This is a genomic window from Komarekiella delphini-convector SJRDD-AB1 (genome assembly GCF_014831675.1).
In the GTDB taxonomy this organism is placed as follows: Bacteria; Cyanobacteriota; Cyanobacteriia; order Cyanobacteriales; family Nostocaceae; genus Komarekiella.
The window spans coordinates 1-56344 of the sequence record NZ_VJXY01000046.1; the positions used below are offsets into that span (position 1 = coordinate 1).

Consider the following 56344-nt stretch of genomic DNA (forward strand, 5'->3'; position numbering starts at 1 on the left):
ACTGCACCGTTGCTCTAGTCTAGCTTTCTCTGCATAGCTAGCCCTAAACGTGATAGTTATTTCTCGCTTATCATCTGGAGATACTGACCGATTGCTTAATGTGTCAGCTAGTTGATTACTAAGATTGGTACGGGGGTCTGGTTGCATAACTAATTAGACGGAGAGTTATCTGATTTTTTATTTTTTCACCGAGTCATTCGCTGTAGCTGCGATGGCGCAAAGCGCCAAGCAGGTAGGCGAATGACTCGGAAACTTCAGTTACTTCATGCTTATTATTTGGGTATTTTATTGGATTTAACGGGGGTTTGGGGGACACCCCCAACAAGCAAACACGCCGCTATTCCGTAGGAATAGCAGCGCCCTTGGCGCGTTACGGCGTATTGCTTGCCTATGCCCCAACGCGCAACCAAGGGCAGGGAGAAACCCGGACACAAAACGGGTCAGCGCGGTTGGACTCAATTCAGTTTCACAACGAGTAACTGTATGCACTACCTCAGTGTAACTGTGGTAATGCCTCTTGATGATACATTAATCTCCTGTACTGACTCACTAACATCTTAAAGTTGATTATCGTTACATCTATACATAAATATTCAATTTGGAATCACGTCAGTTTGTTTCTACAATGGAGTCATTTGTTATGAATGCTGAGTATGCCTCGCAAACCGAAAGCTGTTCCTTTATCTAAAGTAGATGACATTCAAGCTAGTCTCAAACAAAAGGCGGCGACTCCTAAGACTATTAGCCTGTCTGATTTAATCTTGAGTTTAGCTAAACCGATTCAGGATATGTTAGACGCTGGCTACGATTATTCAGATGTAGCTGATGTATTTAAAGGTCATGGGGTAGAACTGGCGGCTAGTGGTTTAAAGAGTTTTCATAAAAAAGCTTCAACATCAACTGATAATATCTCCAGTAATGAATCTAATTCTTTAGCGATTGATTCTCAAGTTGATAATGGCTCGGAGTCGTCATCAACTGATTCATCAACTGTAACTAATGACTCGGCTTCAACAGTAGAACTGGGTAGTTCATCAACTGATAGTAGTGAAATATCTGAGCCGTCACCATCTCAAACGACAAAACGAAAGAAACCAAAAGCTGAGACTTCTTCCCAATTCAACGTCACTGATAGGAGTAATGTATGAAACGTATCGTGATGATTCTGGGGGGCAAGGGTGGTACAGGAAAGACTGCCTTTACTCGCTTACTATTAGATGTAATGCACTCAAAGGGCATTAATTATCTAGCTTATGATGCCGATACAGAGAATCCAGAGTTGTACGATTATTATCAAAACTTTGGTAATGGCGTGAGGCTGTTGAACTTCCTGGAGGTAGCAGAGGCAAAACGCTTCTTTACAGAAATCAAAGCTGAATCACCCGACTCAGTAATAGTAGATATGCCAGGGGCATCAAGCAATAAAACCAGGGAGATTATCAGTAAGTTTGGGCTGTTCAAGATTGCAGGTGATTTGGGTTATCGGGTAACGCTGGTGACTGTATTAAACCTTGGTTACTCGGTGATAACCAGCTTAAAAACTATGGCTGAGTTTTGTGGTAATCAGGCTGATTATGTGATAGTGAAAAATCTCTGTTGGGATAAAGGTTCAGGTTTTCAACGTTGGGAGAATAGTAAAACGTCGGCGGCGATCGCTGAACTAAAAGGCATAGAAATAGAAATGCCAGAGCTAGACTACTCAACCTTTGACACGTTAACAGAGAAAGGTCTGCCTTACTCGGCTGCTACTGAAGATAATGGATTTCCTTTTGGAGATTATCTGTTGGTGAGTGGGTTTTTAGCTCAGGCTAAACCAGAACTTGAAAAGGCTGGGGTTTATTTAGGATTAGAGCAACCATCAGTAAATCTTGCTTCACCATCAAATACCTCAACTTCAAATCAGCCAGAGGTAACTGTATCTACTTCTCGTCGGGGGCGTAAAAAAGCTAATGAATAATGACTCTAATGGTAACGGCAATCATCACAATTCCCATCCTTCAGTTACCAATTCAGTAGAACTGAGTGAACTAGGGGAGGTGAAAACGGCACTAGGCAGATTATATAAGGAATTTGAAAGTTTTAAGCAGTCACAGAAAACGGAACGTTCTAACGATAGGGCAGAGTTACAAGCATGGGCGCAAACGAATTTAGTTCAGAGTCAACTCCTCACCAAAGCGATGGCGACAATCGAGATCCTGACAAACGAATTGAAGAATCAGAATCTCTCCTCGAACGAGTCCGAGCAGAGCAACGCCGATTTGATGCAGCAATTGACTCCCTTACTGACACAGTTAAAGGATACGCCAAAGTCAACAGCGACATTAGAGAGCTTAGAATTCAAAGGGCTGAAAAGCGAAGTATTGCAGTTGAAGCAGAACTGGAACGAACTGTTGATTCACACGAAGCAATTGACTACGGTGATTCAGGAGTTGAAGAAGAACCCCCCGAAAGTTACCACCATAGAAAAAGAGGTTTCTCACGATAAACCAGCAGCAATGTATGGGGCAATGTCAGCTGCTACTGCATTTTTTACTTTGTTCTTTTTCTTTATGGTTAATCAAGTTATTCCGGTAAAAATATCGGACGATATCCACAACTATTTACAAGGTATCTGGCAACGTACAGGCTATAGCAATGTCAAGTTACAGCGAATTGAGAAGCGGATGAGGACTGATCCAAACCAAAGATGAGGGGGCAAGATATAGCCAGAGGGGTAAACACTATAACGGGATATTTGCCCCTGTGAATATAAATCATTAACGAGTATTTGCTGAATCTATTGTTGAAGATTCAATCTGATTTAGGTCACAGGAATATACAAAACACGGCTAAGTATACAAAACTTAAAACCATGAATCATAAGACATTTCAACGGGGTATTTAAAACGTCAAGATGGAACCGACCATTGAGCAACTTAAAGCATTCTTTGACTTTTGCGTTCGTGCTAGTAATTTACTTAGAGACATAGCATTGGTTAGATTTGATGAAAGAACAAGCCGAATCGTGATTTTGATAGGCGAAACTATTCAAGTAGAAATTCTTAGTAATGGGGAGAACATCATCGGATGAGCAACTATTTGAGCCTTAGCGAGGCAGAACTACGAAAATACGTAATTGCCAACCCTGACGATGAAGAGGCATTTCAGCACTATTTGAGCATTATGAGAGCTAAACCGGGGCGGGTGGTAGTCAGCACTCCTGAGCAATTGGAAGCTGAACTAAGACGGCGTATTAATCAAGCTAGTTAACATAGAACCCGTTACTGACATGACAGTAACGGATTTTTTTCAATCTAGCAGCTTGACTCAATGAGAATTTTGTCACTTGCCTGAAGCCATCATCTTGTTGTAACGGCGGTCGCAGAACTTCAACCAATCTTCTCGGCAGATAACAACAGTGCGATTTTTCTTGAAAGCGTAGTACTCAATTGTGGCTCGAACAAAGTACCCAGACTCATAGATGCAATCCTTGATGGTTCCCCGCTGCCAATTTTTATCACCCTCATGGAATGCTACGCGATCGCCTTTTTTAAACCCATGACCTGCGTTGACTTTATTGACCGTTTGTTGATCACTTGTTGACCATTGGTCAACTCTTTTAACTTCTTGCTGTGAGGTAGTTTCAGAATTTGTGTTGACTTTGTTGACCTTTTGTTGACCTTTTGTTGACCCGTGGTCAACTCTTTCAACTTCATGCTGTAAGCCAGTTTCGGAATTTTGTTGACCAGTGTTGACCAAATTCTCTATAAAATCAGTTTTTTCAAAATTATTTAGATGTTCATCTAAATAATCTTGCTTTTTAGAATCGTGTACAAATTGGTCAACAAAGTCAACATTTTTTTGTAACTCATACACATCAATGGTTTGAGGTTGTTGATCCCTGGTTAACAAGGAGTCAACAAAGTCAACATTTTTACTGAGATTTGGAATATAGTGTTTAGCTACCTGTTTAATGACCCCAGTACGGATAAGAGATTGACAATCCTGCTCAATCTCAGAAGATGGTACTTTTTGCATTGCTTTGATGCCTGCTTTAATCTGCCGAACCGTAACACCTGATGGATGCTTATCGATATATTCTTTGATTTTTAAGAAGTTGCCTGCTAGCGATTGTTGGTCGCTGTTGAGGGCATAGAGTAGCCTTGCTTGTGCCAAGTAGAAGTCAATTACACGGCAGGCCACAGCCATTATTTGACCGTTGATGAATTGGTGTGGTGTGGATTCACCAGCTAACACCGCATTTACTAGGTGTAGCCAGAGTGCGAATCTACCCAAATACGTTTGGAATTTTGGGTAAGTGTTTTTTAAGCCTGGGTGTTCTTCTGCTTGCAACCAGTGCATTAATTTATGTTGGTATGCTTGGTAAATTTCCTTTGCTTTATCAGAGAGGAAATAATCACGTTCTGGCAGGCGACCAAGTGCTTTATAAAGACTGATAAATTCCTGTTCTAGTTGCTGACCTGTTTCATCGTTGTCTTTGAACAAATCAATATATGCCACAGGGCTTTCTCTTAAACAGAATAACCAACGGGCAAATTCACCAGCGAAATCCGCAAAGTTTTGTTGAGACTGAAACTGTTTTAAGACCTCTGGTTGAGTGTTACCTGTGCGGCTAATGGCAGATCGCTCAAGGTAAATGCATTTATCACTATCTACAACATCTTTAAACAGTGCTTCACCATTAAACTCGCTCAGATCAAGCTGGCTATCGTCACCTTTCCCAGCGCGGTATTTGTTCCGTCCTGTAATAAATCCTGCCCATTCATCTCGGTGATAGAGTATTCCTCTCTTGTTCTCACCGTGTATTTTCATCCGAGCTTCAGCTGTGCAACCTTGAATAATAAAACGTTTACGCGGTGCTGGTTCGTCTGGTAATTCGTCACCCTTAGCACACCGTTTTAATTGTTGTTTGTAATCATCTTTAGCTTGCTGCCATTTTTCGTATTCAATAGCCTCAAGTTTGTTTAATGGTTTGATAATTACCTGTTGCGATGGAGTTTTCAAGCTACCACTAGAAGCTACTACGCACGTCCAAAAAATCGAAGTGACTGTATATCCAGTGGCAGGATTGACAACTAATCTCGACGATGTACCGATTCTTGAGCCTGCAACTGGGAACAAAGTAGTTAACAATAATTCCGGTGATATGGGCATAGCTAATGCGACAGAATCCATGAGGCTTGCAAGCTTACCACCATCACCCCAAAGCAATTGATTCGGGTTTAACCGCGCTTTTTGTGCTTCTAGGAGTGTTGGTAATTGCTTTGTAGCCATCTCCCGATCAAAAGCCTGTTCCCGTTCCTTTAACCGCGCATTATAGATGTCTATCACCTTGCGGTTATTAGACCTTGCCGATAATTCTCCCAGCTTCACTTTTACCTCAGATTGACTGCATTCACTGTCAATCAGCACGTTAATTTCTTTTACCAATTCATCACTAGTTAATCTCGCCGTGGGGTGAGGAATAACATTAGAATTACTTGCGATTGTCCGCTCGGCTTGAGGGCTTTTTTCTTTTGTTTGTTGCCTGTGCCATGCTTTGATGCAGTTGTTAAGGTAATCATCGCTCAAGGTGGCAGTAGGATTACTTTTCAGGGCTGATTTCCAAATTCGGTCAGCATCTTTCTCATCCAACGGTGGCGTACAGCGTGAGCAATAAATATCTAATAAAGCGCGTGGTTCACCTTCAAAGCGATGCCCTAAATGGTTGAGCCGGAGAGCTGTACCAATTAAGTTCCGAGCTAACTTGGCTCCTTTATCATCCCGTTCTCCCTCCCCGGTTCCGTGATCAATCAACGCTCGGTCATCTTTGCTGAGGCACTCATAAAGAGGTACATCACCCGTTGAGTATAAATGGCTGAATGTTTCTGTCGCTTGAGCCTTGGTCTGAAACAATTCAATTACCCATGTGGGGCATTGTACAATCTCACAATCTTCAGGAGAGTTTACCCAGTTGTACTGACCAGTTTCGGGGTGAACTGACGGAGGCAATACACTCTGGCAACCAGTCCAACGAAACTCTAACAACTGGTCTTTACCATTTTCTCCCTTGACCCCAGTATTGATTTTTTGAGTTTTGACTACTGACCAATATTCTTTGGGTACTCGCACAAGATATTGGCATCGTCCAGATTTGCCAGATGTAAAGGCAACTGTTTTAGGCAACCCCCCCAGCTGGTTTAGTTTTTCGTGCGCTGCCTGACCATCAGCGTCAATTGCCAAAATTCCAACAGACCATTTACCAGTTCTCAAGCCGTAGCCTTGAGGCAAGCCACTTTTAATCATGGCTATCAATTTCTCACGGGTAATTGGCTGCTCATTCTGCCAATTCTCACGGTATGGCTGTTTATTCCCATTCACTGGGGTTAATGCCCACTCTTGAGGTAATACCTCTAATCCAGTCAGTAACTTATCAGTTGGATTGTGGGATTGTTCTTGTACTGAATGTTTGTTAAGCGAAGTATTTGGGGGAGGATTATCAGAAAATTGTGGAAAGTCAACATTAGCCACTGGTTGACGTGGTAATGAGACAGAAGTCAAAGCTGGTTGAGGATGCTGCATAATTTTTCTCCTAATTTGTATGCAGCGACCCCCTTTACCCTAGTTGCCTATGTCAATAAGACAAGCTAGGATAACAGAGAGAAAAAAGTTTTAGATCCCTGTAGTTCAAAGTTTGGTCGCCGAGAACTGCGGGGGTCGCTTATTTGTGGCTATATCTTACCTTGACAGTGGCTTTGTGCGAAAGTTGACATATCAAGTTTATAACTGACTTGCGAATTAACCTAAAGACTAAGAAAATCCCCAGTTGTCAAGCTCAAAAATACCCTTGCAGATATATTTCAAAGCCTGGAACCCTTGCTTGGTAAGTGTCGCAATTGTCGCAGGTAAGTTATGTTTCACAGTTTTATCCTGGTGCGACAAGGTTTTTGGCAGTTTTAAGCGCGATCGCACTTCTTCTAGTATTGATTTCTCGTGTCGTGCGACGGTGACAGGTAACTTATATTTCACAGATTTTTTATAGATACGCTTCAGAATCGCCACTACTCACCCTTGATTTTTCCTGCCTTAATCAGTTCTTGCTCAATATATTCAGTCATTTTCTTGCTCATATCTGTACCTTGCTCGGTGCAAAGTGCCTTAAACAATCGCCTGTATTCTTCGGGGATTGAAATCCGCACCTGAACTAACTCCTTATCGCTCATACTCCATATACACTAGTGGCTCTATAGGATTTTATTACCGTATAGCCACTTTTGATAAGTAATGCCTATTTAGCCACTATAGCCACTATAGCCATTAACCGCTATTATATCTTACAGATGTAATTCATCTGTACTTATTCAGATGCCTATGAAGCAATCGGCGGACTATTACCGCAAGGCTTTTGAACTAATCTCAGGCACTCTCACCAATCGGCGCTGGAGGCAAATTAAACGGGAATTGGAAAGCTCTGGAGTAGTACTCAACCTCCAGTCAGTCCAGTGCTATGCACGGCTGAAAGTCAGTTATCCCCGGACAGTACTCACCAATTCAGCAGTACGTACCTTTGAAAATTTCCAAACTAAATATCAAGATACACAGGAATTTACTGGCAATCAACTATTAAGTATCTTGCGAGAACTCAAGCCTAATGTATCTGAACGAATGCTACTAAATGCTTTCTACAAAGCACGTATACAGTTTTGCAAACATAACGTATATAGCTATTTGGAAGCTTCTCAAGTGGTCTTTTTTACTACAATCACAAGGAACAAAAATGTCTAAATCAGCACTAAAAAACAAAGTAGACTCCATCCGTAGAACCTTAAAAACTAAGGGTATTGAGGTATCTGGAACAGTAATCGAGTCAAAACTATTAGAAATGTTTCCTAACTTTGAGTCTGACTGGTGTCCAGATGCCCGCAGTGAGGTAATCAAAGCACTCACAAGTGACTTGCAGCCTACTGAACTAGCAACTGTAGATAGTAGTCTACAAACCGTAGACAATAATTCGGTGAGTAACTTATCGAATTGGGAAAATCCTACTAATAACACTAAAAACATTGGTACTGAGTTAGTTTCAGATATTGAAGACTTGCAAGCACTCGCCCATCCCAAAGAAGAAACAATCAGTACACAAATCACGCTATCCGATGCCAATAAACGAGCGCTCACGCGACAAAAATCTCAAGAATTGGGCATAAATTTAAATGATTCAGAAATTAACTCAATAGCTGATAGTGTTGAGCATTGCGGTGATAGCTTGGATGAAATGTTAGGCGAGATTCAATCAGCATTGATTGCTTATATTGACCATAATGCTAGCTTAAATACTCAAAAGATTGATACAGCCTTAGACAATGTGGTTGAGTATGCCGAGCAGAAATTTACTCAAAATAGCCAGCATTTATCTAACAGACTGAGAACATTTAGTCAGGAAATAGAGGCTGTAGCTACTCACAATAAAAGCCAAATTAAAAGTATCTTATCTCGGCTGGCAATCCCAGCCCAAACAGGCTAATATCAGCTTTGTAATCACCTTTAATACCCGCCATTTTTTCTCAATTACACTGATAGTTTTAACCGGATTAATGGCGCTATTATCCTTTGATAGCTGGAGATTTTCACAAGGTAGGATACAGCCTAAACAGTACCGAGAATTTAGTAATCCAATCGAGAAGGAATATTTTTCATGGTGAAGCTCAAAAACCACGTAACGCCAAAAGCCAAGCGAATTAACCAAGTTATAAAACAGAAATTTGGGGTAACTCTAGATGACTTCACCGCCGCCATGCAAGGGGATGTTACCAGCGCCCAAAAGATTGGAGAATTAGCGCGGCAAGGGCGATTAAGTGCTGAATTGGCTCCCCAACTGGCTGCTGCATATCACGAAATAATCAATGGAACTACTGCCCAAAATAAAGCATTTTCAGAAGTGCTGGTAAACGCTGGTAAATCTGCAATTGAGATAGATAAGGCAGTGATGAATGCAACTTTAGCCAATACTCAATATGCCCATCGTCGAAGTGAACTAGCCAGTGAGTTCATCAATGCTCGAAATGCTGAAAATCAGCGTCACAACTACCAGATGAATTACCAACAAATTAAAGGATACATTGATGTTTACTTGGCAGGTATTGACAACAAGACATCATTACTTGAGCAAAGTTATCGACCGGAACTTAAACAAATTCAGAGTGATGAACAATATCAGACTAAAGTACTTAATCATGTACTAGATAAAGGTGATAACAGCCGTGTTGACTTAATTCCTGAAAAACAATATCTAACTAATGGAATTAAAGAAACATTCCTCAAAGTAAAATCAGCACTTGGTTTTTAAAATCTCATACCCAAGTAACTGTTAATTACTTGGGCATCAAACGAACTTAAAGATATTCTCATGTTCCCACCAGACCAACTTGATGAACTACTAACTAACTCGGATGCCAGCACGGGTATAAACCAGGATACAGCAAGATATTTACAGCATATTGAAAGCAGATTATATGCAGATATCCAGATTCGTAAGCGCTTTGATTCTGGTTTATTGTTTCTAACCTGTCAGGTTGGTAGTGCAAGTCTATCTTGGCTGCTGTTCAATCTTCAGGTGACATTAATCATTATCCAAGTAGCTAGCTTCACACTAGCGATGATGCCTGGATTAGTTGATTTATCAGAGAGTTTCAGTTTTGAACTATCTAGTGAAAGATGGGAATTAAAACACGTTCGACCGATGCAAACCCTTACTAAATTGAGTATTGGTGTAGCAGTTGGTTGGACTAGCACCAAAAGGATAAGCGAAGAAATTTACAACACTCATGAGGCAATTAAAAGCACCTATACCGAGATTAAAACTGCTGAAGGATTAAGCGGTTTTCAACTCCCAAGTATGAGTTTAGTTTTGGCAGCAGTACTCTTGTTATTCAGTTTACTTGCTGTCTTCAATATGAGGAAAAAGGATGTAGATGTATAGGCAAAACAACTTCTTACTAGGAATACTTGGTTTCATTGGGTTTGTGATTGCTTTTAATACCTTTGTAATGGATGCCCTCAGTACTGCTCATAACCTTACATGGTTGTGGAATTTGTCACAATCTCTTGGCTTAGATAAGTTTGCAAGTACCTTGCAAGCTCGACTTGAAACTTGGCTACAAGTCTACGGATTTTTTGTATTTTTGGCAGTATTGGCAGTGCTGGTTTATCGGAGATAAGCAATGCAAGAGATTGAAGCATTTAACCAGCGATTAAAATCTCAACGTCGGACTGCCACAGTCATTGTAGGCAGTTTAACTATTGCTGGTTTAAGTCTGACAATTCCCCTGTGGAATGATTCAGTAAAGTGGTCTGAAACTTTGTATTGTTTCTCTCCTAATCATCAGCCTTGCTCCCGTGAACATATCAAGCGCGGTATTAGCTTTCTTGTAGATAGAGAGCGGCGGAATTTTACTTTTGATAGTAAAGTAACTTTTTTGAGGGTATTGCCAGAAGAAGATGATTCAGCCACGATGTACGGCGTATTGGGTACAGTTGCTCTATTAGCTGCCTATGGTGTTAGTAAGTCACTGACAAAATCTCAAGAGAAAGCTATTCATAGCCAGTTATCATTACTCAAAGCTAGGGCTTTAGAGAATGACATAGTTGTTGATAACCATTTAGACCTGACCCAGTTCACCAAAGCCAAGCAATCAGAGGTCACAAAGCAGGCAATCGCCCGTGATGCGACAGACACAATTGAACAGATGAAAACTGAAGGTGAGAAGCAGCTTGACCATATTAACGGGCAACTTCAGGGTGAATTGGCACTCAAGCACCACGAGCTAACCTTGAGCGACATGGATAAGCAGATTGCTGACAATAGGCTATCCACTGCTGAAAACAACCGCAAGCGAGAGAAGATTTCAAAGCCTGCCAACGATGGCAAAGATATTAACCAGGAATCACCCAGCGAACTACTTAAAAATAGCTTGATAGATGCTCTTAAAAGTCATGAATCCGGCTGGTTATGGACTGTCATTAAGGCAGTTAAGCCACTATGGATAATTGGGGAACAAGGCACAGGTAAGACTAATACATCTGTCGCCGTTGGACTGGTCAGAAAATACTGTTTAGGTGTGACGGTATTTAGAATAGCTGACAGACATTTAAACGGTGCAAATAGCAAAGTCTGGAAGCTTTTATCAGCAAAAGAGAAAGCTGACAATGATTCAGCAATCATTGAAGTTCTTCAATCCACCTACGAGCGGAGATTAGAACGAATTGGACTAGATTTAGATGATAGTCAGGCTGAACAATTTCTTTTAGATGAATTCACCCATCTCAAAGATATGGATGAGGAGACTGTCAAAAAGTTTATTAAATCAACTTTTAGTGATACCAGGAAGGCTAAAGAACGGTTTATTGGTGTCACCCATCTGGGTACTAATGAAGCGTTCGGAGACGGTACAGCTGCAATGAGAAAAGCTGGCAGTATCTTGATTGAGAAGTTTACAGCCGATGGTGAGAAACCATTATCCAGAGTTGTTGTGAAGCATGGTTTAGTAGATGCTATTGGCAACAAACTAGAGGATGTTGAGCATACTTTACCAAGCTGGTTTGAAGCTTTCAGGATTTACCAGCACTTCAACGGCAAGCTTATTGATTTTGAGAATTGATTCGCTGTCAAAAAGCAAAATTAAGAGCGTCAAGTGCTAGGGAATTTTTTTGTCAGTCACTTAACTTTATCAGCTAATTATTATTGACCTTCAATCTAAGAAAGAATTATTGCCGATAGAGTCAGGATTCACCACAATTCTTATATTGCCACCAAAGTTCACCGCATCCCTTATAGGCTCAAAACCTGGATTATACCTGCTTTGAGTCAAGTTGCTGCAATCATAAGCAGGTTGTATCAGCCAACGCCATCATAGGGGTTGTAGCGTTCAAGGATCGCTATGCTCATATATAAGCATTCGCAATACTTTGTCCGCCGTTCCTGGCACGAACGAGAGATTAAGGTTTTGGGGCGTTACGCGAACAAAGTAATCTTAGTGAGCGTACAATATTCCCTATGAAGATCAATCGCTTCGGCAAGGCCGAAATCCTAAACCCTCAAGAGATAACCTTACTCTTTAGCGAGGGACTTGTTAAGCCCCGCGATCGGGCTTTGTTTGGCGTGTGTCTCTATGCTGCTGCCCGAATTAACGAGAGCTGCACTTTGCAGCGCGGCGATATCATTGGCACAAGAGGCATTAGACCCAAGCTGATTATCAGAGCCTACAACACTAAGGGGGGGCAGGATACCAGAGAAATTCAAGTACATCCCAAGCTCAAGGAATTTTTAGAGTCTTATAGCATTGAGTTAAAAGGGAGAAATCCTCATTTGTTCCCCGGTCGTCACGGGCTGGGGCATATCCATAAGGCCAGTGCTGACCGAATATTACGTGAGGCACTGCGACGGGTAGATTTGGATGAGCGCGGGATGTCTTCCCACAGCTTTCGGCGGACGGCGTTAACGTGGATGAGTGATTCAGGAGTACCCCTGCGCCACATTCAATCTATCAGTGGTCATCGCTCACTTGCAGCCCTGGAGCGATATTTGGGTGTGACTGAGCAGCAGAAAGAAAATGCCATTTCCACTTTGGTTTTTTAAGGAAGTGTTGATATGAGTATCCCAGTTTTAGAGCAACCGACAGAAGAAAAATTGGTAACTGTGCGTGGTGTATCTTTTGAGCAGTTCAAAACCATAGAAGCACAGCTAGAAAGTAACCATTCAGTCAGACTAACCTATTTAGCAGGGGTAATGGAAATTATGTCTCCCGTAGGAGATAAGCACGAGTACGTGAAAACAACTCTCGGTTATTTGCTAGAAGCTTACATGAAAGAGTTAGGTATCCGGTTCTACGGTCGCGGTGGTTTTACCCTAGAAGAACCTGGGTATGCTTCTGGTACACCGGATGAGTCTTACTGCATTGGGAGCAATAAAGAAACACCAGACATTGTGATTGAAATTATCGTCACCAGTGGAACTATTAACAGGAAGGAGTTATATAAACCCAAAAAAGTGCCTGAAGTCTGGTTTTGGAAATCTAATCAAATCCAAATATTCCGTCTGAACGAGCAGGGCGAATATTCTTCAGTAGACCGGAGTGGATTTTTCCCTGATTTAGAACCTGCAACGCTGCTGCGTTATCTCATCATGCCTGACCAGTATGATGCTGTGCAGGAATTTATTCAGGCTGTCCGAAATGAACTAAACAGATGATTCGCTAACTTTAAAAGCTAAAAGTCGGTATTTTGTAGTTAAGCGACATCGCTACAAAGGCTTAACACACAAAGACTTAAGGCATTTAGCAACTCGCCATGACTTCTTTCTTAAGTACAGTTCTAGGAGAGCGAAAAATTTTGGGGGAGATGGGCATTAATCATCCCAAAGCCCTTGAAATTTGACAGATGCAAGTTCGGTATAACGCACTGTGTGCTGAATATTTTTATGTCCCAAGTAACTTTGAATTGTCCGAGTGTCAATACCTCGATTAGCCAAATAGTAACCCGTTCCATGTCGTAGCATATGAGCATGAACAGGAAAAGGTAAACCAGCCAACTCACCAGCCCGTTCAACAATTCCACCGACAGTATCAAATGCTAATGGGCCATGTCGAGACGACTGGAAAACATAGGGACTAGCAGGATAATCTCTTTGAAGCTTGCGGAGAGAACGAATTTCCTCAGAGTAAAGAGGATGAGTAGACGGAGTACCTTTTTTAACCCGCTTCACGTAAATTATTCCACCATTCCAATCTATTTGTTCCCAGCGCAGAGATGCCACCTCTGCCACTCGCAATCCGTGACGGTAGATCAACAAAATTAGGGTTGAGTCTCGGTGAGCGTGACGACATGAGTGATTTTTTGATAGCTGAGCGCATCAACTCAACTTCTTCTGGTAACAAATGTTCTCTAGTCCTGACTGAGGAGTATTTGCGAGAGTTAGGCGATTGACGCTCTCCTTTTTGATTTTTACCAACTTTCGGTACTTGGACGAGCTGCTTGACCATGACCCAAACTCCTGAAAAGCTTGGGGTATACGAGCTGATTTTACCAACTTAGACACGAAAGTTGGGTTTGCACAAAGACATAAAAACCAAGCCAATCTTCTACAGAAATCTGTGCTAATGAAGTAATTTTAATTACCTTTATGTTGTGTATTTTAAAGCATAATGCTTTAGCGTATTGCCAGTTCGCTATCGACTCTAAATCCAGGATACCATTGCTGGAATTTGCTAACCCACTCATCATTTAAAACTTTAGTTCGGACTTGGATTAGGAGATGACAACATCCAGGAGTCCAACGCATTTGTTGTTTCTTAACCAATCGTTTGCTAATCACTTGATTGACGGTAGATTCTACAAACGAACTAGAAATACGTTCTCCATTCCGGTAGCGTTCGCCATAATTGGGAATATACTGCCCATTATTTGAAATATAGGTTTCAAATTTCTCTAAATGAGCACAGAGTTTTTCTGCTTCCAAGCTGGGTTCAGTATCATAATCATCTGAAGCTAATGCACAGGCACTATCCATTAAATCTTCAATTTTTGATAATGCTTTAAATACATTCCCATGCCACAAATACCACTTTAAAGAAGTCAAATCTTTTTGGATGGATTCGCTCGAAATACCTGTTTCTACATCTTCTTTAGTGATACCTTTGGTAATTTGTTTCATCACAGTTATCCGCATTGTGATGTGAAACCAATCGAGTATATGTTCTGCGTTAGGGTTAAGATAATACTGTAGATCGCGTATACTCTCTTCACCATCTGATAAAAATGTGACTTGTTGGTTCATTTGCATCCCTTGGGATTTTAACACCTCAAATATACGGCGTTGGGGTTTGGTATCGTAGCAATAAACCATTCCAAAACGCTTGGATGTACCGTCTGCTTTTATACTCTTGCCTGCAATAACTTGAAACTGACCTGCTGTTTTAGTTTTTCTGTTATAGAAACGAACATATCCTCCATCCATCCCTACTACCAAAGGTAAATCAGGTTTGGGAAGCCTATCCCAATCTCTCTGGCAACCCTCAAATAATATTCCTGCTTCTTCTGGTAATTCTGATTCCAAACGCTGACCAAGTGAGTGTAGATTGTTGCGTATAGATGTAGCGTTTATTTCTCCTTCTAATGGTAGTAATTCTTGTAATAATTTGCTAGACAGTCCATAGGACATTAAAGATGCAAATTTTGATTCTAGGTAGAGCAATTCAGGTGATGTGCGCTCTTTTAACAGGTTTGCTACTGGGTTAAAGCTACGAGTTGCTTGCTTGGTACAGGCACAGTGAAATAATCGATGACATTGCAGTTTTAATTTGCCGAACGCTGTTCTATGTGTAATTGTCCGTTTGTCTTTATGCAATAACTTCTTGCCACAATCTGAGCATAATTCTTGCTGTTTTTGATATAGAGCTATTTGTTGATTAACTATGCTGTGTTGTGTCTGAAGTAATAATTCTTTGCCTTGGGCTAGCGTTAGTCCTAAGTCTTCCGGTTGTAGATTACCCTTTTCAATTTGTAAAACTTCTTGAATTAATTGGGTTTCTCCTGATTCTAATTCAACAACTACTTGGATTTTAAATTTCACACTATCCCCTTGAACAATTACATCAATTCCCTGTCTCCGGTAGCGTATTTTAGTAGATTTTGGTTGACTTTTTGACGCTCAAAACGGTTTTGGTACACTAATAACCAAGTTAGTAACGAGCTTGCTTCTTCTCTATCCATGTCAAATTTCTTGTTCTCTAACATTGAAACAAAACGCTCTAACACGTCAGAAATAAAAAATTCTTCCCTTGCTTTCATGAAGCCCCAAGGGCCACCACAGTTCTCTGGGGGACAAACACCTTTACCGCCAGTGCAGATTGGGTAAGTTTGCTTGGGATCTGGAGTAAGTATTGCTTCTACTCTGATTTGATGCCGCCACCAATAACGCCATGCACCCATTAATGGGCAAATACTGAAGTCATATTCGTATAAAAACTTTTCTTTCTCCCTCAAACCAAGGGACGCAAGTTTTACTTCACAGGCGCGATCGCTAAATACTGTTCCCCCTGGTTGGATAATCCCGTACTGCTTACCGTGGATGATGAAATGATGGAGGTGAATATCTTCCCACCCCATTGCCAACTGAATCGTGTAATGCAAATCTTCTATTGTGCTATCGCTGCTGACTTTTATACGCCGCCAAATCATGGGGCTGATGCTCAACAGCACCACTTTTAATTGATATATGACTCTTTCCGTAGAATCCAACATTGAGCCATCTTATCGTGTTGTGTCCCTCATCTCCCCCGAAATTTTTCGCTCTCAAGAGCAATGGGAACCAGAAGGGGCAAGCTACTACAACCGTGAATTGATTGTGCAGCCCCAACAGCGATGGACACGAGAGGAACAGTTAGAACTGATTGACTGGCATCCGATGTTTACTGGCAAGTGTCCCCAGTGCGGGTATGAGTTTGACCGCGACTGGTCAGCGCGTGTGCATTGGGATTGCCCAAACTCAGAGTGCGGCTGGATGGATGATACTGTTTGAGCGATCACTTTCCCCCGTTGCTCAAGTTTCCTCTTTAAAAATGCTGATAATAGGCGATCGCCCAATCGCATGATTACCTAAGCCGAAATTACCCAAGATAACGATGTAGTTTTTTTGGTAATTGAGTTTAGGTCTTCTACTAAAATTATGAGTGAGCATTTTAAAGGGGATCGTGTATTTGCTTTTAGGGGAGAATATCAAGGTAAAAGTGGTGAGGCGATTGGTTATCAAAATACTGATTTTCAAACTCAGAAAGGATGCCTTGTCAAGTTAGATGAAAATGCCTCTACTGTATGTATCCCCGAACGGGATTTAGAAGCCGAAAATTTAAGTCCGCAGGAAATAGACACCGAAATAACAAAACTTAAAAAGCAGGTTGAGTCAATAGCTCACCAAATGCCCAAAAAAATTGTTAAAGAGATACCCGAACATTTAACCTATCTTCAGCAGGCTCTAAAGTCTAAAAATCAATCAGAATCTAGAAATGAATATCATTACATATCAGAAGAGTTGGCAAGAGTGATTAACCCTGATTTCGTATCCAAAAATATAAGCTTGAAAAAAATACAACATTGCTGCGAAAAGTTGCTTAAATCGTAACACTACCTCAATGACGTAAGCGATGGGCTACGGCGGGGCGTAGCCCATCGCTTGTCCCTTGTCGTACCCACATCCGACTCATAGACCGTTGCTGTGTACGGTGCAGTCTACTAGAAGCGATCGCACTCGTGGAAGGAATTAAGGTATTCCCTAGACCTGTAATGCTTATTCGGTTTACGTTTGGGCGAGGCTGTCTTCATTTGGATTTGGACTATTGTCCGGTGTACGCGGTGTCAGGAAGGCAAGGACAATAGCCACCAATAACAATGCTGGAACATCACCAAAGAGGTGTCCACGTTCGCCCTGATCAATTACTGCTTGTACTGCCATAATTAGACCGTGGACTAAACTTGACCAAACAGTGAACCAGATTAAACTGAGGTTTGCTAATGGTTGCCTTGAAGCCAATAGCAAAAAGACACCAAGCGTCGCATAAACACCGGGAGCAACGCGATTTTCTGAAGTCGGACAAAAACGAGTGACGATGCTCCACCCCAAGGCTAGGCGATCGCTAAAATATATATTCAAGTAAAGTGCGGACTCAGCCCAGAAGGGTTACTCTACTAAAGCCTGGAATCCCCCCAGAAAACTGGGTTTCTCCAGAACGAATCGCACTTGCACGTATCTGATACTGTTGGCGAAAGTGTTACAAACACATAAACAAAAGTATTACAACTAAAATCAGCAACGACAGATTGAAGGTTTGAGCTTACGTAATACTTACATTTACAAAAATGTAGTACATTCGCCAACAGTATCCGTATCTCGGCGGCCACCCTTCTACGCTTATTTAGATTTTCTGGCTTTTCCTACTGACCATGCTACTTCTCCCCCCTTCCTTTGTCCTGCCCTGGTAAACACAAAACCAGCATCTTCAAACTTTGTACCGTACCCGCGAACAGTAGAGGGAGCCAATTTGAGCAAAGTTGCCAGTTCACGAGTGCTGAGTAGCCAACCATTTTTGTAAGTTTCTTCCAATGCCCGCAAATGGGCAACTGGGTCAGGAGCCAATGCTGGAAGCTGGCGGACGATGGCAGGAATTAACCGTGTTATCAACCCTTCAATCAGTTGCGGGAGCTGACCGACCTGACTGGCGGTCAGTCCGGTCACTGTTAACTGACCGTCAGACTGACTGGCAGAATCCAAATGCTCAGACTGACCACCGGACTGACTGGCGTATTGGTCGGCAAAGTCCGCCATGCTACCACCCGCTTTCATGTGGGCATCTAGCTGGTCAAGCAACTCTAACTGCTCTCCACTGACATAAGACTTATTGCCGATTTTGGTTGGCTTGATGCCTAACCGATTAATGCGATCGTAAAGGACAGATTTAACAATCCCGTACTTATCAGGAAGTTGGGCTACTGGCACTCGGTCGAGTTTGGTCATAGTCGGCGGTCAGACTGGCAGACTGTTTGTGTAATAGCATACACGTTGGGACTTTTAATTAGCAACTACATCGATCAGGATCAGCAGATGTGGCAATCAGATGTATAGATTTCACTCAATGGTGAAAACTTTCGCTAAAGGGCGCTTGCATTGGACTTTGCCTCAACTGAGTACCCCAGAACAGTGTCAGAGGTGGAGCGACCTTTTACCACTCATGACTTGGCAACTTTGGCTTGCACATGCGATTGTACATGACAATCCTTTACCTTGGCAGAAGAAAAAGTCCAAGCTGTCCCCTGGACGGGTAGCTCAGGCAATGGCAGCAGTTTTCGCCGCTATTGGTACACCGTCATGTCCACCCAAACCCCGTGGAAAGTCTCCTGGCTGGCCTGCTGGCAAAGCACGTCTGCGTAGAATTCGTTTTCCGACAGTCAAAAAGAGTACTAAAAAGCCGAAAAAAGAACAACCACAATCTGCTTGATCTTTTAGTTTTTCTACTAAGTTATTTGGCACAAACTTTTGTCACGTAGCTACAAGGGTTTCAGGCTCTAAAAATTAGAGGGGTTCAAATGGTACGAATAAAAGTAGTGGATCTGGTATGTCAAATCCTAATTTCTAGGTGAAAGTCAATTTTTTTTCTGAAACATAGTCTGGTTATGATTTTCAGACGACGCGTGGCGGCAAAATTCGCCTTGGCTACTTTTACCCCTTGTAGAGGCGATCGCCTAACATAGATTTTAATCAATGGCTGTCTTTAATTATTAAGGCTTTATTTATGGGTTTTGGCACAAGTAAGCAAAAACTAAGCAAGTAATTTTCGCGCCTTACTTCAAAGCTTTATTTATCAAAGCTTTTGGTCGCCAATATTGTTCACCCTTCTTGCGAAGTCGCGGCTAGAAAGCCAACAAACTGGTTTCGCCTCAATTCTGCCGTTTAAGCATCATTACCATGAACCCAGTGCCTTTTTCACTCAAATAGTGCTTTTCCCCAAGTATGCTAAGGTCGCTGGCTTGGACGAAGTTTTGCAAGGAGGGTTGAGTAAACTTCCTTGAACGATAAAGACGGATTCGTTCTTTTTCATCTAATTTTACGGTTTGCTCATTCACGAGCGTCATGTAGAGCGACCTGTCAGTGTTATTTTCAAAAAAACAATCAATCTGTAGCACCTGCCCATACTCCCACTGCTGCAAATATACATCAACTACGTAGGAATTATCCTTCTCAGTAGGAGCTATAGTTAGATCTGTGTTTTGTAGAAGCGCACTTACTGCAAAACGACCAAAGGAATCACTTAGGTACTCTCTTCTAACACTTTCCAGAGTTTCCTGACGCTGTTGGGACTCTAACGCAGAAGCCTTAATTATTTGAGCCTCGAAAAGCAGCAGATCGTCAGATTTCATCGCGTTGACAATGTTGTTAAGAACTTGCTTTGGACTCTCAACGTTGGCAATTGTATTGCCGATAAACCCGTAAAGTATTGGCTTTTGCGCTCCAAGACTTTGGGCAATGTAAGCAATTTCTTGCATACCATTAAGGGTTTCAATATCTTTTTGAATTGCAACACAACGGTGCAGGGGTAATGGATTTGTTTCTTGAATTTTTTCAACAGCTATTCTCAACATGTCAAGACTCATGTCAACAGGTATATACAGAAAATCTTCTCGTGGCTTGGCACTGCGATTTTTATTAAAGAAATCCGAGATGATACTCCTGTCTTTCCTACCCTCACCTACACCGAGGCTAACGAAGTTATAACGCTCCTTGTCAACAAGGTGAGCAAGCTGTTTAGCATAGTGGGGAAACTCAGAAATATTTTTACGCATGTGGTAAGTTGGGTCATTACAAGCCCTATCCCACATTTGAACTGGGCCTACACCCCAATAGGAGTATCCAGATTGGATTCGGCGATCTCCTTTGTTTATCAAATCATTCACTAAAGCGCCCAGTTTTAGCAGTTGGTCTTCACCTATATAAGTAAGCAACCAGTTCCTTGAAAGATTGAGGTTGGATACATTCTGTAAAAATTGTCCCCAGCCATCTGGATTTCCCATTGGCACTGGTGGTTCCGCTTCCAGAGATTCTAGTACTTCTTGTACAAGGGTTGAGATATTGGTCTGCGGCCACTGCCACTGCGGAATGCCTTGAAGCTCCTTGTGTAAAACATGGTTGAGCGGTAAGGACATTGGAGAACCAACATGGATGAGCAGAATCACTGGCTTCCCGTCGGATTGAGCATCACGCAACTGCCGAACTCGTCCTATTTCTTTCATGACGATATCACTGATGTCTGCCGAGTGACTAGACACTAGCAACAGGAAGCAATCATACCCATTTAATTCTTTGTCACTGGATTGCACCTCAGTTATGAACACTGCCTGTTCAGCAGCCTCCAAAGCTCCACGTAACTGTTGAGCAAAAGAAGTGTCTTGGCTGTGATCGCTAAGTAAAATCTTGGTGCTATCTACGTTTGGTTCCTTATCTGGTAGACTCCACTCGTCTTGAGTAATGATGTCCGTTGGGGTTAAATCTAAGACTCTAGCAATCTTTTCAATCGTCTCTCTTTGCACCTTACGCCCCCAGTGCGGGTGAAACAGCCGCTTCACCTGATCGTCAGAAGCTAAACCTGCCTCATTTGCCAGAGTCTCATAAGAGTAGCCTTTCAAAAACCTTTTTTCTTCAAGTTTTCTAAGTCCGTCCTGGCTAGGTAGATAGCCACGTAGCCTTTGCTTTTTAACCTTTGCTCTTTGCGATTCAGTCATTGGAAGTAAGTAAAGTTACTGAGGGCTATCTCTACGATAATAAATCCCTCAATTATTTCCCAGCGTAAATAACTGCTAATGATGCAAATAACTGTTTTTAACTGTGGCAAATAACAGCATTAATTCGCTCTGGTGGCCTACCAATTGACTTAGCTATTCTCAACAACATAACAGCACTGAACCTAAGCCTGATAAAGCTTTAGAGAGATACAAAACATAAATATTCCTGGGTTTTTAGCCTAGTCATCCTTTAGAGCTAGGGCTAGTTAAACAGTGTTGCTATCAAAGCTAATTACTTAGTACGAGGCATAAAAGGATACAAAATATGAATTCTAAATCGCTTTCCGCTACAGTAGTCGGGCTAGCTTTACTCGTAACTGGGAATGTAGTTCCTGTTCTTGCTCAACAACAAGTTAACTCTACTACTGCTGTTGAGCAAGTTACGGCAACTTACTACGGCTAGTACTTAGTTTGAAATAGTGCATATTCGCTTTTCCAGGAACTAGTTCATCCATAAATTTTGTTGGAGACAATCATGAAACTTAGAACTGTATTTACTTTTGCACTTCTAATTAGTACTTCACTGTTAATAGCAAGACCTGCTGTTGGCGAAGCATTGGTGACTGAGAATAGGTATTTTGTTGCTACTAGAGGCAGGGCAAACGCATCTAAATTACTCTTGAGCACAACGAAGGTTAAGAACCAGCGAAAAAATCAGTATTTCGCGTTTGATTATTTTTTATGCCTCAAAGCGATCGCCTAAAATTTTCGCAACAAGCAAGAGTTAATGACATTAATTTTCCCTCTATTGAGAATAGACTTTGCTTATTGAGATGATGCGGCCGCCCTGCCCTTGGCAAGCCATTGATGTTTATCGTTTGGTTAAAGATCAAATAGGGGTTCAGCCGGGATACGCGCAAATTGGGACACGTTGTAAAGTTATGTTACGCAAATGTTTGAAAACCCTTGATTTTACGTTGTTTCGATACCGGATTGAGCGTGTTCTCTCTTGTGAAGACATTCCCTAAAAAGGTCATTAATGGGCAAGTGTAAGGAACGAAAAGCCGTAAAAGCTTGGTTTTAGATGGAAGATTTGAATTACTCTACTATCATTTTTGGGCAAGTTAGTAAATCAACAAGGCATTTTCTGCAATATTTATTTACAACATATTCCAATTTGCAGGTATCCCGGCGGACACCCTAAAAGGGTCACAGACCCCGGTCACATCAGTAGTAAGTAATGAACCTGATGGAGTGCAGACCATGAAAGCCTGACCGTGCGAGAGTGCCGCTCAATCAAAGGCAAGGGGAAGTTTGAGGATGGGTTAGCGTTAAGCAAACCGTTACAAGCATCGTAATTCAATGAAGAGTGAAAGTAGCACCATGCTATGTAGGCACTGACAACACTCTCACCAAAATGGTAAGTGAGACGGGTCAACAAAGTATCTCGGTTGTTGACAGTGAAGGACAACAAACTCATCGGTGTATTGACGGAACCCACCCAAACGAAAGTAAAACGCACGAAACACGGTAAGCCCCATTAGTTCTTGTGTATCGATGAGAACAACAAGTAGGTCAACCGTAAGGGAGACGGAATCATTAAGGGGGTAAAGGAGTCGGGAAAAAGCGAAAGCCTGGGGTAATGCCCAGGATAAGGGATTCTTGCCCTATACCGAAAGGTAGCAGACTTCCCGTTGGTCTCAAACGGTAAGACAGCGTAAAAGTTCCGCACTTGTGATGAAAGATAGAGCCAAATATGGAATCGGAGTCAAAGGGCAGCTTGATGATTGGTTTTCCATCAATTGGAAGATAGTCAAAAAGCGTGTTAGGAACCTCAGACAAAGAATTTACCGTGCCACCCAGAATCGTCAACATAACAAAGTACGTAGCTTCATGAAATTAATGCTACGTAGCTTCTCCAACACCGCTAGAAAGATTGAAGATATCGACTTTATTAAACCCTACATCGAAGGTTGGTTGAGCAACAGGGGATTGGAACTAAATCAAGATAAAACTAGAATTGTCAATGTTGAAACTGGATTTAATTTTCTAGGATTCAATATTAGACAACATAATGGTAAATGTCTAACTAAACCTCAAAAGGAGAAAGTTCTAGTCAAACTCAAAGAAATTAGAGAATGGCTGAAACATCACCCTGATGTCTCCCCGGAAGTTTTAATAAACAAACTCAACCCCATAATTCGAGGATGGGACAACTACTACAGATTTGGGGTTAGTAAACAAGTCTTCTCATTCTTTGATGACCAAATATGGAGAATGCTCTATAAATGGGTATTGAGAAGACATGGTAAAAGAAGGAAGAAATGGGTGTTAAGAAAATATTTTCGCCGCCTTAGTGGTGGCTGGAAATTTTTTGCCTTAACTCAAGACAGAAGAAGTAAACCAAAATCAATTTACATTACAGAACTGTCGAAAATCCCCATTCAACGCCATGTCAAAGTTAAAGGCTTTGCATCACCTGATGACCCCACATTGCATAAATATTGGCATTCCAGAAGCACTCGGTACGGGAAAACTCGTTGGATTAAAGGCTCAAAACTTTACTTAATCGCCGAACAACAAAACTGGCTTTGCCCAATATGCAGTGAACATCTGTTTAATGGAGAAGAAATCGACACACATCACATTCAAAGTGTGAAAGATGGAGGAACAGATAATATCAACAATCTCGTTCATCTTCATAAGGTGTGTCACCAAGCCACACATTATTGCAGACGTTCTGGTAAGCCGAGGCTTGAGCCGGATGATTGGTAACAATCTTGTCCGGTTCTTAGGGGAGGAGGATACGGCGACGTATGCCTCCTTACCCGACATGTGTAAAAAGCTGCAAGATGGTCTGGAAACTCCTGCTATATATAGGTTTCGGCAATTTTTAAGTAAAATTATTACTGTGGTATAAACTTTGCGTGTCTATGGCTACAAAAACCGGAGTATCTATTAACTTTATTTACAGGTTGTACAGCTTGGACTCGGAGCTTCTTTCAAAGTGAATTGCCTGAAGCTCCTTTTAATAAAGGGTTGTAGCCCATTATATAGCCTTCAACCACACAGTTTTATTAATTCTCTTTGGTAGGCGAAAAGCAATTATTGACCCTCACACTGCAAGTATGCGCGGCTCAAATCAGGCGGAACTATTAAAAACGCTAAAAGCCATATGCAACAAGCTTTTCCAGACCATCTTGCTTAAAATTACACATATCTCGGCTCAACCCCTTAAACACCAGATATATCAAGGATTACAGCAATTATGTAGTCTTGATGCCATTCTAGGGAGCGACCATTTGAAGCTGGAACTTCTATAACTACCAAAATCTTTGAAACCTAGAATTTGCAAGGGTTTCCAGCCTCTATTTCCGAATTTGCACTTATCTCGCGGCTCTATGCCTGTCTTGGGCTGTTTCAGCAGGAGTTAGATTACCTCTGTTCTTGGCAAAGGTATTGCCAGCTAATATTAAATTATGTAACATCAAGTCATGTAACGTCAAGTTATTAGCTTGATAAAAAGCTGACAACAGTTTTTGGACGATGAATGTTAGTTGTATGTTTTTGTTCAGATGGCACATAATTCCCAAGAAGCATTGCAGCGGAGTGAGAAACTCTATCGCCACTTGGTTGAGAGCCAAACCGATGTGATTGTCCGTACTGATTTGCCGGGGCGGTTGACTTTCGCTAATTTAGCGGCGTGCCAAACATTCGGCTTGCAATTGGATGAGTTACGCGATCACTTATTGTTTGAGTTTTTTCATCCAGATGACCTACCTCAAGCGAGAGAAAACATGACAGCTTTAGCATCTCCACCTCATCGCTTGACCGTTAGTGAGCAACGTGCATTGACAGTTAACGGTATTCGTTGGTTTCAATGGAACGTTACCGCAATTACAGATGAACTTGGACAGGTCATTGAAACTCAGGGGGTAGGAAGAGATATCACTGAGAAAAAACAATTAGAAGCGCAATTGCTCCGTCTCCAGCGTTTAGAAAGCCTTGGCACGCTGGCGAGTGGTATTGCCCACGACCTCAACAACATCTTGGCGCCCATTATGTTCTCAGTTCAAATGTTGACGCTTAAACTTCCGTATATAGATGCACGCAATCAGCAACTACTAAAGATTATCGAAAATAACTCTAAACGTGCGGCAGATTTAGTCAAGCAAATTCTCACGTTTGCACGGGGCTCTGAAGGTAGAAGTATTTGTTTGCAAATAGAACCCTTACTACTGGAAGTTGAGCAAATTCTTAACAGTACATTTCCAAAGTCGATCATAATCAGCAAAAATCTATCTACACAAAACCTTTGGAGAATCAAGGCAGATCCTAGTCAAATACATCAGGTATTAATGAACCTGTGCGTCAATGCTCGTGATGCCATGCCTGAAGGCGGCACCCTATCTATCTGTGCAAATAATTTCTTCGTTGATGAAAACTTTGCCAGGATGAATTTGGATGCTAATGTAGGGGACTATGTAGTTATAACTGTGTCAGATACGGGATTTGGCATGGCCCCACTCATTTTAGATCGCATTTTTGAACCCTTCTTCACAACTAAGGAACCGGGCAAAGGCACAGGGCTAGGTCTTTCTACTGTAATTGGCATTGTCAAAAACTACCGTGGTTTTATTAACGTAGAGAGCGAGGTTAGTAAAGGCACCCAATTTCAGGTGTATTTGCCAGCAGATGAGGAAAGGACAAATCAGCAAGCAGAGAACTTGGAATTGTCCAACGGGAACAGAGAATTGATTCTAGTGGTAGATGATGAAGCCGCTATTTTGGAGATTACCAAGACTTCATTAGAAGACTATAACTACAGAACCTTAACAGCTAGTAATGCAATCGAGGCAGTTTCATTGTACGCCGAGTACAAAAATCAAATCAGCATAGTGTTAATGGATATGATGATGCCGTCGATGGATGGGTTAACCGCCATCCGTATCCTGCAAAAAATGAATCCACAGGTCAAGATTATTGCCATCAGCGGGAGCGCGGCAAATAGCCCGCTTATCGAAGCTGCTGACGCTGGCATTAATCTATTTTTGCAGAAGCCCTATACTCTTAGCCAATTATTATACGCTATTAAGGACTTATTGAGCTAACCATCAGTTGAACATCAAAACTATAATTGATAGTAACTTTATAAATGGGATGAGAAAGTAAAGATTTGGGAAAAAATGCCATTTTGTCATGTATATAAACAAATAAAATCTTAAATTTATTAACTAATTATGTACCAATGGGTTTGGAGATAGCCAAGTCATAAATTAATAATTTATTTTTGAGAAAATCAGTTATAAAGCTAAGCATTGCTACTGCTGGTTTTGTCCGATTTATCTATGTTTATTTACCTGTAATTCTTTGACAATAGTATTTAAATGCTCGCTTAGTAAAAACATGCGTTTTTGCTAAGTAAACTTTGCGATTAATTATCTAAGTTGGTGTCAAATTCAACGAGTAAGCACTAGAAACAGACTATTTATAACCGGAAATTATGACTATAATTATTTCTTCAGAGACTAAAATTTACAATCAATTACACCAAGTTTTATCAGAAATAACAACTGCACAGGATTTATCTCTACATCCCTTTGTTCAACGCTTTGCTAAGGGAGATTTTTCACAAGACGCAATCCGCCAGTTTGCTATGAAAATGTTACCTGGCTCAAACAGATTCAATATGGCTTTTCTCAAAGTTGCGTCAAAAATGGAAAGTTACCTTGCTAGAACGCTCATGCTAGAGAATGCATTTACTGAACACGGTAAACTCAATGCAGACTTTGCCCATGTGGCATTGTTTATGCGCTTTATGAAAGGTATTAACTGTCCGAAAATCGATATCAATGCTGATGATGGAGCATTTCTCATTCCGGCACTACGCTTTAAAAAATTTGAAGTTTGTGATGAAGAACCTCTAGTACTTTCCTTAGGAAGATTTGCGGCGATTGAGCAAGTCCTACCTGGAGTGTTTACCAAGTATATCGAGGGACTTCGCAAAATATTTCAGGGGATTGATGACTATACCATCGAATATTTCCACATTCACTGCGACTTAGATCCAGAACATACGGATGAGTTAATTCAGGTGGCTCAAATGTATATAAAGTCTGAGAAAGACATTGAAATTTTCAGTGACGGAGTTCAAGGTATGGTTAAATCAATTGCTGATATGTTTTCTTGGATGGATGAAAATCTAGAAAAAGAAGCATTAGCTGTAGCGACCCGCAAACCAAGCGATTTGGAACCTATATTAATATAAACTTGAGTTATTTTAGCCACTCCCACCATTAAGAAGATCCAAGAAATAAAATGAACAACCCTATCAAGGATATTGTGGCTAAACGACTATATATTTGGCGATGAAAGCAACAGAGGGCTTTCATAGACTAAGGGCATTTTATTACAGGGCTCGTGCCTTAGAAGTGGTGGGATTCTGGCTAGGAGTTCATATTAGCTTTTAGTCCTTGCTGGCAAATCTTGTTAATATTTCCTAACTTCGTGGAGAACTGCTCTGCCGGAGAATCAGACTAGATTTATTCCATTACGTCCTTGTCCCGCCAAATTCTTTGGACTGCTTTTACCCGAACGCAAAAGCAGTTTTGCTACTTCTGTTATTAACTGCTCTAGGTGTGAAGGCTTTTCTATATAAGTTTGAAACCCAGCCGCTAGAGCTTTTTCACGCGCCTTAGCTTCTGCGCTGCTACTAAAAGCAATCGCTGGAATTTCTCTATTTTGTAGCTGCGTAAGTTGCCTGATTTTTTGTATTAACCAATATCCATCGTACCAAGGCATCGCAAGATCGCTGATTAAAAGATCCACTGGAAATCGTTTAATCAGCGATAATGCTGACGAAGCATTGTTTGCCGTCATTACTTGAATTCCATAGCTTTCAAGAAGATAAGTAACTAAAAAAAGGATATCTTTTGTATCATCTACTACAAGAACTCTCAATCCTTTGAAGATATTTATATCATCTTTAGGATACGCATCACAATAATTCTTTGACATGATAAATTGGCCTCCTTAGTTGCCAACTCAATTACGGAGGAAGTCCTACTAGTGGCTAGCGGCTAACTAGCTATCTAGTGGGCACTTGAAATTTTATTAACTTGATTTAACAACTAATTAAATCAACTTTCCTTACTTGAGTCTTATTCACAAAGATAGATAGTTATCGGTAGCTATTATATATTTAGTGTTAAATTTGACAAAAAACAATCGCGGTGAGGGGTGTGGTAACTACCCCCAAACTGTCAATTTTGCGCTATGATTTAATGTTTAACTTGCAAATAATTGATAGCTATGTCATCTCAAAAATGAAAATTAATAATGACTAAGCCATTATCGCGCAAGGAAGTTTCACAGCACTGGCAGTCTTAAACCTTTACTAAAAAAGATTGACAGCCTTTACAAGATAGCCGTTTCTTAACTGGCTTTCTTACTGAGGCTGGCTTGTTTGTTTATAGTATAGGCTCTACTCTGCGGTATAAAATAGCGTCAAAAGCAAAGCTGGTTAGGGTTTAAGCAAAAATAAGTTGGTCAGGCTTGGCACGCGCCCTTTCCGGCGCGTGCCGCCTCCATGAGAGATTGTGAATGAATTGATAAATATAAGCCTGACCAACTTATGAGAGCGGGGGGGCTTAACAATTCGCTACTTAGATATTGTTAGAAATGATGTCGTTGCTGTAGAGCCGCCTGGACATATCCTATTAGTACATCAGGGTCAACGGGTTTTCGGATAACTCCAGCTACCTTGACATCAGGCTCCTTTCTCAAAAACGCCTCTTCGTCTGCCGTAATCAACAAAATAGTCAGAGATTGTAAAATCGGGTTGTTTCGGATGCGCCGAGCGACTTCGTACCCATCCATGTAGGGCATCATCACATCCAGTAGAAGTAGATCTGGTACTTTGGATTCAAGTCTTGCTAGTGCTGCCGCTCCCGACTCCACAATGTCAACTTCATAACCCTCTATTTCTAAAATAGTTTGGAGGAAAAAGCAGTTGTCTGCAACATCGTCGCACACAAGGATAAGCTTATTAGTACTATCTTGTTTAACTCCTGTTTGAAATGCCATCTTGAAATAAAGACAAAAACTTTTATTTAGTCCTTTATAGTTAGACCAACAAATTTTTTCGTCTTACTGTGGTGTTACATGCTAGGGTGAGTTTTCCCAGTTACTTGATATAAGTTCGCGTTCGCACCTAGTTACAACTTTTATAAACAAGGCACTTTAAACAAGCCAAACATCCTATTGCTTACTTTTTCTTTCCAAAAACGCCTAATAACATAAGTAAATTCTCAATTATTACCTGATGGGCATTGATTAAAATCTATGTTTTGCGAGCGCCTCAATTTAGCTCAACGTCACGTCAATATATATAGCTAGTAGTTACACGATTGGGCTAATTCGTGGAATTAGAGCCTCAAAGTATTGAGATGACGTTAGGCGATAGTCAGTGTGATAGTCGGTGTGACAGCACGGGCGTTACTTTCCAACCCGACTAACGATGCCAAGCTTGATAAAAGTCCAGATAAGTCATAGTTTGGGTGCAGTGCCAGATAACTTTGTAAGCCTCATTTGATAAGTGATTTTTCAAAGCGGTAACAACTACTGTCATATTTTCAGATTCTGTTAACAAATTTTGTAAACTTGATGCTGCTTCATTACGGATTTGTTGCGATTGAGAATCACGAATTAACTCTACTAACGCAGTGATAGCAGTGGGATTATCTTTAGCTATTTTCCCTAAACTTGATGCTGCTTCATTACGGATTTGTTGCGATTGAGAATCACGAATTAACTCTACTAACGCAGTGATAGCAGTGGGATTATCTTTAGCTATTTTCCCTAAACTTGATGCTGCTTCAATACAGATTTGCTGCGATTGAGAATCACGAATTAACTCTACTAACGCAGTGATAGCAGTGGGATTATCTTTAGCTATTTTCCCTAAACTTGATGCTGCTTCAATACAGATTTGCTGCGATTGAGAATCACGAATTAACTTCACTAATGCAGTGATAGCAGTGAAATTATCTTTAGCTATTATCTCTAAAATTGATGTTACTGTAAAACGGATAAATCTCGATTGAGAATCACGAGCTAACTCCATTAATGCAGTGATAGCAGTGAAATTATCTTTAGCTATTATCCCTAACGATAATGCCACTATCAAACGGATTCCTTCCGATTGAGAATCACGAATTAACTCCTCTAATGCAATGATATCAGTGGGGTTATTTTTAGCTATTATCCCTAAACTTGATGCCGCTAGATAACGGATTCCTTCCGATTGAGAACCACGAGCTAACTCTTCTAATGCAGTGATAGCAGTGGGGTTATCTTTATTTATTTCCTCTAAAAATGATGCCACTAGAAAACGGACTTCTTCCGATTGAGAATCACGAGTTAACTCCTCTAACACAGTAATAGCAGTGGGATTATCTTTAGCTATTTCATCTAAATCTGATACCGCTTTAAAACGGATTTCTTCCGATTGATCATCAAGAATTAACTCTTCTAATACAGTGATAGCAGTAGGATTATCTTTAGCTATTTCCCTAAAAATAAATACCAATAGGTAACGGAATACTTTCAATTTAGAATCAAGAATTAACTCCACTAATGCAGTGATAGCGGTGGGATTATCTTTAGCTGTATCCCCTAAAATTGATGCCACTTTATTACGGATTTTTTCCGATTTAGAATCATGATCTGATTCCTCTAATACAGTGATAGCAGTGGGATTATCTTTAGCTGTATCCCCTAAAACTGATGCCACTTTATTACGGATTTTTTCCGATTTAGAATCATGATCTGATTCCTTTAAGGCAGTGATAGCAGTGGGATTATCTTTAGCTATATCCCCTAAAATATATGTTACTTCATTACGCATTTCTGGCGATTTATAATCACGAGCTAATTCCTTTAATGCAGTGATAGCAGTGGGGTTATCTTTAGCTATATCCCCTAAAATATGTGCCGCGTCAAAATGAAATCTTGGCGATTGAGAATCACGAGTTAATTCCTTTAATGCAGTGATAGCAGTGGGGTTATCTTTAGCTATATCCCCTAAAATATATGCCACGTCAAAACGGAATTGTGGCGATTGAGAATTACGAATTAACTCCACTAATGCAGTGATAGCAGTGGGATTATCTTTAGCTATTCTCCCTAAAATATATGCTGCTTCAAAACGGAATTCTGGCGATTGAGAATTACGAATTAACTCCACTAATGCAGTGATAGCAGTGGGATTATCTTTAGCTATTTCCCCTAAAATTACTACTGCTTCAAAACGGATTTTTGGCAATTGAGAATGACGGATTAACTCCACTAATGTAGTGATAAATGCAGTGAGAACAGTGGGATTATCTTTAGCTATTCTCCCTAAAGCTACTGCTGCTTCAATACGTATTTTTGGCGATTGAGAGTCACGAATTAACTCCACTAATGCAGTGATAGCAGTGGGATCATCTTTAGCTATTATCCCTAAAATTGATGCTGCTTCAATACGTATTTTTGGCGATTGAGAATTACGAATTAACTCCACTAATGCAGTAATAGCAGTGGGATTATCTTTAGCTATTTCCCTTAAACTTAATACTGCTGGCCAACTGATTTTTTCCGATTTAGAATTTTCTATTAACTCCATCAATGCAGTGATAGCTTTTTTACGATCCGCTTCTACCAGGAAAGCCTTAGTACTTTCTTCTATCTGTTGGTGAAATCTCTGCCAGTCCTGTATTTTAATATTAAAATAACCAAAGCGCCATGTGACGATTTGCTTCACAATTGCACCTGCCAAACCACAATCTTTAAACTCGGCAATCCCAGCTGCGGCTAGAAAGTAGGCTCGGTATTCATAAAATCCCTTCCAGTCAGGAATTTGACTCTGACTTTTGCACCCATCCTCAAACTCTAACAACGCCTTAATAAATTCTTCCTTCTGCTGCTGTTTTATATCCTCTCGCCCCAACCATAGCAAAATTACCTCTTTCCATTGTGGTTCAAAGATGCGATAGCTTCCTTGTTCTGGGTTCTCAGGAATGTGATTTAGAAAATATTGCCAATCGTCAACAGCTAATGCTGCGAAATATTCCTCAAAGGTCGCATGGTAGAAGGCATAAACTTTTTCTTTGCTGGAAGATTCAGCCGCAATCCCTACATGATTCAGCCAACCGAGTTTTAATGCTTTGTAAAACAGCGAAGTCTCATCATCTGGATAGCCTAATTCTTCAATAATAAAAGTTTCTCGCAACCGGAACCGTGAACCCTCCTCGTTGATATCCCGTAGAGCTAAACGTCCCAATGCCTGATTTAAATGCTGTTGCTCTTGGATGCTGGTGCGGAAAAGGTTTTGTTTCCATTTGTAAAACTGTTGCACACACTGATGGTACAGTCCTGCCTTTGTCTCTGGTAAACCCCCCTCCTCACTTTGCCAGATACTACACAACAGTGCCAAACGCAGAGGAGTTTGCACCATATCCCGCAAACGCACCCGTTCAGCTGAGTCTAATTTTGTCTTTAACCGTTCTCCTTTTTCAATCTCTTCCACAAACCAGTTATTGATAAACTGATGCACCTGTTGGGGGTAGTCAAAATCGAGTAGGCGATAAGTTTTAAAGGTTTCTAGTGCATTACGATCTGCTTGCCAAACATTCAGCCGACAAGTTAATACCACCCACGATGAACGCCCTACCCATCCAGTTAACTGACGAGAAATTTCTTCTAATGGCTGGTGAGATGCTGAACCTTCAGATATTTCATCCACGCCATCCAACAGCAGCCACACTCGCCCTTGCTGAATTTGGTTTATAAAGTCATCCCGTATTTCTTGGGTCAACTTTGTTGAGGGAATTGCTTGTTCAAGCCAACTATTACATATATATGTTTGAATATCCGTCAAAGTTCCATTTCGTCCCAAGTCTGCCAGAGAAACCCAGACTGGTAAACCTAAATCTTTCTCTAATACCCAAGAAGCGATCGCTTGCAGTAGTGTTGTTTTCCCTGCACCCGGTTCCCCAATTACAGCTATTTGCTTACCTTTGGTTTTACCTGAGCCGTGTTCTAGAATTTCAATTTGGCTTAAGAAAGCTTCATGCTCAAATCGCTGCTGCGTTTCATACTCCGGTTCATACAGACGGGTTCCCGCATCTGGGGAAAAGTCTTCCTTGTTGCGTTTATCTGTTTTCGTCCTCTGCACTAGTGCTAAGGGAACATAAATCTGCTTTCTTTCTTTTTTGGCAGATTCATCTTGCATCAAGGGGTTGCTAGTTATCCGCCCCTGGGGTTCTAGCATGGTGCTACACACTTTATGCCAGTCAACAATATTATCTTTAATCTGTACTGATAAATTTAAATTTTGGTAGTTAGCAATATCATTCAGATTTAGACCTAAAGAACCAATAATAGACTGAAAACTACTTTCATCAACAGCCTCTCCTTTAAGGAATCTTCTAACTGTACTAAGGTCTACATAAGACTGAGTTGCCAAGTATTCCTGAGTCCAACACTTTTTACCACGCTTATTCTGGATTTCATCATCTGATTTTTGAAGTTCGGCCATTCTGCGGCGAACTTTTTTCAGCCCTTCTGGGGTTGCTGCGATACTACGAGAATTTGGCGTTCTATTCATTGATGAACAGCAGATGACTAACTCAGATATTACTGGTTACAGTGTATTATTTAGTTCTAGTAGATAAGCTAATAATCTTTCAAATTGTATCCCCGTGTCTCCCCTGCTTTGCATTCCCGCGTCTTTCTAAGGCTAAGGATTATGCAACTTAAAAGCAGATTAGCTTATTAGTTCAGAAAGGTTCAGTTTAGTTTGAACTGTTTTGCTCTGGAGAAACACCTTTAAATCAAATTACCTTTGTCTCAAAAGCAATAGAGATGAGGTTGAAATAATGTTTAATAACCAAATGACTGCGTTAAAACCACAACAGAGGATCACAACTATCCAACCCACAAATTTCCCATACCAAGTTGATGTTACACCTGTATTGCTGCAAAACCCTTATAGTCCCTTTGCGATCTCCCTAAGTGTTGCAATCGTAATTGGTGCGGTTGCTTCCTTGATTAAAACTCTAAAATCTCAGTAGATTAGACCACAATTAGCATAATCCAAGCAACTCTTAACAAATAGGCGGCGCAGCGGAGTGTCTGCCGCTGCCTGCAACAAATTGGTTTGCTCAACTAGTGGATTTGTGGCAGTGGCAGACACCGCCTATTTGAGCGCAGCGGTTAAGAGTTGCGCCATCACCTAGAGGGAGATCCCTTTACTCTGTCTTCTTTCTTGTTGCCGCTTTTCTTCTATTATTTGTTGCAATACGCGCTCTGCTTCTTGCCAAAAGTGATGGTCTTCTCTTTCTACTTCCCCCACATTAATCGGTAAATACTCAAGCTCACCTGACTGGTTTCGGTTGACTACCACTCGAAAAATCTCACCTCGTTCATCATGGGTAAATACCAGTTCTCTACCCTGCTTCTCTAGAGTTGCACGTTTGAATCTAAGGCTATTTGAGCCACTTTCTCTTAGCTGCCAGTTGATTAATTCAACAGCAATAGGCACTGCGTCCGCTAAGAATTCCTCTTCTTGACGCTGCTTTTGGTCGAGTGAATGTTCTGGTTCTGGCTCAATAGTTGCCAGTTGATTGCTAGCGATTAGTACCAATGCCCTAGCTTCATCAGTAGTCCATTTAGCTGGACTGGCTTTGATAATTTCTTCAACATCCAGGGCTGAATTTTCATCTTTAAGCGCCCGTATAGCAATTTCTTTATCTCGGTCAATCACTAATAAGTTTTGCAATTCAGTACTGTAATGCTTGTATAACTCTGCTGATGTAGCCGGGGTTATTAGGGGTTTAGCTTCGACTATATTTTGAGGTTTATTAGACGAAACTGGAGATATTAGCTGCTGTTTATTTTGCTGAATCGGGGCAGATTCTAGCAATTTATTTAGGCGTTTAATTTCGCTATTGTCCCGTAATGGGTCGTAGTTTATCCCCAATTCTGTCTGAAGCTTTGTAAAAGAACACTTATATTTATTAAGATTACCTCCCTGTTTCCAGAGCAGGCGAGGGCTACCATCTTCATTAACTGAGCCAATATCAATGCCAAACTTGATGCCTCTTACCCCACCATGACCGTAATAACTAACGATGGCTTTGACTTGATACTCTATCCATAACCGCTCAATAAACTTTGGCATTGTGGGTTTATTTACTGCCACTTTCTCAATCGCTCGGCGCATTATTTCTTCGCCTGGGAGTCCATCGCGTTCGACCCGTTCAAGTTGATTCCGAGTCATAGCTTTCTGCTTGCTTTCCCAACTACTTTGGACTGGGGTTAGCTGAAATTCTCGCTCTAGCAGTCGGGCAGAGTGTTCAGAATGGGCGTAATTGTTCCAGGTGCGGATAGATTTACCATCTAGATTATTGACTCTAGATGCAACGATATGGGTGTGGTCATGTTCTTTATCAGAGTGTCGCGCTATAAAGAAGTCATAAGCTGGCAGTTCTGATTCTATCAAGTCGTTAACTAGCTGGTTTAGCTTGGTATCTGATATTCTTTTTTCTGGCTGTTTAACTTGGGATTCATCACCTTGAAGCCGAGATAGTACAATGACCGATGCCAAGTGACGTTGGGACAGATTAGCTAATTCGTCATCATTGAGAGTTCTATCAGTCTTCGGTACACTAAGCATTAAGTGATAGCATGGGTCTTTAAGCTGAGGATTAAGATGGGCTGATAAGGTAAACTGTTCTACCAGTTCATTGGTACTTCTCCCGTACATATTCCCGCCAATGATTTTGGCTTTCTCTTTCTCAAGCACATATTTAGTAGTGCCACGAAATGATTTGTTAGCTTTGACTTTTGTAATCATTGCGCTGCACCTCTCCCGTAGGTTGAGTAAGTGATTGGCGAGTTTGTGATAAAAGTGCTGTCAATTCTTCAATAGTTCTCAGATATGATTTGACCTCGCTAGTCAGGGGTTGGCTACCAATTTTTACAGCTTCGTTAATAGCCCTAGTCTGCTGATTCAGATTGTTACCAATCTTCTTTAGCTCGTAGATAGCCTGTCGGTTAACTTCGGGAATAACTAGCTTAGGATGTGGTAGAGGGTAATCAAATAATCTCGTTCTAATATAGTCGCTTTGCACCACTCCACTGCACCGTTGCTCTAGTCTAGCTTTCTCTGCATAGCTAGCCCTAAACGTGATAGTTATTTCTCGCTTATCATCTGGAGATACTGACCGATTGCTTAATGTGTCAGCTAGTTGATTACTAAGATTGATACGGGGGTCTGGTTGCATAACTAATTAGACGGAGAGTTATCTGATTTTTTATTTTTTAACCGAGTCATTCGCTGTAGCTGCGATGGCGCGAAGCGCCAAGCAGGTAGGCGAATGACTTGGAAACTTCAGTTACTTCATGCTTATTATTTGGGTATTTTATTGGATTTAACGGGGGTTTGGGGGACACCCCCAACAAGCAAACACGCCGCTATTCCGTAGGAATAGCAGCGCCATTGGCGCGTTACGGCGTATTGCTTGCCTCCGCCCCAACGCGTAACCGAGGGTAGGGAGAAACCCGGACACAAAACGGGTAAGCGCGGTTGGACGAGACTCAGGCTACCCACGAGTACCCCTCTGCATTCCCCTAGTGTAACTGGGGAATGCTTCTGTTATTCAATCTCGTGGGTCTTATAGAAACATCAGCCTTGATTAATGCGTTTTAATTGATTCTTGTTACATCTATACATAATTATTAAACCTGGAATTAGCGCAGTTTGTTTCTACAATGGAATTATTTGTTACGACTGCCAACTATGCCCCGTAAACCAAAAGCTGTCCCTTTATCGAAAGTAGAAGATATTCAAACTAGTCTCAAACAGAAAGCGGCTACTCCTAAGACTATAGGCCTGTCAGATTTAGTCCAAAGTTTAGCTAAACCTATTCAAGATATGTTAGACGCTGGTTACTCTTATGAAGATGTTTCTGATGTATTTAAAGGTCATGGGGTAGAACTAGCGGCCAGTGGTCTGAAGGGCTTTCATAAAAAAGCTTTCCTCTCAACTGATAATATCTCCAGTAATAAATCATCAGATAAAGCGATTGATGAATCAGTTGATGGCTCGGAGTCGTCATCATTAACCTTGGAATCAACTGTAACTAATGATGAAGTTCCATCAATAGAGCCGGATAGTTCATCAACGAATAGTAGTGAACCATCCGACTACAAGACAACTCAACAGGGCAAACGAAAGAAACCAACGACTAAAACTTCTGCCCAATTTAACGTCACTGATAGGAGTAACGTATGAAACGTATCGTGATGATTCTGGGGGGTAAAGGTGGTACAGGGAAAACTGCCTTTACTCGTTTACTACTGGATGTAATGCATTCAAAGGGGATTAATTATCTAGCTTATGACGCTGATACAGAGAATCCAGAATTGTACGATTATTATCAAAACTTTGGTAATGGTGTAAGACTATTAAACTTCTTAGAGGTGGCAGAGGCAAAACGCTTCTTTACGGAGATAAAAGCCGAATCACCGGATGCAATAGTCGTAGATATGCCAGGGGCATCAAGCAATAAAACCAGGGAGATTATCAGTAAGTTTGGGCTATTTAAGATTGCAGGTGATTTAGGTTATAGGGTAACGCTGGTGACTGTATTAAACCTTGGGTATTCGGTGATAACTAGCTTAAAAGCTATGGCTGAGTTCTGTGATGATAAAGCTGATTATGTAGTGGTAAAGAATCTCTGTTGGGATAAAGGATTAGGTTTTCAACGTTGGGATAATAGTAAAACGGCGGGAGCGATCGCCGAACTAAAAGGCATAGAAATATCTATGCCAGAGCTAGACTATTCAACTTTTGACACGTTGACAGAAAAAGGTCTGCCTTACTCGGCTGCTACTGAAGAGAACGGATTTCCTTTTGGGGATTACCTACTAGTGAGTGGGTTTTTGGATCAGGCTAAACCAGAGCTTGAAAAGGCTGGGGTTTATTTAGGATTGCAGCAAGCAGAGGTGAATCAAGCTGCATCCTCGTCTAAAACTTCAACATCAAAGCAAGTAAAAGCAACTGCATCTACTTCTCGCCGGGGTCAAAAGAAAACTAATGAGCAGTAACAGCAACGGCAATCACAACAATTCCCCTGACTTAACTGCCAATTCAGTAGAGAGTAGTGAACTGGGAGAGGTCAAGATAGCACTTGGCAGATTGTATAAAGAATTTGAAAGTTTTAAGCAATCACAGAAAACTGAACGCGAACGCGATAGGGCAGAGTTACAAGCATGGGCGCAAACGAATTTAATTCAGAATCAACTCCTCAGCAAAGCGATGGTGACTATCGAGATGCTAACGGGAGAACTGAAGAATCAGAATCTCTCCTGGAAAGAGTTCGAGCAGAGCAACGACAGTTTGAGGCAAGAATTAACTCACTTACTGAGTCAGTCACAGAATATAAGCAAATCCTCATCGACATCAGAGAGTTTAGAGTTCAAAGGACTAAAGAGCGAAATCTCACAGTTAAAGTCGAACTGTCACGACCTGTTGATTCACACGAAGAACTTGACTACGGTTATTCAGGAGTTGAAGAACAGTCCCCCCAAGACTACCACGATAGAAAGAGAGGTTTTTCACGCTGAACCCATAAGTAAATATGGGACGATGGGGATGTTTACTGCATTATTTACTTTGTTGATTTTCTTTGGATTCAATCAATTTATTCCGGTAAACATCTCGGACGATATCGACACTTATTTAAGAGCAATTTGGCAACGTACAGGCTATAGCAATACTAAGTTACAGCGAATTGAGAAGCGTTTTGGGACTGACCCCAATCAAAGATGAGGTGTCAGGTAATCTGATAGCTGAGTCCAAATAATTGATTAAAATCAGCATTTATTGTGTAGGTAGAATTGGACTTTACCTACACAATAACTGCTGATTATAGCGGTGAAGCTCAATTCACTGATTCGTAAAGTTCCGAGAGTGTATATCAAGTAAACCTCGATAAATAGCTATCAACTACCTTGCCTTCACGCTCCCATTTTTCATTCAAAAGTCCACAAAGAACGAAAATATTGCCTTGAGGGTTGCGGTGATGTTTACCTTTGATTGCCCAGCAACGAAGGGTGTATGTACTTTCGTAGCCAAGAACTAATGCCAGTTGGTCGTAAGTTAATGACCAGCGTTTCTTAAACTCAATTGGGTGCATAGTATTCAGCTATCTCTAGAAATTAATTAGCAGTGAAAAGCGGACATTTGGCAGACATGGACTAGACACGCGGTGTCAGCGGTGTCAGCGGCTGGTGTCCGAGTAGTGTCTATGTGATGTAAAGCTTTCAGGTTTTTGGTGTCTGCTGTGTCTGGTGTCTAATGTCTGCCAAAATCACCTCGTTTTCTGCCAAAGACACCAGACACTAAGGAATTAAATTTGATTGAGCTTGATGATTCCAGGAGCTACCCAATCGGCTAGCCCAGCTCCAACAATTTCGTACATCCAACCCTTGATTTGCTCAACAGTGAATCTCTCTGAGTTCACTTTAAAGTTGCCCTTGAACTCCCTAACATCAGCCTCTATTCGTTCAGTTCTGGTGAGATATTCATACAGTTTTTGCGCCATTGGTGATAGTTTATTAGGCGCATCTTGGGTGTCACCTGCCTTGTTACCTAGATTGATTTCCAGTTCATAAATGCGCTCTAAAGTGGCTTTATCGATAGGGGGATTTGGCTTAGATTCTGCTGGTATAGTGTCGCTAAAGTCAGATATTTTTGCAGTCATCTTGGGCAATTCAACTAATATCCATTCGTTAGAACTATCGAGTTTGACCTTTGCTTTACCCGTAGATTTGGGCTGTAGTGTAACTGGATCTACTTGGGCCAAACATTCAACTTGGAGCATTTTAGAAACAAGATTATGTAATCCCTTGATGCCAAATAAACACGTAGTCGTGTTGTTGTGAGCGACCACAGTTAAAGGCATCTCTTGTTTACGAGATTTGGTTAACGCCAACTTGCCAAACTTTGAAAGTAATTCTTCATCCTTAATAAAGTCGCCGTAGGTAGTGACTTCTTCACAAAGAAGAGCAGTTGCCTTACCATCAGCCCATAATTTTTGTCGCCATTGGTCTTCACTCAAGTTTGAGTTATTGAATGTATAAAGCCTGCTTTCTATTTCCTCAACATAGGCGCGGATCTGTGCTTCAATATCTGACCAAGAGTGATAACTTTCCAGCCCCTTCCACTCTGCGCGGTTGCTGTCTGGGTCTAACACGATTACTCGATAACCTGCTTGTTTTTTAAGTCGGGCAACGTAACGGGCTAACCAGGATTTACCGCCCCCTTGGTTGCCCCATATCAGGGCAGTTTGTTTGACCAAATTTTGCACCCATGCATCGGGTGAAGCTGCAATTACCCCTGGTTCATTTCCAGTAACCTTATCGTTCGGGTCAACCGTCCCCTGTAAAGTCTGAGTACCTTGTAGATAGGGCGTTTTCATAAGACGCAGCTGCTTGATGTACTCTGCCTTCTGTTGCTCGGTCATGCCAGCCGTTTGCGCTGAAAAAATAGCGTCAGTTGCTTCTAGCTGGGTCACTTCAATCTCGGTGTGGGCGTAAATCTCAGCTTTTTGGATATCAACAGTGCGTTCGTTAGCGATTAAATCCAAGTCAGCTTGCAGTTCCACCTCTCTAATCGCAATATCACGGTAACTGTCTAACAGCTCTCGACGTGCAGCCATCTCTGCTCTTGCTGCATCCCGTTTTTGGGCGATGTCTTCAAATACGGCTCTCTGTCTCTCCTCCGATTGGCAGTGTCGCAGCATCCACCCAGCAAGCGCAAACCCCACGAATCCGCCAAACGCCCAAAACGGCTTATATGGGTTGGTTGCTTTCACTAGCCCGTTAACTCCCAAAGATTTGTCACGCACTACTTGAGGGGGCATTCCCTCTTGTTTCCACTGCTCCCAATAATATGGCGTCATTCTGAAAGGTCGGCTATTCAAGTCGTTACATTTTAGGTAGCTTTGGGGAGTCCGAAAGCAGAAGTAAATGCGCGAGCTTGACTCCCCTTTCCAAGCCATTGCCGCCGAGCCAATACCCACAGTCAGACTCAGCCCAATTGCAACGGCTTTCTTATCAAAGGGCAGTTGACCAAACCACTTCATTAAGCCGGATTGTTGGGACTCTTCTAACTGTTTATACTTCTCACTTAAATAATTCATTTACGAGTCCTGCCACCAAATAGAAAAATCATTAATACTGCTACGACTATCGCCACGCCTGCACCACTCATCCAACTGGAATAATCCGCAATTTTGGGTGAGTACATCTGTTCAATTTCAGTATTAGCTGTTTGTGCAGAAGTACTCGATTCTAACCACTCCCCCAGAGGCTCGGAGAGCGCACATAACAACGCTAATGATGCACTGCAACCAGTCATTAAATTAGTGACAAACTTGTTGAACCCTTCACCTGTTGCAGTGGCAGTAAAATACAGGTGTGCAGTACCCACAGCTAGAAACATTCCAACGGGGTGAACTTGCAATAAATGAAAGGTGAAAATCACTGCACTGTTTAAGCAGCTGCCAGCGACAATCTCACAAGCATTTCCAGCGCGTCTAAATGTCCTACCTCTGTTATTTTCTGGCAGTGGTGGTGGTTGTTCTGGTTGTTGCTGTTGTTGTGGTGTTTGTGCCAGCCCTTTAAATGAAAAAGGGCTGACGTTAGTTGATGAATCAGCTTTTCTAACTAACATCAGCCTTGCCCTTTTAACTAATTACTTATCTATCGCCCAGCTTGTTCCACAAGTTACCCAGCATTGCGCCCCATCCTCTAACTGTTCCGGTTGCGGAAACACTAGATGCTGGTGCATAACTTTGGCTAGTAACTGGTATCACTTCCTGGGGTGCTTGATTGGGTTCTAATGCCCTTGAGCCATACCTTGCACGGGCTAAAAGTTGTTGCCGTTTTTCCCTCAGTCCCGTAGTGATTGCTTGTCTTTCAGCCTGCACAGTTTGTTTATTTTCTATGCTGCTGATTTTATTTTCATGTCTCCACAATTCTGCTTGTAAATCGTGGTGTAATTGCGCTGCAACTTCTGCTAGTGCGTGTTTGCGTTTTTGGTCAATTCGCAGCAGATCCGCTCTATCTTGGGCATCGATTTTACTCATCTCTGAATCGAATTCCGAATTGAGCTTGCGAATCTTAGCGATTGCAGTTGCAACATGGGAGCCGTATTGCTTTCTTAATTCTGTCCAAGTAACCTGCCCCTTGGTCAACTTCTCCATCGCCTCAAAGACGACCTTAGCGTTGTCTAAGAAAGGCTCTAATCTCTCTGATAATTCTTGGGCATTATTTGCATAATCTGCAAACTGTTCTAGCTTATTTATGTCTGAAAGATAGCCCAAAATATCAGCGTCAAATCCTCCCCAAGTTTGTGCTTTTTCATCAATATGGCTTGCATGACCAAGTATAGGGTTTCGTATTGCAAAATCCATTACGCTCCACTCCTTAGCGTTGGTATTTGAGTTGATTAATCAATGCGGATGCCAGTCCCAGATGTTCGCCCAAAGTCACCCTTTTATTGATACTCTGGGCAATAAGAGAAACTGTTGAAACAGCGGCAGCCGCTACTGAACTGCCTTGAATATTTATCTCTGCATTCAACAGGTTTTGGACGATTCCATGTAATAGCAACAGTTTTTCTATCTTGCTGAGTTGCTCAAATGTGCTGCCGTACCGCTGCTGAAGCTCATCCAGGTACGAACCATCTCCGGGCATAGCTGACGTATAAAAGCCGATGGGTTTGTTCATTTTGCTAATATCTTGGTGTGATGTGTACTCACGATGCACTCTGATGAGCGATTGCCTTACTTTGGTCGGTGGGTGCAATCGCTTTATCATCAGTTATCCCGAAATTCATTTAATTCAATAACCTCTCGAACCACTTGGTTTTCGCTTAATTCTTTTCGCCGTAGTGACGAATTAGTGAACACGTATCGGGCTAGTAATCCACAATTAGAACGGTGGCTGTAGCGCAGTTGTTGACCCCGAAATTCGTACAAATGATTACGCTGTAAGGCTGCTATTTCTAACATTTGTTTCCTCAACACCGGTTCGAGAACTCGATATCTAAAATCGCTTCATGAATCTCCATCAAGGCTTGGACTGCATCACCCAAGCGCAGGTCATTCGATGTGCTGAACCTTGAGGAGCCTTCAATTTCTCGGTAATTTGGAGATGCTTGCACAAACCGTAAAGTCTGTTCACAGCCGCAGAGGATAGTGATGATTTCGGTGGTCGTTAACGATGGTTGCGTCTGTATCGTTTGGTGATCGTTCATGACTTCTTCCCTTTTCTTTGCGTTTTTATCGGTGCGGTTGGGGTTTCTGGTTGAGCCGGTTTTTGTAGTACATAGCTGATTGCCCCTGCACCACCCACAGCGGCGGCGATGGTAAACATATTGTTTCTGCCGAAGTACTGCACTCCGAAGTAGCCAAGCGCCAGAAAACCAAGGGCAGCAACAGAAGCAACAGAGAGTCTAAGTGTGTTGTTTGGTTTCATGGTTACGCTACGAACAAATTATCAAAGTTACTTAAGCTGTCGGGTTGGGACTGCTCAGTTAGAGCAGGTTGTTGCTTGTGCTGACAGCACAGTGAATTTTTCTCTCTAAAATAAGCCCTTAAAATCCAAGTCACAGCAGAGGTCAGGTCATCTGTAAGAAGCAGTTTTTCCGCCTCAGCCTTTACGGGGTCAATCAAATCTTTGGGGATGCAAACCCGGTTATCTTTCGCCATAAATTAAGCCTTCTTTAGTGATGCAACAGCTAATTTAAGTAACCCAATTGCATTGGCCGTCTGGGAATTAGAAATCTGTGCTATTCCTTGCCTAGATGCGATTGCACTAACCGATGGCAGCATTGCACCACCACCCACAAGGTAAATAGCATCCAGGTCATCAGCGCGGGATTGCAAATGCTTCCACGCAGGCACTAAACAAGATGCAAGCCATCCTTTCAGTTCCGATGAGTAAATGCTAGAAAACTCCCAACTGGTGGTTCCATAAACAAAGTTCTTGCTCATCCCCTCTCGGATGAGATGAGGGTTAGCTGGTTTACCAAGGTGGCGACGGGTTTGCAGATTATTAGCTATCGCCTCGCAAAGATGGTGAACGCCTACTGTGTCAATCTTGCGACTATTTTGTAATAGTTTGTTGCCTTCAAATATTGAGGTGATAGTAGTTCCATGCCCCAGGTCAATCAAAGCTACTTTCTGCTGACCAGGGGCGCGGGAAACTAACAATGCTCCTACACCTTCCTCTGTTATTTGACAGGTAATGTCAACATTTACAATGTCTTTGCCATCAAACTTGACGACGTGCTTACCTTGCAAGGCTTTCTTTAGATCATGGGCAAAGGCTTGAGAGTCATGCAATGAAGCGACTAAAAACAAGTTATAGCTCTGCTGTCTAGGAGTTAGAGCAATTGCACCTAAGAGCATTTGCAGTCCATAAGTAATTTTGTTTTTAAAGTCGTCAACAATGCGTCCAAATGACTGCTTACAGTAGATTTCAGCGGTTTCACCAATCAACCACTTAGAGCCAGATAGATCAGAGCGTTCGCCCTGAAGATATTCGACTACCGCACCGTTGCCTAAGCTTTCGTAGTCGTTAGAGTCTGTCTCAATGACTTGTTTAAAGTAGGAGGGGATAAGTATCTCTCCTTCGGAAAAATGTAGTTTACAATACCCGTTACCACAATCCCAAGAAGCAGGGGTCAACGATGGGGCTAATGTCCCGATTGTGGGACTTGATGCCAAATCTACCATCTGATTAAAGTCCTTTGAGGTTGTTTGAAATTTTTGCAAAACCCTTGTAGTAAGCAAATTGTGGATATCTGCGGTTTCTGTTCTATCCGTCTTACGGGGTCTGTTATCCGCTTCCATCCGTGGTTATCTTCGCCACTTGTGGGTTTATATCTTACAGTTCTCAACTTAGCATATAATATGAGAAGTTAGCAAGTTGAGAGGGGATGAGAAGTGTAAAAATATCAGCAAAAGGATATATCTTGAGAAGGGAGAACATGACCGAAGATGACGTGAGAACAGAGAAGATAAACTTCACTTGTGACACAGAAACAAAGCAGTACTTAAGAGTATGGGCAGCAAAGGAGGGTAGAACACTTAGCAATCTTGTTGAGAGAATTGTTCTTGATGCGATAGAGAGAGATAAGCAGTCTGGGGGCGATAAGTAATGATTGGCCCTTTTCCTCTCCCTCCGTTGCCACTGTCTGACCACAAGTTTCTACCAGAATGCCTAGCTATTTACTTTGTCTTAGATAGCGATCACATCCTATATGTAGAGCAGGACGCAGTACAATTATCAAGAAAAATGCTTAAAAACTGGCTAAAAAACAAAAATTCCCAAGCATTCAATCTGCTTGGGTACAAAAAAAAGGAGTAGCTCTTGCTGCTTCGGGTGCGCTCTGTTAGATGATGAGGCGAACACCAAGAACGATTACCAGTCGTTCACGAATAGGCAACAAAAACCACTGCCAGATTGAAATATTAATATTTGTTCACTCTCTAACCTAACAGAACGCGACGACAACAGCAAAGAACTACTCCCAAAATTCACACAAAATACATGGAGTAGTACAAATGAATACGCTAGAAATGCAAAGTGCGCCCGGACTGTCAAATCATGGCGCAGCGCATAAAAATTCAGATCCCCTCATCACAGCACAGTCAGCGCCAATTAAGCAAGACCTAGCACCACACAATCCCAAAACAGCCAGCAGCACCCCAAAAGAGAAACGGCAGAACAAATTTGAGAGCTTTGAAGAGTTCCAAGCCTATATTCGTAAGTCTTTTATTGAAGGAAGTGGAATAGCTCCAGAAATTTTCGACGCAAGCGTAGAATTCCACCAAGACATTGAATGTGGGCCAGGCGGTGATGTAGAAACACCCATACATGAAGCTTTGGGATGGGAATACAAGCGATTCAGGCATCAAGCCAATGAGCCATTATACGCAGCATTTCTAATTAACGAAGATAAAAGCATCTGGCAAGTAATCGTTAGCATCTGGGACGCAGAAAAGCAGCGCCCATACCAATACTTTGCCCCAAAAGGAGATGGAAACCGTGCATTCCTGCCCCCAGTTCCTCCAGGAGTACGCCAGCTAATCGCTGAGAAATCGGGCTTGGATGTGCCAATATTCGGTAGTTTCTGGCAGTGGGTGAAAGAGTCAGTAAATCAACTGGGAACTACGGAAGGGGGCAAAAAAGCTCTAAGCGCCCTATCCCACGGACACATCATGATTGGGCTATATGGCTGTGAATGTGGCGCACCCGGAAGACCTCCGGCGCTGATGGCGGACTTAACACCCTTCGTTGGCCCTGGTTCAACATTGGCGATTGCCTTTGATCAAGATGAAAAACCTTCAGCCATCAAAGCAGTCGCCAGGGGAATAAAAAAGTTAAAAATTGTACTTCAAAAGCTGGGTGCATACGTTGCTATTGTTGAATGGAATTCAAAAGATGGCAAAGGATTAGATGATTTCATCGTGAACAAGGGAGAAGAAGCTTTTGACGACGCTTACAACAGAGCGATCGCCTACATGGAGTCGCAGTTTGCTGTATCTAGCAACGACTCAAGCGACAAAAGGCCGACCGCGGACAAAATTAGTCGGGAGATAGCCGAAGAATTCCGAGATCGCCTAGCTTACAACAATGAAGCTAGGCAGTGGATGCACTATGAGGTCAAGTTACCTGGGGTATGGTCAGGGGAAACCGAAGAAGCCATAGAGATGATTGTTTATCAAATCATCACTGCCAGGGGCATCGAGGGCTATAACTCCCATAGCTACATCACTAATATTGTTAAATTCCTGCGTTCGCAGCTGTTTGTCCGTGAATGGAATGAGCGCTCGCCCAAAGAACTGATGCCATTTTTCAATGGAGTCCTTGAGATTGCCACGGGCAAGTTTTTACCCCATTCTCCTGGCTATCGGCTGACTTGGCAGCTGCCACGTGAACATGACCCCAAAGCTACTGATTGGTCACACATCGACGCTTTCCTAACACACTTGGCGGCAGGGAATGAACAGCTCAAAGATTTGCTGATTTGTTACTGTAATGCGGTGTTAAAGGGACGCTACGATTTACAGAAATTTCTGCACCTGATTGGGCTGGGTGGGACAGGCAAAGGTACTTTCGCCCGGCTGCTAGTGAGCTTAATTGGGTCGGAAAACGTCCATAGCACCACGCTCGAAGATTGGTGCAATAATCGGTTCGAGGGGGCAAATGCTTACAAGAAGCGGCTGGTACTCTTCCCAGACGAAGACAAACAAACAGGGAAGCTGGGTAAATTCCTTTCGCTGACTGGAGAAGACCCGATTAGAGCGGAGGAGAAGGGAAGAAAGGCTTTTAATTATCAATATGACGGCATGGTGCTGCTATTATCCAATCTGGCAATTTTCACAGGCGATGCCGTAGGGCGGGTGAAGCGGCGGGTGATTTCATTCCCTTGCAACAATGCCGTAGACCCAATTAAATGCCGCAATCTAGATATTGAATTTGAGCCAGAACTAGCAGCGTTTACCAATTACGTTCTGGGTCTATCAGACGACCATGTGACCGCTGTAATTAAGGGCCTGCAAGAAATCCCAGAATGCACACTGGAATTTTGGGAGAACCGCACCCGTGTAGATGCAATCGCGGCGTGGTTGAATCAGTACGTGATTGCTGACCCGATGGCGAAGACTCCTATTGGCAGCGATCGCTTTGAAGGCGAGTCCGGCTCAACCCCAAGCACCCTGTTTGGTTCTTACAACCGCTATTGCCATAAGGCTGGTAGTAAACCGAAAAATCATAACAACTTTTCGCCCGATCTACTGGAACTGTGCCGCAGCGTTTTGGGCTGGGGAGTGGAGAAATATTCTACCAAAACGGGTAAATTTATCCGGGGGCTGCGGCTTAGGGTAGCTGGGATAGATGATCACATTCCCACCCATGATTACACTCTTGCTCAAAATCTTTTTAAGGGTGACGGCACTGGTGACGGCACTGGTGACGGCTCACAACCCGCACTAAATAAGGACTTGACGGCGGGTGACGGCACTTTCCCAAATCTGCTGGAAAAACAAGTGGAATTAGTTTTAGAGCAAGAGACTCAAATCGAGATTTCTTTGTTATCAGAAAATCTTTTACCACCACAGTCTATTGAAAATGATTTGGTAATAAATAAAAGTGGAGTGGGGTTTGAGCCGTCACCGAAGGTAAAAGCCAGTCAAAGTAATAGTTTCGAGCCATCACCAGAGCCGTCACCAGAGCCGTCACCATTAGAAACCGAATCAAATGGTCAACTAGTTCCATCAATTGAAGTTGGCGCTGTTGTGGTTTGGGCAGGGGACATATATAAAGTGCAGATGATATGTGATGGCGTAGTAGACGAGGTAGTGGGTAATGATTACGTGGTGGTGTGGACTAATCGAGAATCAGGCACAACTTTTAGGGGTCGCCACAGTGCAAGTGAACTGCGGCTGACTTAAATCAACGACAGTTTGTCCGGGCTAATAAACACAAAAATGATGATGATTGGTTTGATGTCCCACGCGAAGAAAGGAAAATTAAGCTAGTACACAAAGCAAGCGATCGCTTTCTCTATGATTGTTGGAGGAGAGGGAAGTGACTTGATTGTGCCTCTGTTGACTGACGGCTTTAGCGCTTTGTGATCAGCGTGTGTCAACTGTCTGGGTGAGACAGATGATAATTGTTTGCAATAGTCGGTAATGAGTGGTGTTTGGCAACGAGAGATTAAGGTTTTCGGGGTTTAGGCGATAAAAGTAGTATTAGTGAGCGTAAGATATTCCCTATGAAGATCAATCGCTTCGGCAAGGCCGAAATCCTAACCCCCCAAGAGATAACCTTACTATTTAGCGAAGGTTTTGTTAAGCCACGCGATCGCGCTCTGTTTGGCGTGTGCCTTTATGCCGCTGCCCGAATTAACGAGAGCTGCACTTTGCTGCGTGGGGATGTCATCGGCTCCAGGGGGATTAGACCCAAGCTGATTATTAGAGCTTATAACACCAAGGGGGGGCAGGATACCAGAGAAATTCAGGTACATCCCAAGCTCAAGGAATTTTTAGAGTCTTATAGCCAGGAGTTAAAAGGGAGAAATCCTCATTTGTTCCCCGGTCGTCACGGGCTGGGGCATATCCATAAAGCTAGTGCTGACCGAATATTACGTGAGGCACTGCGGCGTGTAGACTTAGATGAAAAGGGGATATCTTCCCACAGCTTTCGGCGGACGGCGTTAACCTGGATGAGTGATGCAGGCGTTCCCTTGCGCCACATTCAATCAATCAGTGGTCATCGCTCACTTGCTGCCCTGGAGCGATATTTGGGTGTGACTGAGCAGCAGAAAGAAAATGCAATTTCTACTTTAGTTTTTTAAGTCAGTATGGATAACGTCTGGAGGTTGCCTTGAGCATTGTACAAACTGCCACTGAAAAAATGCGGTCACTCCCACCAGAGAAGCAACAAGAAGTCTTAGATTTTATTGAGTTTCTGCAAAGTAAGCTAGTACAAGAAAATACAAACATTGAACAAATTGAGCCGATTTCATTTTTGGCAGCAGCTCAACAATTTGCTGGTTGTATTGATGATGGCCCCGGTGATTTGGCGACGAACAAACAATATCTAGAAAGTTTAGGAAGTGAATGAAGCAGCGAGTCATCATCGATACGGGGCCATTAGTAGCTTTTATTAATCGCAGAGAGCATCTTCATGCCTGGGTAATTAACACCTTAGCGAAAATTGAGCAGCCTTTACTGACTTGTGAGGCTGTGATTGTAGAGACTTGTTTTTTGTTGCGAAATCTTAACGGTGGTCAGGAAACAGTGATGTCAATGCTTGGGTCAGGAAACATCTTAATTTCGATGCGCTTAAGTGAAGAAGCAGCAGAAATTGAAGAATTGCTGCGGCGATATCAGTCGGTTCCGATGTCGTTAGCAGATGCGTGTTTAGTGAGAATGACACAACTATATCCTTCAAGTGAATTGCTCACATTTGATAGCGATTTTAGGATTTATCGAAAGAATCGTAATCAATTGATTTCTGTGATTATGCCTGTTGATGTGTAATCAGAAGATTAATCTAAAATGCCTCTTATTTAAATTTTTTGGGTTTTCCAATTGACCATGCTACTTCTCCTCCCTTCCTGACTCCCGCCCTGGTAAAAACAAAACCAGCATCATCAAACTGTGTACCGTACCCGCGAACAGTAGCAGGCGACAATTTCAGTAGAGTCGCTAGTTCACGAGTGCTGAGTAGCCAACCATTTTTATAAGCTTCTTCCAATGCCCGTAAATGGGCAACTGGGTCAGAAGCTAATCCTGGAAGCTGGCGGACGATGGCGGGAATCAGCCGTGTCACTAAACCTTCTATTAGTTGCGGTAGTTGACCGAGCTGACTGGCGGTTAGTCCGGTGACTGTTAACTGACCGTCAGACTGACTGGCAGACTCTATGCCAGAATCAAAATGCTCATATTGACTGCCGGACTGACTGGCGTACTGGTCGGCAAAGTTCGCCATGCTGCCACCCGCTTTCATGTGAGCATCTAGCTGGTCAAGCAACTCTAACTGCTCTCCACTGACATAAGACTTATTACCAATTTTGGTTGGCTTAATGCCTAACCGATTGATGCGATCATAGAGAACGGATTTAACAATTCCGTACTTGTCGGGAAGCTGGGCTACTGGCACTCGGTCGAGTTTGGTCATAGTCGGCGGTCAGACTGGCAGACTGTTTGTGTAAGAGCATACACGCTCTCACTCTTAATTAGCAACTTCATCCATCAACATCAGCAAGGGAGGAAGATGACATAGATATTAATCAATGCTTTAGCACTGTTTATCAGCATTTAACTTATGGGATGAGGCACAAGTAAGAAAAAAGTAAGCCCTCAAAGAAAGATTACCTAGCTAAAAAGCTTGTTAGATAAAGGTTTCAGTAGCCAGTGCTGTTTACCTTTCTTGCGCGATCGAGGCTGCTCTACCTCTAATTATATATATTGTGGTTTTGGTATTTGTGGCTTTGAGAAGGAATGATTGGATACCACGAGTAAATATCTGCACGTTAGCCCTGATAGGATTTCTGGAGAGGTTTTAGTTAAGCGATGCTCTGAGCCATTTTAATTAGCTATCGCCCTCCATCAATTATCCGTGTCTGACAAAGCCCATTTTGATATCAAAACTTGATATCAAACACCTAAAAGTTTCTTAAAGCCGTGGAATATCAAATGTCCAGCGCTTGAAGTTGTTCGTTTGCTGCACAAACCTCAGGTAGCATAGGGACTTTTAGTGGGTCGTAGCCTAATTGTTGAGTAATCCGTTGCCTAGCTAAAGCGCGGTACTCCCAAAAATGTTCTCCCGCAGCGCATAGACCTAAATACATATTGAGAACTTGAGGCTTTCTGTGCAGAATTGTCCATAGTTGTTGCCAAAACTGCAAGCGAATTTCAGGTCGTCGTAAGCCCTGATGCCAGATTACCTGAGCAACAAGCCGCAACCCCTTACCTGGAGAAAATTGCATCGTTTGCTTTCGCTTAGAGGGCGAGTTAATACTGAGACATTGCTGAAAACTGCGTCTTAGATAGTTGCTGGGTTCATATAACATCCAGAAGCCTTCTGCATACTCCTTAGCAATTTCAGCTATTGGGCGGGTGGGGATAAAATTCATCAAGGAATTCTGGTCTCCAACCTCAGTAACGCCAATACCTTCTACTAAACGCTGCTCTTTTTGAAGACGGTTCCATAAAGCAGTATTGGGCAAAGCTTGGAGAATGCCCAGCATCGGTTGAGGAATACTAGTTTGTTCAACAAAAGCTTGAATCCGTTCTCCTGCTCCTGGGCGTTCTCCGTCAAAACCAAGGATAAACCCCGCATAGATGAGCATACCTGCCTCATTGATCTTGCGACAGGCTTCGATTAACGGATTACGAGTATTTTGAAGTTTTTGTGTTACTTGCAGGCTATCTTGATCGGGGGTTTCAATGCCGAGAAAGACAGCATAAAAGCCTGCTTCATTCATCAGATGTAACAGTTCATCGTCTTCTGCTAAATTCACAGAAGCTTCAGTGATGAAGGTGAATGGATAGTCGTGCTGCTTCACCCAAGGAATCAATTCTTTTAGGAAGCGTTTGACGTTACGCTGATTGCCAATAAAGTTGTCATCAACGATGAATAGTGACCCTCGCCAGCCTAAATCATAAAGAGCTTGTAACTCGGCTATGGTCTGGTGAGGCTCTTTAGTGCGTGGTTTACGACCGTAGAGTGTAATAATGTCGCAAAACTCGCAGTTGAAGGGGCAACCGCGAGAAAACTGGATAGCCATCATCAAGTAGGCATCCCGTTGCAGCAGGTCAAAACGTGGCATCGGGCTTTGGGTGACATCAGGTTTTTCCAGGGATCGGAAGATTCCTTGCTCTTTGCCGTCTTTGAGTGCTTCTAGAAACTGTGGAACTGTCAACTCCCCTTCATCCAAAACCAGATAATGCGCTCCAGAGTTAAGGGCATCTTGCGGGATTGAAGTGGGGTAAGGGCCCCCAACTGCAACTTTTTTGCCTAACCGCACCGCTTTTTGAATTAGCGCATGGAAATCTGGTTTTTGCACCAGCATTGCAGAAAGAATTACTAGGTCACACCACTCCCAATCAGCTTCTGTTTCAAGATTCACATTGCGATCGCAAAATCTAATTTCCCAGTCCTTGGGTAGAAGTGCTGCAACTGTAATAATCCCCAGTGGAGGCAAGACGGCTTTGAGTCCTGCAATTTTCATAAAGCGATCGTAAGACCAAAAAGACTGGGGAAACTGAGGGTAAATCAATAGTGCTTTCATGAAATCCTTTGTGTAATTTTAGTTGGCTCTCGTGAAAGCAAATACAGGAAAAAAGTACACTTGAATTTGCTTACCAGTTCATCTCTGTGTCTTGACAATATTTGAGAAAATTAGCATTTAACTATATTATTGACCTTATATAAAAAAATCTAGTCGCTTCTAACAAAGGCGAACTACTTAAAACAATAAATCTCTGAAAATACTGGATGAATAAATTGTTATCTGAAATCAAGATATTTGTAAATATATCTTAGTAAACACATTTAGACAGTAGTGGGGCGGTGATTATCTAGAATCACCACCCCACAAACAGTATTCTCTATTTCAGCGTTTATTTACGCAGGAATCAACACTGTGTCAATTATGTGAATAACACCGTTATCAGCAGCAACATCTGGTGTTGCAACAGTGGCATCATTTACCTTAACGCCCTTAGAAGCATCAATTTTCACTTCCGTTCCTTCAACTGTAGTAGCTGACTTCAGCTTAACCACTTCTCTCTAAGCTGGATTTGTCACTTTTTCATCCACCATACTGACAAATGTGTAATTTCCTTAACCTGTCACGGATGGGCTACAACGAGGGACAAGAGTAGCGTAGCTAGTTCTGCACTTAGATATGTCCCAAGTCCCAATCTGGCATTTCTTGATAACAATGGCTACAACGCCAGTAAATACCACCTACACTCATATGACGGAGTAAACTGTATGAGCAGCAAGGGCAACGATGCTGACTCCACATAGGTTGCCAGATATAGGTAGTTGTATGTCCTTGGTTGTTATCAGTTATAGTATGAGTCAGTAATTGGCTCGATTCTTTTAATAAAGCTTGCATTTTTTCATCTCCTTTGTATTAATGTCCGACTTATATTCCACTAGAGTCAGTGACGCTAGCTTGTCGTTGAACCTACACGGATTTATGAAATGCTGTACTTAGTATTAGCTCTATTGACTTTGAGAGTACGTCCCATCCACTCAATACCCCTTAGCTTCAGAATTGCTGCTGCTTCTTCTGCACCAGTCTCCATTTATACAACGGCAAATCCTTTATTAGCGCCAGTTTTCTGGTTTATATAGACTTGAATTTTCTTAATATCTCCATGTTCTGAAAATATCTGCATGAGGTTCTCTTCTTCAACCTCATAAGCTAGATTGCTGACATAAATTGACATAAAAAACCTCCCAATTCAAAATATATATAAATTGAGATTCGGAGAAGATTTTATTGATGAGTTTAGTTACATATCCGAAAATAATCTCTGATAACTTAATTATAACTTACTCCCCAAAGTTTTGCCGTGAAAATATCTACCATTCATATGTATATGAATTGCTGAGTAAGATTTTTATAAACAGAGTTACTACTAAGAAATTTAATTACTTATAGAGCTTGTTAATATGCAAATACAAATCAACTTCAGTCATTCTAGAAAAATTCAGTAAAATATCCTACCCATACTCAAGAGATAGACTATAAGAAATATCAATTCATAGCGCTCATGGTAAGATTGGGCTAAATTTATCTTCTTATCTAATGTTTTTGCCAAAATCAGATGCTCTGTTTTGTGCTTCTTCAACTCCGGCATTCAGTGCTTGACGTGGTGTGTCGTAGCAGCCAAATAGACACGAGTCAAAGTCGGCTAAGGGAAAGAGATTGCGCTCTAATACATTATGGGTGGCAATTGCATATGAATATTTCCCTTTATTTAAAGGGTGGGAATGTACCGCTGCATACCACGTTACATTAATTCCAAACTCTGATTTCATGCCATCTTTTTCCAAGATTGGTTTGTCCATTATCGCTTGATACTTCATGATTTTAGTTGCTAGGTGCTGATTTAAATAAAAGCTAACGTATCTTAGTTATATGCCGATAGCAAAGCGTCTGTGTAGGAGAATTGCTCCTAAATTGGCGAACAGACACATGCTTCCTAGTCCCAATAAAATGTATGTGGGAGCCATAACTACTCCGATCGCGAACCAAGCAAATACGTGCAGCATCATCAATAAAGCAAAGATACTAGCAATTACAGCACTTGGCCAAATCTCAAGAGCGGGACGACACAATAATGTCAAACCTATTGTCAACGAAGTAGCAATTAGGTTGACCGGAATTAGAAAGGCACAAATACCAATGCAGTAAGTGCTTGAGAATACCGTCAAGATGTTGAACTCTAACATTAATTCTCCTATGTTAAGTTGCCAAATTTTAGATGAATATTTGTCCTGAGCCGAAACTATCCCGTTAATCAGATCTTAGTGAAGACACACTAAAAATTTGAACCACCAACTTCTTGGTGGTTCCAAAAAAACATCGTATTAGCTACTAGTAAAGCACTTAAGCAGGAAAGAAAGTCTGGATAATTACTGCTCTGGCGAACCCTGAAACACCAAGCACTAACAAAATACTAGTAAAGAATAGACTGATTCGAGGGTTAGAATCTAGTTTTTTATCTTCTCTACCACCTGTAAAGAATAAAGACCAAGCTTGGGAAGCATTGATAGTTTTAAAGCTATTAAAGTCAGGTCTGAAAACAACAGAACCAAATAGCTCAGGAGATTTAAAGTCTAAATCATTGTTCATGTAAACAAGTATAACAAAAGTTTTGCTAAATAGCTCCTGTTATGATAATGACATACAGAGAAAGGCAAAGTAGACATGTCGAGGGTAGCGGTCATCTAGTTTCCTGGTGATTTAGGGAGCTAAGTTTAGGATATCGCTCAAAATCTATCAATATGTGATACCGTTCCTACCACCAGTAATATAAATACATCTACGTCTCGGCAGACCCCTCCATTAGCGTGAACTGTTGAGCCACGACATCGCAAGGAAGTTTCCCAGTAATGGCTGCTGAAAACCTTTACTACAAGTGATTAGCAGCCAAAATAAAATAACCTGGTTCTACCTACTTTTCTTACTAGTATTAGCTTATTTGCTCAGAGTACAGTACAAACTATGCGGTAATAAACCTATTGCATATAAAAAATCCTGGATAAATGCCAACTCTATCGAGATTGCAATTTATCCAGGGTTGTAAAGTATACATTTATGGCACGTAAAAACGTCAACTTAGTATTCCCCAAAATTTTGGGATTTGAATCTGTTAGTGTTCAGCCTTAA

62 protein-coding genes and 1 pseudogene are annotated in these 56344 nt (G+C 41.9%); 30 read left to right on the forward strand and 33 right to left on the reverse strand.

The window, feature by feature from the left end; all coding sequences use genetic code 11:
- The first annotated feature begins 653 nt into the window (after positions 1–653).
- From FNW02_RS28830 to FNW02_RS28850, 5 genes are all read left to right on the forward strand, one after another.
- Complete coding sequence (locus FNW02_RS28830) at positions 654–1148, forward strand: hypothetical protein (RefSeq protein ID WP_191760893.1); 495 nt, start codon at positions 654–656, stop codon at positions 1146–1148.
- Positions 1145–1957: a hypothetical protein gene (locus FNW02_RS28835; protein WP_191760894.1), complete on the forward strand. Its 813-nt coding sequence runs from the start codon at positions 1145–1147 to the stop codon at positions 1955–1957. Before FNW02_RS28830 ends, FNW02_RS28835 begins: the two co-directional genes overlap by 4 nt.
- Positions 1950–2690: a hypothetical protein gene (locus tag FNW02_RS28840; RefSeq protein WP_191760895.1), complete on the forward strand. Its 741-nt coding sequence runs from the start codon at positions 1950–1952 to the stop codon at positions 2688–2690. Before FNW02_RS28835 ends, FNW02_RS28840 begins: the two co-directional genes overlap by 8 nt.
- Before the next feature lie 203 nt (positions 2691–2893).
- Entirely contained in the window at positions 2894–3070 is a 177-nt protein-coding gene (locus FNW02_RS28845) for a DUF6888 family protein (RefSeq protein ID WP_191760896.1), read from the forward strand.
- Entirely contained in the window at positions 3067–3249 is a 183-nt protein-coding gene (locus FNW02_RS28850) for a DUF6887 family protein (RefSeq protein WP_191760897.1), read from the forward strand. The genes FNW02_RS28845 and FNW02_RS28850 overlap by 4 nt, the downstream gene beginning before the upstream one ends.
- Positions 3250–3321: 72 nt before the next feature.
- Here the strand turns inward: FNW02_RS28850 and FNW02_RS28855 are convergent, their stop codons facing one another.
- The 3 genes from FNW02_RS28855 to FNW02_RS28865 form a co-directional block, all read right to left on the reverse strand.
- Positions 3322–6561, reverse strand: a complete 3240-nt coding sequence (locus FNW02_RS28855) for a DUF3987 domain-containing protein (protein ID WP_191760898.1) — start codon at positions 6559–6561, stop codon at positions 3322–3324.
- A 228-nt stretch (positions 6562–6789) separates the two neighbouring features.
- Positions 6790–7041 carry a hypothetical protein gene (locus FNW02_RS28860; protein ID WP_191760899.1) on the reverse strand — a complete coding sequence of 84 codons (252 nt, stop codon included), beginning with the start codon at positions 7039–7041 and terminating at the stop codon, positions 6790–6792.
- Positions 7041–7202: a hypothetical protein gene (locus FNW02_RS28865; protein ID WP_191760900.1), complete on the reverse strand. Its 162-nt coding sequence runs from the start codon at positions 7200–7202 to the stop codon at positions 7041–7043. Before FNW02_RS28865 ends, FNW02_RS28860 begins: the two co-directional genes overlap by 1 nt.
- 148 nt (positions 7203–7350) lie before the next feature.
- On the opposite strand from FNW02_RS28865, the gene FNW02_RS28870 reads away from it, so the two are divergent.
- The 8 genes from FNW02_RS28870 (at position 7351) to FNW02_RS28905 (ending at position 13222) form a co-directional block, all read left to right on the forward strand.
- The gene (locus FNW02_RS28870; protein WP_191760901.1) at positions 7351–7764 is read left to right on the forward strand and encodes a hypothetical protein; all 414 of its coding nucleotides are present in this window, start codon (positions 7351–7353) and stop codon (positions 7762–7764) included.
- Positions 7757–8500 carry a hypothetical protein gene (locus tag FNW02_RS28875; protein ID WP_191760902.1) on the forward strand — a complete coding sequence of 248 codons (744 nt, stop codon included), beginning with the start codon at positions 7757–7759 and terminating at the stop codon, positions 8498–8500. The genes FNW02_RS28870 and FNW02_RS28875 overlap by 8 nt, the downstream gene beginning before the upstream one ends.
- A gap of 171 nt (positions 8501–8671) precedes the next feature.
- Positions 8672–9322, forward strand: a complete 651-nt coding sequence (locus FNW02_RS28880; RefSeq protein WP_191760903.1) for a BAR domain-containing protein — start codon at positions 8672–8674, stop codon at positions 9320–9322.
- Positions 9323–9382: 60 nt separating this feature from the next.
- On the forward strand, positions 9383–9955 hold the full coding sequence (locus tag FNW02_RS28885; protein WP_225225967.1) for a hypothetical protein: 573 nt from the start codon (positions 9383–9385) through the stop codon (positions 9953–9955).
- On the forward strand, positions 9948–10193 hold the full coding sequence (locus tag FNW02_RS28890) for a hypothetical protein (protein ID WP_191760904.1): 246 nt from the start codon (positions 9948–9950) through the stop codon (positions 10191–10193). Before FNW02_RS28885 ends, FNW02_RS28890 begins: the two co-directional genes overlap by 8 nt.
- Positions 10194–10196: 3 nt before the next feature.
- Positions 10197–11633, forward strand: coding sequence for a hypothetical protein (locus FNW02_RS28895; RefSeq protein WP_191760905.1), 1437 nt, complete (start codon positions 10197–10199; stop codon positions 11631–11633).
- A gap of 395 nt (positions 11634–12028) precedes the next feature.
- Entirely contained in the window at positions 12029–12610 is a 582-nt protein-coding gene (locus tag FNW02_RS28900; RefSeq protein ID WP_191760906.1) for a tyrosine-type recombinase/integrase, read from the forward strand.
- 12 nt (positions 12611–12622) lie between these two features.
- A complete protein-coding gene (locus tag FNW02_RS28905; protein WP_191760907.1) occupies positions 12623–13222 on the forward strand; it encodes a Uma2 family endonuclease in 600 nt (199 codons plus the stop codon).
- Positions 13223–13378: 156 nt separating this feature from the next.
- On the opposite strand, the gene FNW02_RS28910 is transcribed toward FNW02_RS28905, so the two are convergent.
- The 4 genes from FNW02_RS28910 to FNW02_RS28920 form a co-directional block, all read right to left on the reverse strand.
- The gene (locus tag FNW02_RS28910) at positions 13379–13795 is read right to left on the reverse strand and encodes a tyrosine-type recombinase/integrase (RefSeq protein WP_348535467.1); all 417 of its coding nucleotides are present in this window, start codon (positions 13793–13795) and stop codon (positions 13379–13381) included.
- Positions 13722–14012, reverse strand: coding sequence for a hypothetical protein (locus FNW02_RS38975; protein WP_225225969.1), 291 nt, complete (start codon positions 14010–14012; stop codon positions 13722–13724). Before FNW02_RS38975 ends, FNW02_RS28910 begins: the two co-directional genes overlap by 74 nt.
- A gap of 167 nt (positions 14013–14179) precedes the next feature.
- Positions 14180–15601, reverse strand: coding sequence for an ISKra4 family transposase (locus tag FNW02_RS28915; protein ID WP_191760908.1), 1422 nt, complete (start codon positions 15599–15601; stop codon positions 14180–14182).
- Between the two features lie 17 nt (positions 15602–15618).
- Entirely contained in the window at positions 15619–16272 is a 654-nt protein-coding gene (locus FNW02_RS28920; protein WP_191760909.1) for a plasmid pRiA4b ORF-3 family protein, read from the reverse strand.
- Between FNW02_RS28920 and FNW02_RS28925 the strand changes: the two genes are divergently transcribed.
- Positions 16247–16549 (forward strand): hypothetical protein, encoded by a 303-nt coding sequence (locus tag FNW02_RS28925; RefSeq protein WP_225225970.1) that lies wholly within the window; start codon positions 16247–16249, stop codon positions 16547–16549. The genes FNW02_RS28920 and FNW02_RS28925 overlap by 26 nt on opposite strands.
- Positions 16550–16696: 147 nt before the next feature.
- Positions 16697–17149 carry a hypothetical protein gene (locus FNW02_RS28930; protein ID WP_191760910.1) on the forward strand — a complete coding sequence of 151 codons (453 nt, stop codon included), beginning with the start codon at positions 16697–16699 and terminating at the stop codon, positions 17147–17149.
- Positions 17150–17323: 174 nt separating this feature from the next.
- Here the strand turns inward: FNW02_RS28930 and FNW02_RS28935 are convergent, their stop codons facing one another.
- Both FNW02_RS28935 and FNW02_RS28940 read right to left on the reverse strand, forming a co-directional pair.
- Positions 17324–17677: a DUF6632 domain-containing protein gene (locus tag FNW02_RS28935; protein ID WP_225225971.1), complete on the reverse strand. Its 354-nt coding sequence runs from the start codon at positions 17675–17677 to the stop codon at positions 17324–17326.
- A 258-nt stretch (positions 17678–17935) separates the two neighbouring features.
- Positions 17936–18538 (reverse strand): GntR family transcriptional regulator, encoded by a 603-nt coding sequence (locus FNW02_RS28940; RefSeq protein ID WP_191760911.1) that lies wholly within the window; start codon positions 18536–18538, stop codon positions 17936–17938.
- Between the two features lie 100 nt (positions 18539–18638).
- Here FNW02_RS28940 and FNW02_RS28945 point away from each other — a divergent pair, with 100 nt between their 5' ends.
- Positions 18639–19019: a hypothetical protein gene (locus tag FNW02_RS28945; protein ID WP_191760912.1), complete on the forward strand. Its 381-nt coding sequence runs from the start codon at positions 18639–18641 to the stop codon at positions 19017–19019.
- Between the two features lie 439 nt (positions 19020–19458).
- Here FNW02_RS28945 and FNW02_RS28950 read toward each other — a convergent pair whose 3' ends face one another.
- Positions 19459–21297, reverse strand: coding sequence for an L-histidine N(alpha)-methyltransferase (locus FNW02_RS28950; protein WP_191760913.1), 1839 nt, complete (start codon positions 21295–21297; stop codon positions 19459–19461).
- A gap of 325 nt (positions 21298–21622) precedes the next feature.
- Between FNW02_RS28950 and FNW02_RS28955 the strand changes: the two genes are divergently transcribed.
- The gene (locus FNW02_RS28955) at positions 21623–21760 is read left to right on the forward strand and encodes a hypothetical protein (protein WP_191760914.1); all 138 of its coding nucleotides are present in this window, start codon (positions 21623–21625) and stop codon (positions 21758–21760) included.
- Positions 21761–21832: 72 nt separating this feature from the next.
- The gene (locus FNW02_RS28960; RefSeq protein ID WP_191760915.1) at positions 21833–22060 is read left to right on the forward strand and encodes a hypothetical protein; all 228 of its coding nucleotides are present in this window, start codon (positions 21833–21835) and stop codon (positions 22058–22060) included.
- Between the two features lie 459 nt (positions 22061–22519).
- On the opposite strand, the gene FNW02_RS28965 is transcribed toward FNW02_RS28960, so the two are convergent.
- Complete coding sequence (locus tag FNW02_RS28965; protein WP_191760916.1) at positions 22520–22819, reverse strand: hypothetical protein; 300 nt, start codon at positions 22817–22819, stop codon at positions 22520–22522.
- 215 nt (positions 22820–23034) lie between these two features.
- Between FNW02_RS28965 and FNW02_RS28970 the strand changes: the two genes are divergently transcribed.
- The 3 genes from FNW02_RS28970 to FNW02_RS28980 all read left to right on the forward strand — a co-directional run bounded on the left by FNW02_RS28970 (position 23035) and on the right by FNW02_RS28980 (position 27565).
- A complete protein-coding gene (locus FNW02_RS28970) occupies positions 23035–24072 on the forward strand; it encodes a group II intron maturase-specific domain-containing protein (RefSeq protein ID WP_191760952.1) in 1038 nt (345 codons plus the stop codon).
- A gap of 800 nt (positions 24073–24872) precedes the next feature.
- Positions 24873–26408: a hybrid sensor histidine kinase/response regulator gene (locus FNW02_RS28975; RefSeq protein WP_191760917.1), complete on the forward strand. Its 1536-nt coding sequence runs from the start codon at positions 24873–24875 to the stop codon at positions 26406–26408.
- Between the two features lie 392 nt (positions 26409–26800).
- Positions 26801–27565 carry an iron-containing redox enzyme family protein gene (locus FNW02_RS28980; RefSeq protein WP_191760918.1) on the forward strand — a complete coding sequence of 255 codons (765 nt, stop codon included), beginning with the start codon at positions 26801–26803 and terminating at the stop codon, positions 27563–27565.
- Positions 27566–27828: 263 nt separating this feature from the next.
- On the opposite strand, the gene FNW02_RS28985 is transcribed toward FNW02_RS28980, so the two are convergent.
- The 3 genes from FNW02_RS28985 to FNW02_RS28995 all read right to left on the reverse strand — a co-directional run bounded on the left by FNW02_RS28985 (position 27829) and on the right by FNW02_RS28995 (position 33946).
- Complete coding sequence (locus tag FNW02_RS28985) at positions 27829–28314, reverse strand: response regulator (protein WP_191760919.1); 486 nt, start codon at positions 28312–28314, stop codon at positions 27829–27831.
- Positions 28315–28971: 657 nt separating this feature from the next.
- Complete coding sequence (locus FNW02_RS28990) at positions 28972–29382, reverse strand: response regulator (protein WP_191760920.1); 411 nt, start codon at positions 29380–29382, stop codon at positions 28972–28974.
- Positions 29383–29809: 427 nt separating this feature from the next.
- Entirely contained in the window at positions 29810–33946 is a 4137-nt protein-coding gene (locus FNW02_RS28995; RefSeq protein ID WP_191760921.1) for a HEAT repeat domain-containing protein, read from the reverse strand.
- Between the two features lie 271 nt (positions 33947–34217).
- On the opposite strand from FNW02_RS28995, the gene FNW02_RS29000 reads away from it, so the two are divergent.
- The gene (locus FNW02_RS29000) at positions 34218–34412 is read left to right on the forward strand and encodes a hypothetical protein (RefSeq protein WP_191760922.1); all 195 of its coding nucleotides are present in this window, start codon (positions 34218–34220) and stop codon (positions 34410–34412) included.
- A 161-nt stretch (positions 34413–34573) separates the two neighbouring features.
- Here the strand turns inward: FNW02_RS29000 and FNW02_RS29005 are convergent, their stop codons facing one another.
- Entirely contained in the window at positions 34574–36196 is a 1623-nt protein-coding gene (locus tag FNW02_RS29005; RefSeq protein ID WP_191760923.1) for a relaxase/mobilization nuclease domain-containing protein, read from the reverse strand.
- Positions 36174–36626 (reverse strand): plasmid mobilization protein, encoded by a 453-nt coding sequence (locus tag FNW02_RS29010; protein ID WP_191760924.1) that lies wholly within the window; start codon positions 36624–36626, stop codon positions 36174–36176. Before FNW02_RS29010 ends, FNW02_RS29005 begins: the two co-directional genes overlap by 23 nt.
- Before the next feature lie 515 nt (positions 36627–37141).
- Here FNW02_RS29010 and FNW02_RS29015 point away from each other — a divergent pair.
- The 3 genes from FNW02_RS29015 to FNW02_RS29025 are packed head-to-tail and all read left to right on the forward strand — an operon-like array spanning position 37142 to position 39175.
- A complete protein-coding gene (locus FNW02_RS29015; protein WP_191760925.1) occupies positions 37142–37636 on the forward strand; it encodes a hypothetical protein in 495 nt (164 codons plus the stop codon).
- Positions 37633–38451 (forward strand): hypothetical protein, encoded by an 819-nt coding sequence (locus FNW02_RS29020; protein WP_191760926.1) that lies wholly within the window; start codon positions 37633–37635, stop codon positions 38449–38451. Before FNW02_RS29015 ends, FNW02_RS29020 begins: the two co-directional genes overlap by 4 nt.
- On the forward strand, positions 38441–39175 hold the full coding sequence (locus tag FNW02_RS29025; RefSeq protein WP_191760927.1) for a hypothetical protein: 735 nt from the start codon (positions 38441–38443) through the stop codon (positions 39173–39175). Before FNW02_RS29020 ends, FNW02_RS29025 begins: the two co-directional genes overlap by 11 nt.
- Before the next feature lie 148 nt (positions 39176–39323).
- Here the strand turns inward: FNW02_RS29025 and FNW02_RS29030 are convergent, their stop codons facing one another.
- The 9 genes from FNW02_RS29030 to FNW02_RS29070 form a co-directional block, all read right to left on the reverse strand.
- The gene (locus FNW02_RS29030) at positions 39324–39542 is read right to left on the reverse strand and encodes a hypothetical protein (protein WP_191760928.1); all 219 of its coding nucleotides are present in this window, start codon (positions 39540–39542) and stop codon (positions 39324–39326) included.
- A gap of 213 nt (positions 39543–39755) precedes the next feature.
- The gene (locus tag FNW02_RS29035; protein ID WP_191760929.1) at positions 39756–41549 is read right to left on the reverse strand and encodes an ATP-binding protein; all 1794 of its coding nucleotides are present in this window, start codon (positions 41547–41549) and stop codon (positions 39756–39758) included.
- Positions 41546–42082, reverse strand: a complete 537-nt coding sequence (locus FNW02_RS29040; RefSeq protein ID WP_191760930.1) for a hypothetical protein — start codon at positions 42080–42082, stop codon at positions 41546–41548. Before FNW02_RS29040 ends, FNW02_RS29035 begins: the two co-directional genes overlap by 4 nt.
- 25 nt (positions 42083–42107) lie before the next feature.
- Positions 42108–42824 carry a hypothetical protein gene (locus tag FNW02_RS29045; RefSeq protein ID WP_191760931.1) on the reverse strand — a complete coding sequence of 239 codons (717 nt, stop codon included), beginning with the start codon at positions 42822–42824 and terminating at the stop codon, positions 42108–42110.
- Between the two features lie 13 nt (positions 42825–42837).
- Complete coding sequence (locus FNW02_RS29050; protein ID WP_225225972.1) at positions 42838–43230, reverse strand: hypothetical protein; 393 nt, start codon at positions 43228–43230, stop codon at positions 42838–42840.
- Positions 43230–43424 carry a hypothetical protein gene (locus FNW02_RS29055; protein WP_191760932.1) on the reverse strand — a complete coding sequence of 65 codons (195 nt, stop codon included), beginning with the start codon at positions 43422–43424 and terminating at the stop codon, positions 43230–43232. Before FNW02_RS29055 ends, FNW02_RS29050 begins: the two co-directional genes overlap by 1 nt.
- A gap of 241 nt (positions 43425–43665) precedes the next feature.
- Positions 43666–43890, reverse strand: coding sequence for a hypothetical protein (locus FNW02_RS29060; protein ID WP_191760933.1), 225 nt, complete (start codon positions 43888–43890; stop codon positions 43666–43668).
- Between the two features lie 2 nt (positions 43891–43892).
- The gene (locus tag FNW02_RS29065) at positions 43893–44123 is read right to left on the reverse strand and encodes a hypothetical protein (RefSeq protein WP_191760934.1); all 231 of its coding nucleotides are present in this window, start codon (positions 44121–44123) and stop codon (positions 43893–43895) included.
- A 3-nt stretch (positions 44124–44126) separates the two neighbouring features.
- A complete protein-coding gene (locus tag FNW02_RS29070; RefSeq protein WP_191760935.1) occupies positions 44127–45269 on the reverse strand; it encodes a ParM/StbA family protein in 1143 nt (380 codons plus the stop codon).
- Between the two features lie 86 nt (positions 45270–45355).
- Here FNW02_RS29070 and FNW02_RS29075 point away from each other — a divergent pair, with 86 nt between their 5' ends.
- From FNW02_RS29075 to FNW02_RS29095, 5 genes are all read left to right on the forward strand, one after another.
- Entirely contained in the window at positions 45356–45577 is a 222-nt protein-coding gene (locus FNW02_RS29075) for a hypothetical protein (protein ID WP_225225973.1), read from the forward strand.
- 406 nt (positions 45578–45983) lie between these two features.
- Positions 45984–48875 carry a DUF3854 domain-containing protein gene (locus FNW02_RS29080; protein ID WP_191760936.1) on the forward strand — a complete coding sequence of 964 codons (2892 nt, stop codon included), beginning with the start codon at positions 45984–45986 and terminating at the stop codon, positions 48873–48875.
- A gap of 323 nt (positions 48876–49198) precedes the next feature.
- Positions 49199–49780 carry a tyrosine-type recombinase/integrase gene (locus tag FNW02_RS29085; protein WP_191760937.1) on the forward strand — a complete coding sequence of 194 codons (582 nt, stop codon included), beginning with the start codon at positions 49199–49201 and terminating at the stop codon, positions 49778–49780.
- A 29-nt stretch (positions 49781–49809) separates the two neighbouring features.
- Positions 49810–50049 (forward strand): DUF2281 domain-containing protein, encoded by a 240-nt coding sequence (locus FNW02_RS29090; protein ID WP_191760938.1) that lies wholly within the window; start codon positions 49810–49812, stop codon positions 50047–50049.
- On the forward strand, positions 50046–50468 hold the full coding sequence (locus FNW02_RS29095) for a type II toxin-antitoxin system VapC family toxin (protein WP_191760939.1): 423 nt from the start codon (positions 50046–50048) through the stop codon (positions 50466–50468). Before FNW02_RS29090 ends, FNW02_RS29095 begins: the two co-directional genes overlap by 4 nt.
- A 25-nt stretch (positions 50469–50493) precedes the next feature.
- Here the strand turns inward: FNW02_RS29095 and FNW02_RS29100 are convergent, their stop codons facing one another.
- The 8 genes and pseudogenes from FNW02_RS29100 to FNW02_RS29135 all read right to left on the reverse strand — a co-directional run bounded on the left by FNW02_RS29100 (position 50494) and on the right by FNW02_RS29135 (position 55807).
- Positions 50494–51108 carry a GntR family transcriptional regulator gene (locus tag FNW02_RS29100; protein WP_191760940.1) on the reverse strand — a complete coding sequence of 205 codons (615 nt, stop codon included), beginning with the start codon at positions 51106–51108 and terminating at the stop codon, positions 50494–50496.
- A 514-nt stretch (positions 51109–51622) separates the two neighbouring features.
- Entirely contained in the window at positions 51623–53224 is a 1602-nt protein-coding gene (locus FNW02_RS29105) for a B12-binding domain-containing radical SAM protein (RefSeq protein WP_191760941.1), read from the reverse strand.
- Between the two features lie 335 nt (positions 53225–53559).
- A pseudogene (locus FNW02_RS29110) lies at positions 53560–53721 on the reverse strand (fasciclin domain-containing protein); the annotation flags it as partial.
- A gap of 115 nt (positions 53722–53836) precedes the next feature.
- Complete coding sequence (locus FNW02_RS29115) at positions 53837–54058, reverse strand: hypothetical protein (RefSeq protein WP_191760943.1); 222 nt, start codon at positions 54056–54058, stop codon at positions 53837–53839.
- Positions 54059–54251: 193 nt separating this feature from the next.
- Entirely contained in the window at positions 54252–54395 is a 144-nt protein-coding gene (locus FNW02_RS38985) for an RNA recognition motif domain-containing protein (RefSeq protein WP_225225975.1), read from the reverse strand.
- 355 nt (positions 54396–54750) lie between these two features.
- A complete protein-coding gene (locus FNW02_RS29125) occupies positions 54751–55020 on the reverse strand; it encodes a hypothetical protein (RefSeq protein WP_191760944.1) in 270 nt (89 codons plus the stop codon).
- Positions 55021–55086: 66 nt separating this feature from the next.
- Positions 55087–55404: a hypothetical protein gene (locus tag FNW02_RS29130; protein ID WP_191760945.1), complete on the reverse strand. Its 318-nt coding sequence runs from the start codon at positions 55402–55404 to the stop codon at positions 55087–55089.
- A gap of 157 nt (positions 55405–55561) precedes the next feature.
- Entirely contained in the window at positions 55562–55807 is a 246-nt protein-coding gene (locus FNW02_RS29135) for a hypothetical protein (RefSeq protein WP_191760946.1), read from the reverse strand.
- Positions 55808–56344 lie beyond the last annotated feature (537 nt).

Bases quoted from the DNA above. Each gene is read 5' to 3' on its own strand.
- FNW02_RS29025 (WP_191760927.1), top strand. From the start codon at position 38,441: ATGAGCAGTAACAGCAACGGCAATCACAACAATTCCCCTGACTTAACT.
- FNW02_RS29050 (WP_225225972.1), bottom strand. From the start codon at position 43,230: ATGATAAAGCGATTGCACCCACCGACCAAAGTAAGGCAATCGCTCATC.
- FNW02_RS29115 (WP_191760943.1), bottom strand. From the start codon at position 54,058: ATGCAAGCTTTATTAAAAGAATCGAGCCAATTACTGACTCATACTATA.
- FNW02_RS29045 (WP_191760931.1), bottom strand. From the start codon at position 42,824: ATGGATTTTGCAATACGAAACCCTATACTTGGTCATGCAAGCCATATT.
- FNW02_RS29035 (WP_191760929.1), bottom strand. From the start codon at position 41,549: ATGAATTATTTAAGTGAGAAGTATAAACAGTTAGAAGAGTCCCAACAA.
- FNW02_RS28840 (WP_191760895.1), top strand. From the start codon at position 1,950: ATGAATAATGACTCTAATGGTAACGGCAATCATCACAATTCCCATCCT.
- FNW02_RS29070 (WP_191760935.1), bottom strand. From the start codon at position 45,269: ATGGAAGCGGATAACAGACCCCGTAAGACGGATAGAACAGAAACCGCA.
- FNW02_RS28925 (WP_225225970.1), top strand. From the start codon at position 16,247: ATGACTCTTTCCGTAGAATCCAACATTGAGCCATCTTATCGTGTTGTG.
- FNW02_RS29015 (WP_191760925.1), top strand. From the start codon at position 37,142: ATGCCCCGTAAACCAAAAGCTGTCCCTTTATCGAAAGTAGAAGATATT.
- FNW02_RS29065 (WP_191760934.1), bottom strand. From the start codon at position 44,123: ATGGCGAAAGATAACCGGGTTTGCATCCCCAAAGATTTGATTGACCCC.
- FNW02_RS29040 (WP_191760930.1), bottom strand. From the start codon at position 42,082: ATGTTAGTTAGAAAAGCTGATTCATCAACTAACGTCAGCCCTTTTTCA.
- FNW02_RS28970 (WP_191760952.1), top strand. From the start codon at position 23,035: ATGAAAGATAGAGCCAAATATGGAATCGGAGTCAAAGGGCAGCTTGAT.
- FNW02_RS28845 (WP_191760896.1), top strand. From the start codon at position 2,894: ATGGAACCGACCATTGAGCAACTTAAAGCATTCTTTGACTTTTGCGTT.
- FNW02_RS38985 (WP_225225975.1), bottom strand. From the start codon at position 54,395: ATGTCAATTTATGTCAGCAATCTAGCTTATGAGGTTGAAGAAGAGAAC.
- FNW02_RS28880 (WP_191760903.1), top strand. From the start codon at position 8,672: ATGGTGAAGCTCAAAAACCACGTAACGCCAAAAGCCAAGCGAATTAAC.
- FNW02_RS28980 (WP_191760918.1), top strand. From the start codon at position 26,801: ATGACTATAATTATTTCTTCAGAGACTAAAATTTACAATCAATTACAC.
- FNW02_RS28865 (WP_191760900.1), bottom strand. From the start codon at position 7,202: ATGAGCGATAAGGAGTTAGTTCAGGTGCGGATTTCAATCCCCGAAGAA.
- FNW02_RS29000 (WP_191760922.1), top strand. From the start codon at position 34,218: ATGTTTAATAACCAAATGACTGCGTTAAAACCACAACAGAGGATCACA.
- FNW02_RS29095 (WP_191760939.1), top strand. From the start codon at position 50,046: ATGAAGCAGCGAGTCATCATCGATACGGGGCCATTAGTAGCTTTTATT.
- FNW02_RS28895 (WP_191760905.1), top strand. From the start codon at position 10,197: ATGCAAGAGATTGAAGCATTTAACCAGCGATTAAAATCTCAACGTCGG.
- FNW02_RS28945 (WP_191760912.1), top strand. From the start codon at position 18,639: ATGTATAGATTTCACTCAATGGTGAAAACTTTCGCTAAAGGGCGCTTG.
- FNW02_RS38975 (WP_225225969.1), bottom strand. From the start codon at position 14,012: ATGGTCAAGCAGCTCGTCCAAGTACCGAAAGTTGGTAAAAATCAAAAA.
- FNW02_RS29005 (WP_191760923.1), bottom strand. From the start codon at position 36,196: ATGATTACAAAAGTCAAAGCTAACAAATCATTTCGTGGCACTACTAAA.
- FNW02_RS28985 (WP_191760919.1), bottom strand. From the start codon at position 28,314: ATGTCAAAGAATTATTGTGATGCGTATCCTAAAGATGATATAAATATC.
- FNW02_RS29100 (WP_191760940.1), bottom strand. From the start codon at position 51,108: ATGACCAAACTCGACCGAGTGCCAGTAGCCCAGCTTCCCGACAAGTAC.
- FNW02_RS29060 (WP_191760933.1), bottom strand. From the start codon at position 43,890: ATGAAACCAAACAACACACTTAGACTCTCTGTTGCTTCTGTTGCTGCC.
- FNW02_RS29055 (WP_191760932.1), bottom strand. From the start codon at position 43,424: ATGTTAGAAATAGCAGCCTTACAGCGTAATCATTTGTACGAATTTCGG.
- FNW02_RS28975 (WP_191760917.1), top strand. From the start codon at position 24,873: ATGGCACATAATTCCCAAGAAGCATTGCAGCGGAGTGAGAAACTCTAT.
- FNW02_RS28870 (WP_191760901.1), top strand. From the start codon at position 7,351: ATGAAGCAATCGGCGGACTATTACCGCAAGGCTTTTGAACTAATCTCA.
- FNW02_RS28835 (WP_191760894.1), top strand. From the start codon at position 1,145: ATGAAACGTATCGTGATGATTCTGGGGGGCAAGGGTGGTACAGGAAAG.
- FNW02_RS28920 (WP_191760909.1), bottom strand. From the start codon at position 16,272: ATGTTGGATTCTACGGAAAGAGTCATATATCAATTAAAAGTGGTGCTG.
- FNW02_RS29085 (WP_191760937.1), top strand. From the start codon at position 49,199: ATGAAGATCAATCGCTTCGGCAAGGCCGAAATCCTAACCCCCCAAGAG.
- FNW02_RS29135 (WP_191760946.1), bottom strand. From the start codon at position 55,807: ATGAACAATGATTTAGACTTTAAATCTCCTGAGCTATTTGGTTCTGTT.
- FNW02_RS28855 (WP_191760898.1), bottom strand. From the start codon at position 6,561: ATGCAGCATCCTCAACCAGCTTTGACTTCTGTCTCATTACCACGTCAA.
- FNW02_RS28850 (WP_191760897.1), top strand. From the start codon at position 3,067: ATGAGCAACTATTTGAGCCTTAGCGAGGCAGAACTACGAAAATACGTA.
- FNW02_RS28900 (WP_191760906.1), top strand. From the start codon at position 12,029: ATGAAGATCAATCGCTTCGGCAAGGCCGAAATCCTAAACCCTCAAGAG.
- FNW02_RS28830 (WP_191760893.1), top strand. From the start codon at position 654: ATGCCTCGCAAACCGAAAGCTGTTCCTTTATCTAAAGTAGATGACATT.
- FNW02_RS29010 (WP_191760924.1), bottom strand. From the start codon at position 36,626: ATGCAACCAGACCCCCGTATCAATCTTAGTAATCAACTAGCTGACACA.
- FNW02_RS28930 (WP_191760910.1), top strand. From the start codon at position 16,697: ATGAGTGAGCATTTTAAAGGGGATCGTGTATTTGCTTTTAGGGGAGAA.
- FNW02_RS28995 (WP_191760921.1), bottom strand. From the start codon at position 33,946: ATGAATAGAACGCCAAATTCTCGTAGTATCGCAGCAACCCCAGAAGGG.
- FNW02_RS28950 (WP_191760913.1), bottom strand. From the start codon at position 21,297: ATGACTGAATCGCAAAGAGCAAAGGTTAAAAAGCAAAGGCTACGTGGC.
- FNW02_RS29130 (WP_191760945.1), bottom strand. From the start codon at position 55,404: ATGTTAGAGTTCAACATCTTGACGGTATTCTCAAGCACTTACTGCATT.
- FNW02_RS28990 (WP_191760920.1), bottom strand. From the start codon at position 29,382: ATGGCATTTCAAACAGGAGTTAAACAAGATAGTACTAATAAGCTTATC.
- FNW02_RS29080 (WP_191760936.1), top strand. From the start codon at position 45,984: ATGAATACGCTAGAAATGCAAAGTGCGCCCGGACTGTCAAATCATGGC.
- FNW02_RS28885 (WP_225225967.1), top strand. From the start codon at position 9,383: ATGTTCCCACCAGACCAACTTGATGAACTACTAACTAACTCGGATGCC.
- FNW02_RS29125 (WP_191760944.1), bottom strand. From the start codon at position 55,020: ATGGACAAACCAATCTTGGAAAAAGATGGCATGAAATCAGAGTTTGGA.
- FNW02_RS28875 (WP_191760902.1), top strand. From the start codon at position 7,757: ATGTCTAAATCAGCACTAAAAAACAAAGTAGACTCCATCCGTAGAACC.
- FNW02_RS28955 (WP_191760914.1), top strand. From the start codon at position 21,623: ATGAATTCTAAATCGCTTTCCGCTACAGTAGTCGGGCTAGCTTTACTC.
- FNW02_RS29020 (WP_191760926.1), top strand. From the start codon at position 37,633: ATGAAACGTATCGTGATGATTCTGGGGGGTAAAGGTGGTACAGGGAAA.
- FNW02_RS29105 (WP_191760941.1), bottom strand. From the start codon at position 53,224: ATGAAAGCACTATTGATTTACCCTCAGTTTCCCCAGTCTTTTTGGTCT.
- FNW02_RS29030 (WP_191760928.1), bottom strand. From the start codon at position 39,542: ATGCACCCAATTGAGTTTAAGAAACGCTGGTCATTAACTTACGACCAA.
- FNW02_RS28960 (WP_191760915.1), top strand. From the start codon at position 21,833: ATGAAACTTAGAACTGTATTTACTTTTGCACTTCTAATTAGTACTTCA.
- FNW02_RS29075 (WP_225225973.1), top strand. From the start codon at position 45,356: ATGAGAAGTGTAAAAATATCAGCAAAAGGATATATCTTGAGAAGGGAG.
- FNW02_RS28940 (WP_191760911.1), bottom strand. From the start codon at position 18,538: ATGACCAAACTCGACCGAGTGCCAGTAGCCCAACTTCCTGATAAGTAC.
- FNW02_RS28890 (WP_191760904.1), top strand. From the start codon at position 9,948: ATGTATAGGCAAAACAACTTCTTACTAGGAATACTTGGTTTCATTGGG.
- FNW02_RS28905 (WP_191760907.1), top strand. From the start codon at position 12,623: ATGAGTATCCCAGTTTTAGAGCAACCGACAGAAGAAAAATTGGTAACT.